Genomic DNA, 57,035 nt, shown 5'->3' on the forward strand with positions numbered 1-57,035 from the left:
GCCATCATTGTTAAAACCTCTCTGATGGGGCTTGGAGGAATGTCACTGGCCATAGCCTCCGTGGCGTATCTGCTAAACGGCCTCTGGATGCGCTCCCGCGCCCGGCCTTTAACATGCAAACAGAAAAGCGACCAGTCACAGACCAATCATCTGAGCCGCCAATTCACCCAGCTGTGTGTAACCACAGTGCTGCTGCATCTGGCGGTGTATCTGGCCTTAGTGATAAAGCTGCTGATGATGGATGGATTGGAGGATATACCGGCATTTCTGCTCAGCCACCTGGTGCTGCATCATGTGCTGTGTGCCCTGATTGGCGGCATCATAGCCCTGATGACCATCAGGCTGTATCTCAGCCGGCACGGTTCGCCATCCTTACCCAGAATAGGTTGAGATAAAAGAATAAAAGCGCCCAGTGGCGCTTTTATCATAATAAGACAGAGTTGCTTGCAGAGTGTGAGTTGCGGGTGGCTCAGCTCTGCTGGCGATACCATTCACCCAAAATCAGACTGGCCGCCACACTCACATTCAGCGACTCCACCAACCCGGTACCCGGTATTTGCACACCAATGTCGGCGCGGCTCGCCACCGCCTTGGACACACCGTCCATTTCCTCACCGAATACCACCACCACCCTGGCAGGCAGCTTACTGCGATATAGAGACTCACCGCCGTGGCTGGAGGTGGTAATGATGCTGTAACCGGCATCGCGGCATAACTGCAGCGCATCGGTCAGCCTGTCGCAGCGAATGCCCTCCACATGCTCCATGCCCCCTTCCGCCGTACGGGCGGCAGCACCGGACTGAAGTAACCCGGCCTCGGTCATCACTATGCCTGCCACGCCGAAATGGGCACAGCTGCGCATAATGGCGCCCAGGTTGTGGGGATTGCCCACGCCATCGAGGGCAAGTAAACAATCCCGCGATTTAGCTGTGTTGGCTGCCAAATAGCCTGCTATGTCCTGCACTGGCTTACGACGCACTACCATCACCACACCGCCGTGATGTTGACTGCCGGCGATTTTCTCCAGTTCATCTGCATCCACCACATGGTATGCCTTGCGGTTTCTGGCGAGGTATTTCATCACATCGGCGAACTTGGGCGCAGTCTCCTCATCCAGATACAGCTTAATCACCTCATCGCTGCGCAGCTTGAAGGTTTCACGGCAGGCATTAATGCCATAGAGACGGGTCTCGTTCAGGCGCTGATCCTTGCCATCAAACCCAGCTTGAGCGCCAGTCGCCCTGTGCGCTGGTTCTCGGCGGGGAGCTTCTCTGTGATGATAAGCGTCGCGTCGTTCAGTCCGACCTGAGCCAGTGTTGCGGTCAAAACGCCCCTTACCCGAGCATCCGTCAGCGCCTTTTCTCGCGCGGTCTTCCCTGCCCTGAGCATGCTCCACTGTGCTCCCCTTGTCGCCTTGAGTGCGCTCCTGTTGATTGCGGCCTTGATAGCGGTCGGCTCTGGCGGGTCGCATATCATCCTGCGTATCGCTGCGCTTTCGCTCTGATGACGGCTTGACGTGGGATTGCTTCTCCCGGGGAGAAGAAGCGTTGGCCGATGGGGATTGACGCCTGGAAACGCGCTGTTGGGATTTGGGATTGTTCACGCTGTGCTCACTGTTAAACTCGCGGCCCGCTGGCCACGAAACAGCGCTATTTTAGATGCCCCGGCGCTGACTCACAACCACAGGCGCATCAAGACAGCGTTATTCATCGCTAAAGGCTTAACGCCAACTGGGCGCTGCCCTCCTGTTCGGCCTCGCTCCGACAAACCAGGCCCGCCGCAATTCCCACCAGGCGAATGCCCCTGCCCTCGGCACGCACAAAGGCCTGACTGAGCAGTGATTCGAATAGTCTCACTGAGGGCTCTTCGGCGCGGCTTTCTATGGTGGTCTGACGAAAATCATCAAACTTGAGCTTTACCACCAGCTTATGAATACGACGACCCGAAGCGCTGCGGCCAAGACGACGATTGAGCTCAGGAATGAGTGATGAAAGTACATCCAGACAGGCCTCACGGGTATGCAAGTCTTTGGGCAGTGTGGTCTCCACCCCTACGGACTTTCGCTCACGATGGGAGACGATGGCCCGCTCATCCCGGCCGTGTGCCCTCTCATACAAAACGGCACCGAATTTACCAAAGTGCTCTGTCAGCAGCGTCTGCGGCACCTGCTGTACATCGGCGCAGGTTTTAAGTCCCAGCGCATTGAGCTTTTCTTCGGTGACCTTACCGACACCGGGGATCTTCCCCAGGGACAAGGCTCTGACGAAGTGCATCAGGGTATCGGGCGACACCACATACTGACCATTGGGCTTATTAAGATCCGAAGCGACCTTGGCAACAAACTTGATAGGACTCACGCCCGCCGAAGCCGTCAGGCCGGTTTCTTTGAATATGTCACTGCGAATCGCCTCGGCAATACGGGTGGCCGAGCCCTGATACAAGCTGCAGTCACTCACATCCAGATAGGCTTCATCCAGCGACAGAGGCTCAATAAGGGAGGTATAACGACTGAAGATTTCGCGTATTTGTTGCGAAACGGCCTTGTACACTTCCATCCGGCCGGGAACCAGGATCAGATTCGGGCACAGTTTAAGGGCATAGGCCGAAGCCATGGCAGAACGTACACCAAAGGCTCGGGCCTCATAGTTGCAGGTGCTGATGACGCCTCGCCTGTCACTGCTGCCGCCTACTGCAAGCGGTTTGCCGCGGTATTGTGGAAAATCGCGCATCTCGACGGCCGCAAAATAGCAGTCCATATCGATATGAATGATTTTTCGCATGGGTAAGCTCTGCTATTACTGTATATAAAAACAGTATCAGAATTGCAGGCAATAAAAAAGCGCCCTTAGGCGCTTTTTACCCGGCTTACACCCGGAACTGCGAGATATTACCGGACAGTGCGTGGGTGAGCTGTTCGAATGCCTTGAGGCTGACCGCCAATTCCTGACTGGCAGAATGGGAATCATCGGACAGTCCGCGCACATTTTCCACATTCTGCGCCACTTCGTCGGCCACCACCGCCTGCTGGCCAATGGCCACAGTAATTTCGGTGGTTTGCTGCAATATTGCGCCAATGGCATCGGTGATCTTGCCAAGGGAGTCCTGCACCTGACTGGTCAGCAATTGTCCGCGCTTGGCGTCGTTCACACCTGCCTCCATAACTGATTCGGCCTCCATGGCACTTTGTTGCAAGCGCTGGATGATACCCTGAATGTTGGCGGTAGAATCCTGCGTACGGGATGCCAGAGTGCGCACCTCATCGGCCACCACGGCAAAACCCCGCCCCTGCTCCCCGGCTCTGGCGGCTTCAATGGCGGCGTTGAGCGCCAGCAGATTGGTTTGCTCGGCAATGTTACGGATAACGCTGAGTACTTCACCAATTTTTTCTGAGCTGCCCCTGAGCTCTTTTATCACTGCTGCGGCTTCTATCACTCTGGATGAGAGGGTTTCTATGCCAGAAGTAGCCTCGGCTACTATTTGTTTGCCGTCATCGGCCTGTGTCTGGGCAGTTTCGGCAAAGTCAGCCGTCCGCTGTGCGCTGGCAGCCATTTCCTGACTGGTGTGAGCCATTTCAATAGCGGCGGCCGCGACCGAGTCGATTTGTGCCTTTTGCCTGGAGACGGCACCAACGGCCACATCACAAATTTTACGGGCTTCAACAATGCCGTCGTCCACATCGCGGGTCAGGTCACGGGTCTGTCGCAGCATCTGTTGTACCTTGGCTGCAAACCGATTGAAGGCATCCGCCATGAGCCCAAGCTCATCTTCCCGCTGAATGTCGATACGGCGGGACAAATCACCCTCACCGCTTGCCATGTTGTCCATGGCACCGAGGAGCGACTCGAGCTGCCTGCGAAGCGGGAGCAGCAACAGCCACACTGTCACGCCCACCAGGAGGATGATACCCAGAGACATCAGGCAGGCATTCCAGAAGGCATCGCGCACCGGCGCCTCAATCACCTCATGGGGAAGCATAAAGGCCAGGTGCCATTTTTGTTTGGGGTAGTCCCCAGCCACTTCAACGAAGGCCACGCGCTGGGGACTCCCCTGATAGACCACATCGGTAAAACCACTGGATTGGCGCTGCATCAATTGGCCAAGGGCAGTGAAGCCTTCGCTGCCATTATTGTCGACCTTTTGAATGGCTGAGCCAGGTGGAAAACTCTCGTTAAAACCGGGGAAGTACACCAGCTTGCCATCGCCCGTCATCAGAAACGCCTGGCCAGAGCCCTGATATTTAATGGGGGCCAGCAGCGACTTGCCAATGGTATCGATAAGAATGTCCATGCCGCCAATACCCAACAACTGGCCGTTGGCTCCATAAACCGGCGTTTTTACCGTCGCCGAGATAGAGCCATCATTGGCGTCGACAGCCGGGTCGCCCACAAACAGGCCGCCTTTATCGAGAGCTTCCTGCCACCAGGGGCGCTTGTTGGTGTAGTAATTGGGGTCGCCATCGTAACGGCCGTTGAGGTCGAAATATTCAAAGGTATTGGCAGAGCCAAAGAATACCGACTTGATATCGGCATCCTTGTCGGAAAAATATTTGAAGTACTGCACTATGCGCTGATATTGGGCATCGCTGGCAAGGTTGCTGCCCCTGGCCTTGTATTGGGTAAACCAGTCCACGAGGCCGGGTTCGGCAAACACTGCATGGATGATTTGGCCCTTAGCAACAAAGTAGCCACGAATGTCGCGGCTTTTTTGCTCCATCAGCGCATTGATGTCGCCATCAATGGTAGAGCGGGTGGATTGGCTGGCATCACGGACCAAAAAGGTTGCGACCAGCGCCAGCAATATCGCCAGCGCGCCAACCAGCGTCAGTACAAGCTGTAGGCTCAAAGAACGTTTGATATGTCCCATTGGATTACCCTTTCGCAGTTATTGTTGTTGGGCGAAATAGCTCACCAATCTAGCAACAATAGTGGCAGGATAACAGCAAAATTCGAGTAAATTTAGGCAAATAGCCCCTTGCAGTTGGGCGTCTTTGACGTAAAAAGGCCGGCGTACATGCCGGCCTTTTTATATGGGAGAGAAGTGGAAAGTAAGTAATTACCTTCAGGACATTTTGGACTGCAGATAATTCGGCAAACCGATGCGGTCTATCAGGCCCAGTTGCTTTTCCAGCCAGTACAGGTGGTCGTCTTCGGTTTCTTCCAACAGCTGCTGCAACAGCTCACGGGTGACATAATCTCCCTTGGCTTCACACAGGGCAATAACCCGGCGCAGGTTATCGGCCACCTTGTATTCATATGCCAGATCGCTCTTCAACATGGCTTCCACATCTTTACCTATGTTGAGCTTTTCCCGGCTGGCGACATCCGGTGTACCTTCCAGAAACAGAATACGTGACACCAATTTTGCCGCATGCTCGCGCTCGTCATCTGATTCATGGGCGATGCGCTCGTAAAGCTCATTCAGTCCCCAATCCTCATACATTCTGGCATGCACAAAATACTGATCCATTGCCGATAATTCACCGGTAAGCAAACCATTCAGCGCATCTATGACTTCCTGATGACCTTTCATCATGATCTCCTTCAATCGTCCATTTGCGACTGCAAGTAGTTTTGAATGCCGGTGAGGCGGATAAGCTCAAACTGGGACTCGAGCCAGTCGAGATGCTCTTCCTCGTCTTCAAGAATGTCTTCGAGGATATCGCGGCTTACATAGTCCTGCAGTTTTTCACATTCGGCGATGGCGGCACGCAGCAGTGGCAACTGCTCCTCCAGCATGCTCTTGTCACAGCCAAGCATTTCTTCTGAATGTTCACCGATACGCAGCTTTCCCAATGCCTGGAGGTTAGGCAAGCCCTCAAGAAACAGCACCCGCTCAATCAGTTTGTCGGCATGCTTCATGTCTTCGATGGATTTTTTGTAATCCTTGCTGTTGAGCTTTTCCAGCCCCCAGTTTTTGAACATCCGGGCATGAAGGAAATATTGATTGATTGCAGTAAGCTCGGCAGTCAATACCTTGTTGAGGTGGCTTACCACACTGGCATGGCCTTTCATAAGCAAACGTCCTTGGTTGGATGAAAATTGATCTACATCAATTTCAACCCTAGTACAGTCGGACCGAATAATCAACTTTTCCTTTAATATCAATAACATCTAAAGGCTAATTATTCTTATTGCGTTTATGCTTATCAACGGGGAGGGACTAAAACAGCTCTATATCGTCATCAATTTGCGTCGGCAGCAAATCACCATGATGGAAGAGGTCATGATAAAAGGCCCATCTGTTGCGACCATTGTCTTTGGCAAAGTAGAGAGCTTTGTCGGCTTTCATCATCACAGACATGGGGTTATCTTCGAGGGTCAGTGACGTTATCCCAATAGAAAGCGTGACAGGTCCGGTTTTTTCGTGATGGACTTTACCGACGTCAGCCATCAGCTTACGACAGATACATTCGACTTCATGCTGAGATTTGTTGTCCAGCAGCACCACAAATTCATCGCCCCCGAAGCGGAATAACGCATCGTCGTCACTGAAGCAGTCATTCATTGCCCGGCTAATCCGAAGCAGGACTTCGTCCCCGTATAGGTGGCCCAGGGTATCGTTAATCTTCTTGAAGAAGTCGATATCAAACGTCAGCATCCAAAAATAGGGTGCCCTGCGGGTTTCGGTACGAATGTGGCTGAAAAGATGAAACAGGCGGGCATCGTAGGCCTTGCGGTTAAGCAGGCCGGTTAAGCCATCGGTCTGGCTGTCGAGAACAACCCGGGCAAAGTTTTCGTAAATACGGGCGAATGCCTGCAGCATCATCAGGTTGGCATTATTCAAGTCGAGGTCATAGACCAAAAGTACCTTAACCACGGCATCATTCATTTTGACCGGCAGCGCGACCTTGCAGCGCTCATCCTGCTCACAAATCGCATTCTTACCGGTATCGATGCAGCGCTGCACGCAGGGTGGTGGATTATCCAGTGCCAGCACGAAATCGGTTGAGGTAAGGAATTTTGGAAAATGAGGCAAATCACCCACATTGATAACCGCAACCTGCTTTACCCCTAAGGTTTGCTCAATGGTTTCAATCAAACAGGTGGCAAGTGACTGCAACTGACGCTGCTCGGTAATAGAAGCAACAGAATTCAGTATGTGTTCGGGTGCAGAACTCATGACACTTTCCCCCGCTTGGTGCTGAATGACCGACCCATGCCAGTATAGCCAGCATAGGTGTTTATTCGGGGAAATAAAACAGAAGTGACAAAACAATAAAGGCTCCCTGGGGAGCCTTTATTTGATCCTGTCCTGCGTTAAAGGATCCTGTCCTTGGTTAGCTTTTCCTTGCGGGCCTCTTCGGCAGCCATTTTGGCTTTGCGCTTGTCGCAGGGATCATCACAATCACAGGCTTTATCGATACCCAAGGCACCGAGGCCTCCGCAACTACCGGCTACGGCCTTTTTCTTGATGATATAACCAATTGACATCAATAGAAAAAACACCATAAGCACCGCAAAAGCTGCGATAAAGGTACTCATACATCACTCCTGAGTGGACTTAACGAAGGGCAAAAATGCGTCGCTGTAGTGTACCACAAACTCTTCGCCCTGTTTTTCAATCAGCATTATCGCCAGTCCCTGCTGTTTGGCAAGAATCAATGACGCTTCCGTGCCGAGCACCATCATGGCCGTCGCCAGGCCGTCGGCAGTCATACAGCTTGGATGCAGCACTGTCACAGATGCGAGGGTGTGCTCGATGGGATAACCGGTCCTTGGGTCTATCAGATGTGAGAAGCGTTTGCCATTTTCTTCGAAGTAATTGCGATAATCGCCAGAGGTAGCCATACCCATATCACCGGGTTCTATTACCTGAGACACCGCACGGCCTTCAGCCTGTGGCTTTTCAACGGCTACACGCCAGCTGCTACCATCACCCTTGGTGCCCTTGATACGCAGTTCACCGCCAATTTCTACCAGATAACCGCTGGTGTGATACTTATCCAGTAAATCGGCAATCACATCCACGCCATAGCCCTTGGCAATGGATGACAAATCCACATAAAGGTGAGCGTTGCGCTTAAAGAGGCGGTTACCTTCAATGCTGATGTTCTGAATACCGGTGCGAGTCTTGGCGTCGGCGATTTCAGCTTCGGTGGGGGATTTAGTTGGTCGCTTGTCCGGTCCAAACCCCCAGATATTGACCAGTGGGCCCAGAGTAATATCCAGCGCGCCGTCGGTTAGCTCATTTAAGCGAATTCCCTCTCGGACCACCTTGATAGTGTCATCCGACACCTCAACACCCTGCTCCAATGGCAACTGATTGAAGCGGCTCAGCTCAGAGGTGGGACGGTAAGTAGACATCTGGTCATTCACGCGCTCCAACGCCAGGTCAATTTCTGCCTGCAGCAGCTGGCTTTGGGGTAAGGCGTCACTGGGAACCACCTTGATGTGATACGTGGTGCCCATGGTGCTGCCAGACAGGCTGACAACCTCAGGTGCTTTAGAACAAGCTGAAATAAAAAAGGCCAGTCCGACGAGGACCAGCCAGTTAGATAAGGTCTTTTTCATTTGGACCTGCATTTCTCGATTCTTTACAGACACTGTTAAGAAACTTGGCCCCCGGTATACCGGGGGCCAACGCGATTAACCGCCGAAGTCATCCAACAGGATGTTTTCGTCTTCAACACCGAGGTCTTTGAGCATGGCAATCACTGCCGCGTTCATCATTGGAGGTCCACACATGTAGAACTCACAATCCTCTGGAGCTTCATGGTCTTTCAGATAGTTTTCGTACAGTACGTTGTGAATGAAGCCGGTGTAACCGTTCCAGTTGTCCTCTGGCTGAGGATCAGACAGGGCCACGTGCCACACAAAGTTATCATTCTCGGCCGCCAGACCGTCGAAATCTTCTACATAGAACATTTCGCGTTTTGAACGGGCGCCGTACCAGAAGCTCATCTTACGCTTGCTCTTAAGACGCTTAAGTTGGTCGAAGATGTGCGAGCGCATTGGGGCCATACCTGCACCACCACCGATAAAGACCATCTCAGCGTTAGTGTCCTTGGCGAAGAACTCACCGAATGGACCGGAGATGGTCACCTTGTCGCCGGCCTTCAGGCTCCAGATGTAAGAAGACATCTTACCGCAAGGCAGGCTCAGGTTACGTGGTGGAGGCGTAGCGATACGCACGTTCAGCATGATGATGCCAAACTCTTCAGGGTAGTTGGCCATGGAGTAAGCACGGATCACCGGCTCATCAACCTTGGACTCCAGTTTGAAGAAACCGAAGTGTTCCCAGTCGCCACGATATTTCTCAGGTACGTCGAAATCGGCGTACTTAACATGGTGAGCAGGGGCTTCAATCTGGATGTAACCACCGGCACGGAAAGGTACAGACTCACCATCAGGGATAGCCAGCTTGAGTTCCTTGATGAAGGTTGCCTTGTTATCGTTGGAGATAACAGTACAGTCCCACTTCTTGATACCGAAGATTTCTTCTTCCAGCTCAATTTCCATGTCGGTTTTTACGTTAACCTGACACGCCAGACGACAACCTTTCTTGGCTTCGCCCTTGGAAATGTGGTCCAGTTCAGTTGGCAGAATGTCGCCACCACCAGACTTCACATGCACACGGCACTGACCACAAGAGCCACCGCCACCACAGGCTGATGATACGAAGATACCGCTGTTTGCCAATGCACCGAGCAGCTTGCCGCCAGCAGCAGTTTTGATGGCTTTGTCGGGATCGTGGTTGATACCAATAGTGATGTCACCGCTGGAAACCAGCTTGGATTTGGCGAACAAAATCACCAGCACCAACACCAGTACGATGGCGGTAAACATACTCACACCGAGGTAAACCTCGAGTGGAGTAGATTTAAAAATACCAAGAATATCCATTAATTTATCCTTAGAAGACCTTTACTTAACAGCCTTCTTGAGGTGCCCCTTACAGGGACACACCAGAGAACGACATGAATCCCAGCGCCATCAGGCCAGCGGTAATAAAGGTGATACCAAGACCACGCAGACCGTCAGGCACATCGGCGTACTTCATCTTCTCACGGATACCCGCCAGCAATACGATGGCCAGTGCCCAACCAATGCCCGAGCCCACACCATAAACCAGCGACTCAGGCAGGTTATAGTCACGCTCAACCATAAAGGACACTGCACCGAAGATTGCACAGTTAACGGTGATCAGCGGCAGGAAGATACCCAGCGCGTTGTACAACGGTGGGAAGTACTTATCCAACGCCATCTCGAGGATTTGAACCAGAGCAGCGATCACACCGATGAAGGTGATGAACTTCAGGAAACTGAGATCTGCCTCTGGGACACCGGCCCATGCCAGTGCGCCAGGCGCCAGAATGCCCTGATAGATGATTTGGTTAGCGGGTACAGAAATCGCCAGTACCACGATAACGGCAACGCCCAGGCCCATGGCAGTTTTTACCTTCTTGGACACGGCCAGGAAGGTACACATGCCCAGGAAGAAGGACAGGGCCATGTTTTCAATGAAAACAGAGCGGATTAACAGACTGATATAATGTTCCATTGACCTTATCCTTTTGCTTCAACTTGCTCAGGCTTGTAGGTGCGGATGATCCAAATCAGAACACCGATCAGGAAGAACGCACTTGGCGGCAGCAGGAGCAGACCGTTGGGCTGATACCAGCCACCGTCAGAGATCTTGGACAGGATCTCTACGCCGAACAGCGAACCGTTACCAAACAGTTCACGAACGAAGCCAACAGACAGCAGGATGGCGCCATAGCCCAGACCGTTACCGATACCATCCATAAAGCTCATCATTGGAGGAGTCTTCATAGCGTAGGCTTCGGCGCGGCCCATCACGATACAGTTAGTGATGATAAGGCCCACGAATACTGACAGCTGCTTGGCCACGTCATAGGCGTAAGCTTGCAGGATTTGATCAACCACGATTACCAGCGAGGCGATAATCGCCATTTGCACGATAATACGCACACTGCTTGGAATGTGGTTACGGATCATGGAGATGAACAGGTTCGAGAACGCAGTCACTGCGGTCAGCGCCAGGGTCATCACCAGTGCAGTTTCCAGCTTGCTGGTTACTGCCAGCGCACTACAAACACCGAGGATCTGCAGCGCAATCGGGTTGTTATTGATAATAGGTCCGGTCAGAACCTTTTTCAGTTCGTTGGCCATTAGCTCAGCCCTCCGTTGCGTGCTTTTTCAATGAAACTCGCAAAGCCTTCTTTACCCAGCCAGAACGTCAGCGAGTGCTGAACACCGTTACTGGTCAGAGTCGCACCGGACAGGGCATCAACGCCGTGTACAGATGCAGCTACTGCTGGGTTTTTGGTTACGCTGATTGCCAGTTTACCCTGCTCGTCGAACAGCTTTTTGCCGTGCCACAGCGCTTTCCACTTTGGATTTTGTACTTCGCCACCCAGACCAGGAGTTTCACCTGAACCTGTGAAGTCGTAGTAAACCAGACCCTGAATGGTGTTCAGATCCGGCTCCAGAGCCAGGAAGGCAAACATGGTAGACCACAGGCCATAACCTTTCACAGGCAGGATCACAGTCTTGAGCGCACCGGCATCATCACGCACCAGATACACTACAGCCTGATCAGGCACACGCTTAATAGAGGCAATATCGTGTTCTGGCTTGGAAGAGGTCTTTGGATCGCGGGCAGCTTTTTCCTGGTCAAAGGTATTGCCATCAACGCCTTCCACAAACTCACCGGTCTTCAGGTTCACCACACGGGCTTCAACATACTTGTTGTAAGTCGCCAGGATGTCAGCCTTGGTCACGTTAGCGGCCTTGGTATCCACCAGATTGGCGGCTTCCAGAATGTACTTTTGCTTATCCAGCAGCTTGTTTTCCTGCTGGGTTGGGCGCAGTAACACGGCTGCAGTCGATACGAAAATCGAGCACACCAGACACAGGCCAACAACGATAAACAGCGTTCTTCCGAACGAATCTTTATTCTTAGCCACGGGCAATCCTCCGCTTGATATTTGCCTGTACCACGAAATGGTCGAACAGTGGCGCAAACAGGTTGGCAAACAGGATGGCCAACATCATACCTTCAGGGAACGCAGGGTTGATCACACGAATGAACACCGCCATGGCACCGATCAGGATACCGTAGGCCCACTTGGCCTGGTTGGTGAAAGAGGCAGACACAGGGTCGGTTGCCATGAACATCATACCGAAGGCAAAACCACCCAGTACCAGGTGCCAGTACCAAGGCATGGCAAACATGGGGTTGGTGTCAGAGCCAATCAGGTTCAGCAACATGGAAACGGCAATCATACCGACCAGTACACCACCCACGATGCGCCAGGAAGCGATACGGGTATAGATGATGACCAAACCGCCCAGCAGAATTGCCAGAGTCGATACTTCACCTACAGAACCTGGGATAAAGCCGAAGAAGGCATTCCACCAGTCCTGGTTCAGGCTGTAATCCAGGGCACCGGTAGCAGCCTGGCTCAGGTGAGTTGCACCGGAGAAACCATCAGCCACAACCCAGCTGGTGTCACCTGACATGTTCAGCGGATAGGCAAAGAACAGGAAGGCACGACCGGCCAGCGCAGGGTTCAGGAAGTTACGTCCGGTACCACCGAACACTTCTTTGGCAACCACCACACCGAAGGTAATGCCCAGGGCAACCATCCACAGCGGGATAGTGGCAGGCAGTGTCAGGGCGAACAGGATAGAGGTTACGAAGAAGCCTTCGTTAACTTCGTGGCCGCGCACCATGGCAAACAGCACTTCCCAGATACCACCCACCGCGAAAGTCACGGCATAGATAGGCAGGAAGAAACAGGCGCCATACCACATCAGGGTGGCCCAACCGGCATCGGCGGTCATTTCAGTACCGAGAATACCGAACAGACTAACCTGCCATACGTCTGGAGTCGCGAAGCCGGCGGCCAGCGCCAGCTGAGCCTGCAGACCTACGTTGTACATACCAACAAACATCGCCGGGAAGGCACAGGCCCACACGGTGATCATCATACGCTTGAGGTCGAGGTTATCGCGAACGTGGGTCTTGCCCTTGTTCACCAGACCTGGCGTATAGAAAATAGTGGCGGCCGCTTCATACAGGGCATACCACTTCTCGTATTTACCGCCTTTTTCAAATTGCGGTTCAATACGCTCAAGAAAATCTTTCAAGCTCATCAGCCTTCCCTCTCAACCGTATCCAGGCAGCCGCGCAGATAGGAACCGTAGTCATACTTGCCTGGGCATACAAAGGTACACAGTGCCAAATCTTCTTCATCCAGCTCCAGTGCACCCAGGGCAACAGCGCCGTCAACATCACCGGATACCAGGTCGCGCAACAGCATGGTTGGCAGAATATCCAGTGGCATCACACGCTCGTAGTTGCCAATTGGCACCATGGCACGATCAGAACCGCCAGTACTGGTGGTCATGTTGAACAGACGTCTTGGGGACAGGTGACCCAGGAAGGCACGGGTAATGGAGAACTTGTTTGAGCCAGGCAAAATCCAGCCAATGAACTCTTTCTCAGTATCTTCTTCCAACAGGCTAACCTGCAGATGATAACGACCCAGGTAGGCATGAGGACCAGTGGCAGTGCGGCCATGCAGCACAGAACCAGACACCTTGCGCACTTTGCCTTCAGCCACTTCACCGGTTGTCAGGGTCTCAATGCTGGCACCCAGCAGAGTACGCACCAGACGAGGCTTAACGGCTTTCGGGCCGGCGATGGCGATAACGCGGTTGTTGTTCAGTTCACCCGTGGTAAACAGTTGGCCGATGGCGATCACATCCTGATAGCCAACATGCCACACAGTGCGCGTTACGGACGCAGGCAGAATAAAGTGGATATGGGTACCTGGCAGGCCAGCTGGGTGTACACCACCAAACTCATGCACTTCGGCATTAGCAGCTGGAATATCGGCACCTGGCGCCTTACACAGATAAACCTTGCCCTCAGTCAGTTTCGCCAGCACCTTAAGGCCATTGGCAAAATCGTCTTTATGCCCGGCAATCACCAGAGCGGGATTGGCGGCATGGGGGTTGGTATCGATGGCGGTAACGAAGATACCGGCAGGAGACGCGTCCACTGCAGGCACCTTGCTGAAAGGACGGGTACGCAGGGCGGTCCACATACCTGATTCAATCAGGTTGTTTCTTACTTGCTCGGCACTCAAGCTGTCCAGCTGGCTGGCATCGAACTTATCAAAAGCAACGGCATCGTTACCTTCAATTTCGATCACCACAGACTGAAGCACACGCTTGGCACCCCGGTTGATTTCAGTAACAGTACCACTGGCCAAAGCCGTATATTTAACGCCAGGATTCTTTTTGTCTTCAAAAATCACCTGACCCTTGGCTACCTTGTCGCCTACCTTGATTCTCATGGTAGGACGCATGCCAATATACTCTTCACCCAATGTAGCTACGTGTTTAATGGCTGGGCCATCATGGATAACTTGCTCTGGACCACCCGCAATGGGCAAATCCAATCCTTTCTTAATTGTAATCATATCCACATGCACTACGTTTGAAGGAAAGACAAAGCGCCGCGTTCCTGCGGGGCACCCGGTTTTAAACAACACCGTTCGCGTTGAGCTGGCGCAGATTTATCACAGAAATGCGATCGCAATCACGCTGGTCGCGCGCATTTTACCCCAAACGCCCTGCCATCGCCACGAAAATTATAAGTGATTTCAAACTTCCCGAGCGCCTGATTGCAGTGAATTTCAAGGTTTTCCTGCCAGCTTTTTCATGGCTGTGACAGATTTAAAAAAATGTCGCAACCACAAATTTATCTAATTGATATATATAAATTTAAATCCATAAAAACCAAATGAGCCTGCTTAGTTTACCAGCAGGCTCATAAACAATTTGAGAAACAATAAGGTCCACAGTTCAACCGTGCCAGCGATATCCTAGACTGACTAAAACTTCACCGGATATTGGACCAAAGTCGGTGGGGTTTGACAGCGGCTCGGCGGACACATTATCCCCTCTGAGATACACCTGATGCGCTCCTCGTTGCCAACTGAGACTGACATCGATTCGGCGCAGGTTTTCATCAACAAATTCACTGTCACGGCCCGTCACTGAGAGTGACCACTCACCTGCTGCCAGCCCCATTGCCAGCGTCACTTGCCGCTGTGGTTGCCAGGGAACCCGGTCGCCATCCTGCCAACACACAGAGTACTGTTCAAGGCAGGCACTTGACGCAAAGTTGGCACGATTCTCTTCCAGTTGGATAGACAGGGGCACCTTTACCATGCCGAATTGCCCTGACCACTGCAGCCCCAGGCTCAGACCCTCAGCATCCACCTCTCCGGCATTGAGCTGAGATACACCGCGAATCGTTTCACAGTCAGAAAGCTCCGTACAATCAAAATGTAAGTTATCAAATGCCTGATACCAAACCTCCCCCTGCAGCATCAAGTCGCCCAAAGGCCAACGCGCCGTTAAACGAAGGTGGTCAGCGCTTTGGGATAAGGCCTCGAGATTTCCCGGTGATGGCGGTGCAAAGCGATGTTCACCCCTGAGCATAATACGATCATTGGCAAACCAAAGGCCCACACCGTACTGCCAGTCGTCAACCCTGAAGTCAGTACCCGCTTCGCTGGTATCCCTTGTCAAATCGGCGCGGCGCCAGAGTCCATCCACTTCAACATCGACCCAATCAAAGCCCAGGCGGCCACGAACGCCGAGATCCAGCACGCTGGCGCTGTCATTGATGTGTTTGTCTGCAAGTAAATACTCTGCGCCTTCCCTTTGATAAGCGAGGCGGTAGCCTATTGAGTGGGAGCCAAATTTGTCCAGGCTCTCACTGACAATGCCATAGGTATGGAACTGGCTGTCACCCAGTTTGCCGCTATGCTCAGCGACCGGGAGAATCGGCGGCGTTGGCATCATCGTCATATCGGCCAGAAAGGTCCGAAACCCGGTTTCCTGATAAAATAGCCGGGTGTCGGTGCGACGGCTTTCGCCGGTTTGAACGCTGTGACTGAGCTGCAAACGCTGTCTGTCACTCTGCTGTATCCAGTCGCTTGCAGGCAGGGCTGATGTTGCATCTTTATAGAGCCAGGAGAGCTCGGTGCGTTGTTTTTTTCTGGCCCCGGGTAAACTTGAAGCCCCCAGGGCAACAAAGACTTCTGTATCTTTGGTCTGAACCCACCAGTCGTCGCCTTCCTCACGTCTCAGGTGACTGCCGGCAAAGCTCATATCGAGGGCATCGTTGCGGGAGGCAAACGCCGCCCTCAGGCCACCGGTTTTATCATCCCGCGCTTCAAGTCCTATCGAATTACCACTGGTGCCTATCGCCGGAACCAAATAATCACCGCCGTTTTGGTTAACGCAGTTAATCTGAACCCACTCAGTCTGCGAGGCACAATTGTCCATGGCCTCAATACCAAAACGGCCGGTATTGAGCCACACTCCCGGAGCAACATAGGGGGCTGCTGCAAGAGATGTCCCCATCAATTCTGGGATTGCGGCGTGGCTGTCGGCATGGAGAAAGCGACTTTCACCAAACAGATCGCCCCGACCGACCATCAGGCCAGTGGGGTAGAGTGGCAGTGCTGACGGGGTATTCAACCCGAGTCGCTCAATAAAGAAAGGGCTGGTATCGGACGTTGTAACTTCACTCGCCCAACCTGAAATACTTGTAACGCCCATCAATAGGCTGCCTACAAGCGCAGGGGTTTGTTTCATCCATTCATCCCGGAATTTCCACCTGGGGTGGTTTATTTGTAATTTTTTTGTGACATGGATGATTTTAGACGAAAAAAAAGCGGCTGGCGCCGCTTTTTTGACGTTATGTCAGAGAAATTAGAGTTTGTGCAAAATTTCGTCTGACAGTTTAAGTTCGTCGTTGCGGTTCACACTGATCCCGGCAGCAATCACGGCTTTGGCAATGTCCTGCGCCTGAGACAGTGAGTGCATCTCGTAAGTGCCGCACTGATATTCGTTGAGCTCAGGGATGGCCTTTTGATCAACCACATTCAGTACATCTTCCATGGCAGCCAGCCAGGCGTCCGCCACGCGCTTTTCAGCCGGTTCGCCAATCAGGCTCATATAGAAGCCGGTGCGGCAGCCCATGGGAGAGATATCGATAATTTCGACACCTTCACCATTGAGATGATCACGCATAAAACCAGCGAAGAGGTGCTCAAGAGTGTGGATGCCACGCTCACTGAGAATGTCTTTATTGGGGGCACAAAAACGCAGGTCAAACACGGTAATGGTGTCACCTTTTGGGGTGCTCATGGTCTTGGCTACGCGCACGGCCGGGGCGTTCATGCGGGTATGATCAACGGTAAAACTGTCCAATAATGGCATGTTGCTCTCCAGCCCCTTCTGTTGGGGCACAATTGGGTGGTGCAAAGTGACGCAAGCATAGCATCAAAGCAGGGCCACCAAAACTCATTCACGTAAACGGGTGTAGGCGTCCTCAGAAATCAGATGGTACTTCCTGACGCCAGCCTCGTATTCACGGTAGGCTTCGTTCACTTTTTTCATCATGGGATCCTGGCTCGACTGTTCAGAAATTACCTCAGCCGATACGCTTCTGAGCTGCGCCATCACTTCTTCGGGAAACTGTTTGAGTACCACCCCATGTTCATTTACCAACGCATCCAGCGCCCCCACGTTGCGGGCGGTGTATTCATCCAGCATATCCTGATTGGTCGCCTTTGCCGCTATCTTCACAATTGCCTGTAAATCCTTGGGCAATTTCTCGAAGGCGGCTTTGTTAATCATGAATTCCAGTGTGGTACCCGGTTCATGCCAGCCGGGATAGTAGTAATACTTGGCGACCTTATGCAGGCCAAAGGCTAAATCGTTGTAAGGTCCCACCCATTCGGTAGCATCAATGGCCCCTGTTTGCATGGCCGTATAGAGTTCACGCCCCGGGAGGGTAACGGGCACACCTTCCAATCGCTTCAACACTTCGCCGCCCAGGCCTGGCAGACGCATTTTAAGCCCTTTAAGGTCATCGATAGTGTTGATTTCTTTATTAAACCATCCGCCCATCTGTACGCCGCTGTTGCCCCCCGGCAAAGGCAGAATACCAAAAGGAGCATACACCTCTTCCCACAACTCCTGTCCTCCGCCATAGGTCAGCCAGCCATTCATCTCCTGGGCATTGAGCCCGAAGGGTATGGAGGTAAAAAACTGCGCCGCCGGCGCCTTGCCTTTCCAATAATAAGACGCGCTGTGGGCCATCTGCACCGAGCCCTGACTGACTGCATCAAACACTTCCAGTGCCGGCATCAACTCCCCTGCCCCATACACCTTGATTTTGAGACGTCCGGCCGACATTTCATCCACCATCACGGCAAAGTGTTCAGGCGCTGTGCCAAGGCCGGGAAAGTTCTTGGGCCAGGAGGTGGCAAGCTTCCATTCTATCTGTTTGGCACTGTCTATCGGTGTGGCCTCAGCAGCTTGTTTATCATCATTGCAGCCGGCCAACAAACTCGCGGCCATCAACATGCAAATCCTTAATCTTGTTTGCATTTTCCTTACTCCTTTAAACAGGCCTGGACATCATCAGCCATACAAAACCGACGGCAGCCAGGTGGCAAGTGCCGGCCAAATCCCAAGTAATATCAACATCAGCAACTGCAGAATGACGAATGGGATCACCCCGCGATAAATTTGTCCGCTCGAAACACTGTCTCCACTGACGCCCCGTAAATAGAAGAGCGCAAAACCAAAGGGCGGGGTTAAGAAGGACGTTTGCAAATTGAGTGCAATCATGATCCCAAGCCACACAGGATCCAGCCCCATGGCAAGCAAGATCGGCGCAACCAGTGGCACTACCACAAACGTGATTTCGATAAAATCGAGGATAAAACCGAGCACGAAAATAACCGTCATCACCAGTAACATGGCACCCACAACGCCACCGGGCATATTGGCAAAGAGGTTATGTATCAGCTCTTCCCCGCCAAGCCCCCTGAAGACCAGCGAAAACACAGAGGCACCAATCAGGATCAAAAACACCATGGATGTGATTTTGACCGTGCTTTGCATCACCTCCTTCAAGGCCAGCATGCTCATTTGGCGTTTGAGCAGCGCAATCAACAAGGCGCCTGCGGCCCCCACAGACGCCGCCTCCGTTGGCGTGGCAATACCGGCCAAAATGGAGCCGAGTACCAAGAAAATCAGCAGCAGCGGTGGCAACAAAGCTGAAATCACCCTGGCAAGCGACGCGGGCTCGTAATCCTGCGTAATCGCACTGCCAAAATCTGCCGGAGAGCGCCATAAGCGAAACAGGGTGTAGAACATATAGAGGCTCACCAACATCAAGCCCGGGATCAGAGCACCGGCAAAGAGATCGCCCACAGACACAGACTTGGGATTAAAAATGCCCATTTTCAGCTGAGCCTGCTGATAGGCATTGGACAGGACGTCTCCCAGCAGCACCAAGGCGATGGAAGGGGGGATAATTTGCCCGAGGGTGCCGGTGGCGCAGATGGCACCGGCGCTGAGTTCGGGGCTGTAACCGCGCTTAAGCAGGGTTGGCAGCGACATCAGCCCCATGGTGACCACAGTGGCACCGACAATGCCGGTGCTGGCAGCAAGCAGCACGCCGACAAAAAATACGCTGAAAATCAGGCCGCCTCGAAAACGCCCCAAGAGTGCACCCATGGTGGTGAGTAACTGTTCGGCAATCCTGGACTTTTCAAGCACAACGCCCATAAACACAAACAGCGGCACCGCCATCAAAATTTGATTATTCAAAATGCCGAAGATGCGATTGGGCAAGAGGCCAAACAGCCCCATATCGAAAGCCCCAAAAAAACTGGCGAACAGGGCGAACAAAAAGGCCACACCACCCAGGGTGAGTGCCACCGGGTAGCCCAGCATCAACACCAGACAAATGATGAGAAACAGCAGCAGCGCCATCAGCAAGCCTCCCTGCCAAAGAGCGCCTTGCCATGACGGTAAAGTTCACACAATCCCTGCAATATCAAACTTACGCACAGCCCCAGCAGCAGTGACTTTTGCAGGTAAACCCAGGGCAGGCCACCAGCCTCTGCAGAGCTTTCCTGAATGCGCCAGGCATTCATCACATAATCAAAACTGTACAGGCCTATGGCAAGAGACAGGGGAAACAGAAACACCAGGGTACCGACAAAATCTATCCAATGACGGGTGCGCTCACTGCACTGGCGATAAAAGACGTCAACCCGCACATGGGCATCCCGTTTCAGGGTAAAACCCGCAGCCAGGGTAAAAACGGCACCATGAAGATAAAGCGCTGTTTCCTGCAGCGCCGTGGCGCCGGTTGCAAAGGCATAGCGGAGCACTACCACGGCGAGGGTCATCAGCACCATGCCAAGGGTAAACCACCCCACCAGCCGCCCCAGGGCCTCAGTTATCCCCTCAAAAAATCCAATCAGTTTTCCCATAATTAAGCTGTAGTTATGTCGTTATTGTTATCAATGCAACCTATTGATAACAGAAATCCCACAGCGAGGAAACCGCCAAGGTCCTTGGCCGATGCTGAAAATCAAAACACCCGCCGGGGGCGGGTGTTTTAACAATGCGCAATCACTACGTCAGCCGCGACACTTTGGCGATGCAGGCACGGCGTCCATACCCTGCCACTCGTCGGGCGTATAGGTAAACATCGACAGGGCATGGACCCCGTTGGCCAGCTCAACTGCAAGCGCCGCATTCACGGCGCGGTGGCGGCCAATCAGACGCTGTCCCTCAAAGCTGTCACTGGCGATGACCACCTTGAAATGGGTTTCAGAACCCTTGGGCACATTGTGCATGTAGCTTTCGTTAATCACTTCAAGATGCGTGGGGGCGAAGGCTTCATTCAGCTTGGCGGAAATAATATCGGCAACAGACATAACAGTGTTCCGGTAATGGCGATTGGCGGCAGATTAGCGCCGCCCCGGTCAAAGATCAAACCCTGTGTGCCGCAAAGGCCATTTCCCGATAGTGGACCCTGGCGTTGGGCTCCACCGCTTCCAGTGCCGAGGTCAGCGTCGCAATATCCATCTCAGGCGCTAAGGCCACAGATAAGCTGGCGTTAAACAGGGTGCGACCAAGGCTCGTGACCTGCACCCTGTGGCTTTCAAAATGGGAGACAGAAACACCAAGATTGGCAAGAACGTTATTCACATCCCGGGTCAATCCGGGTCTGTCATTGCAGTCGAGTTCCACCTGTATCTGCTGCACCGGCCCTTCCACCGCGGCCACTGGGGCATACACGAATCCCAGGGTGGGGAATTCCCGCGCCAGATTGTCTCTCAACGCGGCCTCTTTATCGTCGTCGATGCTGACTTTCATCATGGCGGCAAACTGGCCGTCCTGCATGATGAGCTTACTGGAAAGCCATTCCGCCCCCTGCTCGCGACTGACCTTGGCCAAAGACTGGAGCACATCCGGACCGAGTGGCCCCACGACCGTGGCAATAAACTGAATTTTCATGGACTCGACTCCCTAAACACTGCTGGGTGATGTCTCACTCTACTTGGGGCAGACACCCGGGTCTGTGGCTAAGTGCACAGTTCAGGGTAAGCCATGACAATCAGCGACCGTGAAAATAGGGCTTGAGGTTTCTGAAGGTAAAGCTTATCCGCGCAGGCAGCGACTTTTGGCTGCGGGGGATGGCGTGCTCCCAGGTAGACTGCATTGGGGGATGCATCAGCAGCAGATCGCCACTTTGTAACAGCACCCGGCAGCGAAGACCATCTTCGCGGCGGCGCATCACCAAGGGGCGTGAGGCGCCCAGGCTGACGATGGCGATAAGAGACTCCTCCACCAGCTCAGGCTCATCGTCTGCATGAAATCCCATGGTATCTTCGCCGCCGCGATAATGATTAACGAGGCAACCATTAAAACCGGCGCCACAATGTGCTTCCAGCGCCTGCTTAAGCCGCAATAAATAATGTGGCCAGGGCGTTGGAGAGATGAGTAAAGAAGAGTATCGGTAGCTGCAACCTTCATCGGCAAACCACACCTGCTGCCGGGGTATGGGGTGCCACTTGCCATAGACTTTAATCATTGGCGACTCGAAGGGGTAATCAGCGGCCTCGGTCATCAACAGCGCCTGTTGCCGGGGGCTCAGAAAGGCCGGTACATGGCTGACAGGCGGCTCTGACTTTGCCCCTGTGGCACGCGCCAATGTGAGTTCAAGCTGATTGGTCACATCTGCTCCTATGCTTGAGGTAACAGGAAGAGTCGCAAGCGGCACGACAATTTGCGATAATCGCGCCCCCACTGATGAGATACTCTGACATATGACGACCCGATTTTCAGCATTCCTTTCCGGTACCCCGTGTGAGCTGGACCTTCACAGGTTTCCCGCCACCAGCGATCCCAACCTGCAAGCCTGGGACGCCGCCGACGAACACCTGCTGAAATACCTGAATGAGTCCAACACCGAATTGGCCGCCAAATTTCTGGTGATCAATGACAGCTTTGGTGCCCTCACCTGCGCCCTTGCCACCGCCAGGTCCGATGCCGATATCGTCTTTGCTGCCGATGGCCGCACCGCGCATCTGGGCTGTAAGGCAAACCTGGCATCCAATGGGCTCGCAAGCGCCAAAGTCGATTATCAGGACTGCACAAACCTGGGCAGCTTTGCCAAGGGCAGACAGATACTGATGAAGCTGCCCAAGAATCTCAACTTCCTGACCGATACTTTAAGCCAGCTGAGCCAAACCCTGGCGGCGGGGGATGTGATCCTGATGGGGGCAAAGGCCAAACACATCAATCAATCGCTGCTTGCCTTGATTGCCAAAGCGGTGGGCCCGGCTACTGCCAGCCTCACCTGGAAAAAGACCCGCATCATTACCATCACCGCCGATGGCAACCCGCGTCCAGTCAGTAAGCCCAGTGTTTGGGATGTGCCAGAGCACGGCTTGAAGGTGACCAATCTCAGTAACGTGTTCGCTGCCAGCAAACTGGATATTGGCGCCCGCTTGATGATGGCGAATCTGCCACAGGGGCATTTCAGCTCAGTCATCGACCTTGGCTGCGGCAATGGTGTACTGGCTCTCAAGGCAGCCCAGACCTATCCGGATGCCAGACTCTATTTGGTGGATGAGTCGGCCATGGCAGTGGAAAGTGCCCGCCAGAACTGGGCACTGAACGCCCTGGATGAGGGCCGGGCAGAATTTATCTGGGATGATTGTTTAAGCCACCTGCCCAATGAAGTTCAGGCAGATTTGGTCCTGTGCAACCCGCCGTTCCATCAGGGGGAAGCCATTACTGACCATATTGCCTGGCAGATGTTTAACGATGCCAAACGCGCGTTGAAGCCGGGGGGCTTACTGCACATAGTTGGCAACCGCCACCTTGGTTATCACATTAAACTCAAGCGTTTATTTGGCAACTGTAAAACCATCGCCAGCAACGGAAAGTTTGTGATTTTGCAAGCGGTAAAATAGTGCCTGACTGCGCTGATAACAATGTGTAGTGACATCGAAAAAACGCCCCTGTTATGGGGCGTTTTCGTTATCGGATAGCCTTGGCAAAAAGGCCGGGAGGATATTGGCGCTATATGGCTGTCGTATCAAACAGCGCGACCTTGGTGAGCGCGGCCACTTCATCTATATAGCTGCGGACTCGCTTTCCAACGTTAAGCCCTTTCACCGCAGTGAGGTTTCTCAGCACAGGGAACAGCAATACATCGTCATACCCCAACTGATTATTGCGCTCACTCGGCAGCGGTATCAAATCCAGTTCGGTAAACAGTGGCTCCAGCGCAGCTATGTACTCCCCCGATGCGGCGAAGGCCTCCTCGAAGCTCATGCCTATGACCGCCGTTTTCTTCTCGGTATACCAGCGGATAGCGGCTTCTGAGCCATACTCAGGCAGCCCCATTCTCACGTTGCGGGGATGCAATAATCGGCTGCTGTAATAACCGGCCTTATCCAGCCAGGCAGCGATGTGCTGCTCATGCTTGGCGGGCTCAAGCAGAGCCTCACCGCACAGCGCATCGAGAAAAGCGACGATATCCAGGCTCTCGGCCATATAGCTGCCATCGTCTTTTTGCAGAATAGGCACCATATTGGCACCGACCATGCGGATACGGCTATCCACATCATCGTTTTGCAGTATTACTTTTTCCAGCGCAATGCCCTTATAGCCCACTATCATCATGGCGCGAACACAATAGGGACAATGTTCGAATACAAAGAGTTTCATAGGGTTCTCTTTCAGACTTGGACGCCCCAAGCTTACTCCAAGCCATGGAGCTTGCGAAGCCTCAATCCTTATCGTTGGCGCTGGAGGGTGGTGCAAAAAGCTGACGCCAGCGCTCGGCGAGACTCAGCCCCGGCGCCGTGGCATCTGTGAACATATCGCGCCATTCACTGAAGGTGACCGTGAGCGGGTTCATGCTGTTAATCGGCTTGGTGATGCCGTAGCGCACGGTTTCCTCTTCTTTGACGAAGGTGCCAAACAGCCGATCCCAAATGATGAGCACGCCGGCGTAGTTTTTATCTATGTATTGGGGATTTGAGCCGTGATGCACCCTGTGGTGGCTGGGAGTATTGAATACCCATTCCAGCGGGCCAAGTTTATCCACCAGCTGGGTATGTACAAAAAACTGAAACCCAAGGCTTGCCAGCACCGCAAACACGACCCAGGCAGGGTCGAAACCAATCACAACCAGAGGCAACCAGAATATCCACATTCCCGCCAGCGGGTACATCAGGCTTTGTCTGAAAGCGGTGGAAAAGTTCATGTTTTCTGAGCTGTGATGAGCCACATGAGCGGCCCACATCCAGCGGCATCGGTGGCTGCAACGATGGAACCAGTAATAGCAAAAATCCTGTGCCAGCAGCAGCAACACAAAATTAAGCCCATTCATTTCAATATCGAACAGCCGCCAACCAAAAAAATACAGGTACAGTTTGGCAATCAGAAATCCGCTCAGCAGATCGGCAGCCTGGTGCATTCCCGCCAGACTGAGGTTACACAGGAGCTCTGCTTTACTGTATCTGGCATTTTCCGGCAGTCGCTTACGCACATTGGCGACCACAAACTCCAGCGCCATGCACAGAAAAAAAATCGGCGCCAACACTATCAGCAGCAGCTCCGGATGGGCAATTAGCTTGTCGAGGTTCATTATCTTCCCTGTTGTCTGTGCCCAAAAGTCCTGACACTTGTGGGCCACTTGTTGTTCTTGCTTTTCTATTCCTGGTGCAGTGTGCACTTACCACTTGGCAAAATGATCTTCGGTGAGTCCGAGCACCCTATCGAGGTGAACCTTGCCCCCTTCCACATCACGTACCCATCCCGAAAAGTGTCCCTGATACTGGCGGAAGTTGCTTTTCAGCAGTATCAGGTTAAGCCGCTCAGAGCGGCAGGCCTGGGGCGTAAATTCGAGTTCAAGCTCATCCCGCTCAGACCACAAGCGCCAGCGGCCATGTTCAGCCTGGCTGCGGTCAAATTCGAAATGCACAGGCCCCAGGTGTTTACGCACGCCATCGAGCCAAAGCACGTTTTCACTGCTACCGGTTTCATTTACCCCTGCGGCAATATTGAGCCCCAGCAGGCTGTTACCCACATGGGCGTTAATGGAGGCCCAGCGCCAACTGGTTTCCCGGCGCATGTAGCCTGCTGAAAAATCGTATCCTGCGAGCGCACGCCCGAGGGGTTGCGGCTCGTGATTGATATAAAGGCTGCCTTTGACACTCAAGGCGTTGTGCTTTTGGGTGTACGTCCAGCCGCTGTAGCCGGTAGGGCTGCAAAGGGCCATGGGCAGCGACAGCGGCATTGCGTCCAGTTGTAACTCGGCCTTCAGCGGCAGTGTGTCCAGCACCAAATCCAGCGCCACCGACCAGCGACCATCCCGGCGGTGAATACTGACACCAGCCATGGAACTGGATGCCGACACAGGCGACGGGCCAAGGCTGAAGCTGCCCGGTGGCCTTATCCAATGCTTCTCATACACACGTTTTTTGCTGACATCGTAGACGTAGCAAAAGCCGCTGCCGAGATAGCGAATATCAGCCAGGGCGATGCCTATCAGGTAATTGGGGGTGTTAACGGCAATAAACTCGAACTGCTTATAGCCAAAATGGCGTTGCAAGCGGGAGGCAGGCTTATCCATGTCGTTCATCAGGATAAAGTCATCGAGCCCCAAAGACGCAACCGGGCCATCGAAATGCCCAAAACAGGGACGCCCGGCAGCCATCAGGCAATCCTGGATCCCCAAGGTTTTGAATGTGGCTGAATTGGTCATCCCTGGTGTGCTTGTTGAATGTTCCATCGTACAATTTATTATTTTTTTGGTTTTTTACTCTAACGCCGATTGTCGACAGTTTAAAGCCCGACGTTATCGATTTGTAAAAGTACCCCACGCAAGTCAGGGCACAAAAACGCCCTCAATTGAGGGCGTCGTAGATGCACAAAACGAAGTAAAAAGCGCTGAAGCGTCAAAACTGCCAGGAGAAGGCGATATTAATACTCTGAACTTCGAGCTGCTTCAGATCTGTGTACTGGTATTCGACTCCCAGTCCAAATCCTGAGTGGAATCTGTGCTGCCAACCAACCGCGCCAAAAAAGCCTTCCGCATCTTCTTTAATGCGGGAATCGTCCAGATCATATGTGATATCAGAAAAAGCCATCCCGGCTTTGGCATAGACGCTGTTGCCACGGGAGAAGTTGTATTGGCCGTAAAGGGCTGCGCGGTAGTTCGAGTACTCAAGCTCTCTCACGTCCGAGAGTATATCGAACATGGCACTGTAAGCGCCGCCAGTGCCCTGACCATAGCTGAGTTCAACGCCCCAATGGCTGGTCAGCATGTATCTGTACCAAATGTCGTACTTGAATCCGTCACCGGCATCCCAGCGCTCGCCATCACGGCTCTCATATTCCTGAGTGCCGTAACCCAGGTTTACCCCGGTGATATGAGGACTGGCTTCTGCCTTTACTTCAGCACTGGCAAGCCCCATCGCTATCAGTGTACTCATTACACTTAAACTGAATAGTTTCATCGATTTCCCTATGATTGGATGCAATTGGCACAAGGAGCATGCCAGAGACAAACTGAATGCTTACTGAACTGGTTTTCATTGACTGGCGATGGCGAACAAATCTGGTATTCTGATGCGACTTTTGTCTCGTTTTGGATCCAAGATGAAGAAATCCTTAGCCGTATTGACTGCCATTCTGACCCTCAGCGGCTGCGCGGGCAGTCCGTCCAATTACCTTGCTCTGAGTCCCGATGTACCCGCCATTACCAGCAGTGCCAATGGACGTATCGCCCTGAGCACTCAGGATGCCAGAAGCTCCAACACCGCAGTGCGTATCATCAAAGGGGATGACCCGGCCAAACTGATGGGGACTGGCGAGTCGCCAGCTATTCAGTTGGGCAATCTGTTCCGCCAGTCTTTCAGCAGTAAAGGCTTCCAACTCGATCCGGCCGCCACCAATATTCTTGAGCTGAAACTGGAGCGTTTACAGTCGGATATCAATGAAACCATGCTGGGTTACGAGGCCGCCAACGAAATCATCATCAGCGCCTATGCCCGCAACGAGCAGCAACTGTTCAGCAAACGCTACACCGCCAGAGGCACCATGAAGGGGCCGCTGAGCCTGGATTTGGCTACTCTGGAGCTGGAAATGAATAAGCTCATCACCCAGCTTGCTGGCGACATAGTCAATGACCCCGAACTGACCCAGTTTCTGATGCAATAACAACGAAAAAGGAAATCATAAATGAAATGGATCATTGCAGCCCTGATGCTGGGCTTGTCTAACGTGGCGCTGGCGGCCAAAGTGGATATTCAACCCGATAACCTCTACCCCCAGGTTGAAATGCAAACCACCATGGGCAAAATTGTGGTGGAGCTCGACCGCACCCGCGCCCCCATTACTGTCGATAACTTCCTGACCTATGTGGTGAAAGGTGACTACGACAACACTATCTTCCACCGCATTATTCCGGAATTTGTGGTTCAGGGCGGCGGTCTTAATCCCAAACTGGAGGAACTGCCAGAATCAGCCCCCATCGTTAATGAGTCAGGCAACGGCCTGTCCAATGCCTTCGGCACCATCGCCATGGCAAGGGAGAACAACCCCCACTCGGCCACCCGCCAGTTTTATTTCAACGTGGCAGATAATACCAAGCTCGACCCCTCCAAGCGCCGCTGGGGCTATGCCGTTTTCGGTGAAGTGGTGGAAGGCCGCGAAATTCTGGAAGCTATGGCGGTCGTGCCCACAGAACACAACAGCAAACTGAACTGGCCCGATGTTCCTGTTACTCAGATTGTGCTCAAGTCAGCCAAATTGTTGCCAAGAAAATAAACTGTGTTTTGAGTCAGCACTCTAAAGCTGACTATACTCAGTGAGCTAAACAAGGAGGCGATACGATGACACCAACGGATTTCATCGATAGCAAAGCGCCCCAACTGGCTCAGTATGGAAGAGCGTTCTTGAGTGATCAGCTCGATTACCGCGAAATCCAGCTGTATTTATGGGATACCCTCGAGGAGTGGCAACAGTTGTCCCCCCAGGGTGAAGCGCAGTCTGACACTGAAAGGGTGTTTTGGCATTTGATGCACTGCTTTGACCGCTGGCCTGTTTGGGTACTTCGCGGCAACCTGTTTCTGCGAAAGCAGCTGCAGGACTGTTGTGATTACCTTAGCATAGGCGGTCAGATCCCGGGCGGCTGCATCGGAGTGCGTCCCGCATCCTGACTCTGTCCCCAAGACCCGCCATTGGCGGGTCTTTTTTATGCACACAGCAGATTAACTTTTGCCAATCCGCTTGACCCGCACTTGGCTAAGTAAGTTATTCTAAAGCCCCTTTTCGCTTGTCCGGCCATCATGTATTTACCTACCGCTGCCTTAATCAGACTCTGGGAACTCCTGGCGGTATACCGCCATCGCCGGGTACTGGTGATGCTGTTCCTCGGCTTCTCTGCCGGTTTACCCCTGATGCTGGTGTTCTCGACCCTGTCATTCTGGCTGCGTGAAGCCGGTGTCGATCGCACTGCCATTGGTTATTTCAGCTGGATTGCCATCCTCTATGCGTTCAAATGGCTCTGGTCCCCGCTGGTGGATCGCATGCCACTGCCGGTGTTCTCAAAGCTGTTTGGTCGGCGCCGGGGCTGGATGCTGTTTGCCCAGTTAATGCTGATTGGGGCCATTGTGGGCATGGCCAGCAGCGACCCAAAAGAAAGCCTCACCTATATGGCCATATGCGCCCTGATGGTGGCCTTTGCCTCAGCCACCCAGGATATAGTAATAGATGCCTTTCGCATCGAATCAGCCCCCCAGGAAATGCAGGCGGCCCTGGCGGCTGCTTATCAAATTGGCTATCGCTCGGCCATGATTATCGCGACCGCCGGCGCCCTGACCATCGCCGCCTGGGTCGCGCCGGAAGCCGATGGCTATCGGCTCGCGTCATGGCAAACTGCTTATATGGTCATGGCAGGATTGATGCTCATTGGGGTGATAACCACCCTGTGCGCCAAAGAGCCTGCCGTCGACCAGGGGAAGGCAAATGCGCTGGAAGCCGAGATGCGCGAGCGCCTCAGTAAAAAATACTCGCCCCGCACGGCCGCGGCCCTGTCCTGGACCTATAACGCAGTCGCCGCGCCCTTTATCGATTTTTTCAGGCGTTACGGCAAGAGCGCCATCCTGATCCTGGCGCTGATTTCCTGCTACCGGATTTCAGACATAGTCATGGGGATTATGGCGAATGTGTTCTACGTGGACATGGGATTTTCCAAAGAGGAAATCGCCTTTCTGAGCAAGGTGTATGGCCTTATCATGACCCTGGTTGGCGCAGCCTTCGGGGGCATACTGCTGGCGAAATATGGCACCATGCGCATTCTGTTTTTAGGCGCTCTGCTGGTTGCCACCACCAACCTGCTGTTTGCCTGGCAAGCCATGGTTGGATACAACATGGAACTGCTGACACTGGCGATATCCATAGATAACTTCAGTGGTGGTATCGCCACAGCAGCCTTTATCGCCTATTTGTCGAGCCTCACAAGCAGTGGCTACAGCGCGACCCAGTATGCGCTGCTGTCGTCCATCATGTTGCTGTTTCCCAAGTTTATTGCCGGTTTCTCCGGTGCCTGGGTCGATGCCTTTGGCTATGTGAACTTTTTCATTACCGCCAGCCTGATTGGTCTACCGGTATTGCTGCTGGTATGGCTGGTAGGAAAGCTGTCGCCCCCTGCCCACGCCGAGGCAAGGAGCGAGCAGGTGACAGACTGAGAGAAGGCTTAAATCAGTCGCGGAAGTTATTGAACTGAAAAGGCTGGCCCAGCTCTGATGTGCGGGCCAGTTGCATAATGGCCTGCAAGTCATCGCGCTTCTTGCCTGTGACCCGAATCGAATCACCCTGAATTTGCGCCTGCACCTTCACCTTGCTGTCTTTAATCAGCTTGATAAGCTTCTTGGCCACATCCTGCTCTATGCCCTGCTTGAACTTCACGTTTTGTGCAAAGGTTTTGCCGGTGTGGACTATCTTGTCGTCCACTTCCATGGCCTTGGCATCCACGTTGCGTTTGGCAAGCTGGCCTCTGAGAATATCCACCATCTGACGACACTGGAAATCCGACTCTGAACGCAGGATGACCACCATATCCTTGAAATCCACACTGTACTCAACACCACGAAAATCAAAACGGCCATCCATTTCACGGCGGGTGTTTTCCACAGCGTTTTTAAGCTCAACGGCATCCACTTCCGAAACAATATCAAATGACGGCATTTTTTAACCCCTTGAAAAGCAAAACAGGCCTCTGACAAAACGGGCCTCAATCCGAATAGAGCATAGTGTAACGATCCGGCCAGCACAGTTGAAGCCCCAAGTCCGCCGTTGAAGACACAGAGTTTTACAGGCCGATGAGTGACTTTGGCTGGACATTTCCCTATCATGGGCGCCTAAGTCTACCAGCGAAAGTTCCGTGTGAAGAATCGGCAGTTTTTGTTCAAAATCATTTTGGTGATTGCCCTGTGTATCACCAGTTATCTGGTCTTTTCCAAACCCAGCTATCCCCAGTCCATTCCCCATTTGGACAAAGTGGGGCATTTCGGCACTTTCTTTGGTTTGGCTTGGCTGACCCAACTGGCATTCAGACCTCGCTGGTACATCATGTTGCTGGCACTGGCCGCCTACGCCGGTTTGATTGAAATCATTCAGTCTCGCCTGCCCTACCGCTCCGCCTCCTGGGGCGATATCGCAGCCGACCTCGCGGGCGTTGCCGCCTTCTTCCTCACTGCATGGCTGTATAGTAAATACCGCCGCGCATCCAGGCTTCAGGGCGCATGAGCCGAATTGGCATTCTGGGTGCGGGCGCCGTGGGCCAGTTAATTGCCCATCAGCTGGCGTCGGCGGGCACCTTGCCCTTTCTGCTGGACCGGCAGCTGACTGCCATTACAGAGCCTTACAGCCTCACAGACCTGAATGGCAATCGCAACACCCTGAACTTCGCCAAATCCAACGACAAGCAAGCCCTGCTGGGGGAACTTGATCTTCTTATTATCACAGTGAAGGCCTACCAGGTAATTGACGCAGTCACAGGCGCATTGCCCGGTTTATCACCGCACTGCCATCTGCTGTTACTGCACAATGGCCTTGGCCCCCACGAAGAGGTGGCGGCCCTGTTGGATGGACGGGGATTGACGCTCGGCACCACCAGTCAGGGAGCGCTGCGGCTTGGCAAACACGACCTTAAACAAACCGGTAGTGGTCTTACGCAATTGGGCCACTGCACAGGTCCGGCCATGGCGCCAGGGCTTAAAACCTTGCTGCTGAGCGCCATTCCAGGTAGCGAGTGGGTGGAGGCAATTCTGCCCGCCCTGTGGCAAAAACTGGCGGTCAATGCCTGTATCAATCCCCTTACCGCCATTCACGGCATCTGTAATGGCGAACTGGCAGATAATGCTTACCAAGCTACTATTGCCGGGGTGCTGAGGGAGCTGGTTGAGGTCGCCAGGACTCAGGGCATTGAGTTACAGGAAGAGAGCTTGTCAGCCCGCGTGTATGAGGTCATTCGTCTTACCGCAGCCAATCGCTCATCGATGCGACAGGATGTGGACCATAAGCGCAAAACCGAGATAGATGCTATAAATGGCTATCTGGTCAGCCTTGGCCATCGCCACAGCATTGCTACACCCACCAACAGAGCTCTGGTCGACGCCATTCACACCCTGGAGCGACGCTTTTAAACCACGCACCCTCTTATTGAGGCCACATCACCATGATGGCGGCTAATGCGATAAGAACCAGCGCCGCCATGTCCTTTACCTGCACCTTTTGCTTCAGATACAGGCTCGACACCAGCATCATAAAGAAAATTTCCACTTGGCCCAGGGTTTTCACGTAGGGCACGGCGGTGAGCGACATGGCAGAGAACCAGCCAATGGAGCCAAGGCAACTGCTGACGCTGATGGCCAGCGTCAGTCGGTTTCTTGCCATCATGGCCTTTAGCTCATCGGGTTTTCGCACCAGCAGCCACAGCAGCAAAATCACCGTTTGAATAAGGATAACCAGCAAGAGCACCCAGGCGGCGCGGTGGGGAAAAGGCACATCGAGACACAGGCTGGCTTCACGAACCCATAGCGACGTGAGCGCAAAGGCACTGCCGCTGGCAAGCCCCAGTAACAGTGTCTTGGGCGAGAGTGTGCGAAGGCCGCCCTTGCTTGAGAGCATAAACACCGCCACAGTGCCCACAAGTACCCCAAGCCAGCCAAAGAGTGACAGGCTGGTACCAAAGAAGGCCACCCCAAGAATAGCGGCCACCAGCGCCTCGCTTTTGGCAAGCCCTGCGCCAATGGCAAAGTTTTTAAGCTGAAACAGCTTCACCATGAGGGCCGTAGCCAGAATTTGCATCAGCGCCGCCCCAAGAATAAACCCAAGGGCATCCGCGCCGAAGTTGGGAATGGACGCATCCTGCCACAGGTAGAGCCCGGCCAGATACAAAGCCGCCAACGGACCTGCATAGAGAAAGCGCGCCAGGGTGACGCCAAGCACACCAACATCGCGACTGAGCTCACTTTGAAAGGCATTGCGCCAGGCCTGCATAAAGGCCGCCATCAGGGTGAACATCACCCACATACAGACTCTCCCTTTTCTCTATTGACCAAAAAAAACGCCCGGCAAAGCCGGGCGTTTGAGCATATCACAGCCGATTGATGCTGTGGTTTACTTGCTGGTATCCAGTGCAGGAAAAGATTTCACCAGGTCATCTACCGCTTTCATCTGACTGAGGTAAGCTTCCAGCTGATGCAGTGGCAGAGCACAGGGGCCGTCGCACTTGGCATTGTCGGGATCCGGATGTGCTTCGATAAAGAGACCTGCCAGACCCAGCGCCATACCACTGCGGGCAAGCTCAGTTGCCTGGGCGCGGCGACCACCGGCAGAATCTTCACGGCCGCCCGGACGCTGCAGTGCATGGGTGGCATCGAAAATTACCGGATAACCGCTCTGTTTCATCTCATCCATGCCCAGCATGTCCACCACCAGGTTGTTGTAACCAAAGCAGCTGCCGCGCTCGCACAGGATAATCTCGTCGTTACCGGCCTCGTTGAATTTCTTCACTATGTGGCGCATCTCGTGGGGAGCCAGAAACTGTGGCTTTTTCACGTTGATGATGGCGCCGGTTCTGGCCATGGCAATCACCAGATCGGTCTGGCGTGCCAAAAAGGCTGGCAGCTGAATGATGTCGACCACTTCTGCCACGGGGGCACACTGATGAGGCTCGTGCACATCGGTGATCAGCGGCACATTGAAGGTGTCTTTGATTTCCTGAAATATCTTCAGGCCTTCTTCCATCCCGGGACCACGGTAAGAGTTGATAGACGAGCGGTTGGCCTTGTCGAAAGAGGCCTTGAATACATAGGGGATCCCAAGCTTTTGGGTCACTTCCAGGTATTTCTCGGCAATACTCATGGCCAGATCCCGCGATTCAAGCACGTTCATGCCGCCAAAGAGTACAAAGGGCTTGTCATTGGCAATGGCGATGTCGCCAAGTTGGATTGTCTTGATACTCATCTAAGCCTCTCAAAGAATAAACCGGCGCGCTCGCCGGCGGAAAAATCAGCCCACCAGCTGCAAGAGCTGGCCACAGAGCCACGCCATGTAAGTGCCCAAAGCATAACCGAACACCGCCAAAAGCACACCTACAGGTGCCAAAGAGGGGTGGAAGGCCGCAGCAACCACAGGAGCAGATGCAGCGCCGCCGACGTTGGCCTGGCTGCCCACCGCCATGTAAAACAACGGCGCCTTGATAAGCTTGGCCACCAGCAGCATAAAGCCCGCGTGCACCAACATCCAGGTGATGCCCAGCAGGAAGTAAATCGGGGTCTTGAGGATTTCACTCACATCCATATGAAGGCCAATGGTAGCCACCAGCACATAGAGGAAGGACGACGCCACCTTGGAGGCTCCTGCGGCTTCCAGATGACGCAGTGGTGTGAACGACAGCGCCAAACCGGCGGTCGTCACCAACACCACCAGCCAGAAAAAGCCGGAAGTCAGGCTGTACTGTTTGGTCCAGGGGAAGTGCTCGGAAAAGAAGGGGGCCAGGAAATCCGCCGCAATATGGGCAAAACCTGTGACACCAAAGCCCACCGCCAGAATAAGCATTAAATCGGTCAGGCTGGGATTGCGCTCATTTTCGGCCTTGTACTTTTCAACCTTCTCTTTAAGCGCTTCGATGGCACTGGTATCGGCGCCGGTTTTGGCATCGATTTCTTTGGCGCGGGATGCCATAAACAGCAGCACGGCCATCCACACGTTGGCCACAATCACATCGACGGTGATCATGACCGAAAACACACTGCCGCCCACTTCATAGATTTCTTTCATGGCCGCCTGGTTGGCACCGCCACCAATCCAACTGCCGGCAAGCGTCGTCATACCACGCCACACAGAGTCCGGCCCCATATCGTTGGTCAGCGAAGGGTCAATGGCCGACACCAGCAGCAGCGCCACCGGGCCACCAATCACAATCCCCAACGTGCCGCAGAGGAACATCACCACAGCCTTGGGCCCCAGCCCCATGATGGCCTTGAGGTCCACCGACAGAATCAGCAACACCAAACAGGCGGGCAGCAAATAGCGGGTGGCGACAAAGTACAGCTGAGAGCTGTGGCCATCGACTATGCCGAACGTATTGAGCAGCGAAGGCAGGAAGTAGCACAGCAGCAACGCCGGGACGAATTTATAGAATTTTTGCCAGCTGGGGTGGCTGTGGGTGTAAAACACAAATCCCAGAATAATGGCCAAAAAACCCAGTACGGTTGCGTCGTTGGTAACCAATGGCGCCGTTGTCATCCTTTCTTCCCCCTGAAAGTGTTATTAATTTTGTAAGGTATATCTTTGTTAATGCAGAATTTCGTGATGTTCGCCCAGCTCACGCAGCTGCATTTTCACCAACTCCACCACAGGGTCGTGGGGACTCAGATCGATAAACTGCCTGAGGTCGGCTTCGGCCACCCGAATGGCGCCAAGCTGCTGGGCGATGAAGGCCCTTTCACGAATGAGCGTGGTGTCATCGGGGTGCCAATCGAGCAGCATATTGCTGCAGGCAAGCGCCACATCAAAACGCTGCTTTACTATGGCGCCCGCTTTGAGCTCTCCCAACATTCGGCTGATGAGTGCCTTCACCCCTGAGGGTTTCACATAAACCGGCTTCATCGGCGCCCAGTTGCCCAACTCGCCACGCACCAGGGCATGCACCCGTTTGCGGTCAATGATCTCGCCACTGAGCGGGTCGATTAACAGTTTTTTCTTCCCGTCCCTCAAACAAAGCAGAGTATGGCCGGGCAACAGAATGGGTTCGAGTGGCAAATCCAGTTGCTTGGCGAGCAGCATCAATACGGTTGCCAGTGTGGTGCTGTTCCCCTGACGAAACATCAGTGTGTGTGCCAGGCTCGCGGCCTCAAGACTGAAATAGTCATCTTTGGCCCGAAAGCCCAGATCCCGGTAAAACCAGCCCAGCAATGCCTTGAGTCTGGCGTCTCTGTCCACCAGATAATGACTGAGCACACCACCGGCGATTTCAAGCCAGGCCCACTCGGCTTTTTGCCTGTCTGCGAGCCCCAAATGCGCAAGTATATCCAGCGGCGTCTCCGGCAGGGAAACACCGTCTACTAACGAAAATTCACTCATGATGCCAGCATTATGGCCTGTTTAAAGACAGCGATTTTGGCCGCATACACAACCCAGGCGATGGCGCCGAGGAACGCAAAAAAGCGGAAAAATTTATTGCGATTGGACTTCATCGCCATGATGGCCAGCAAAATGTAGGCAACCACAGCAAGGATTTTCTCGGTCAACCAGGGGTCAACGAAGGGATATTGTTTGATAAGGAAACACATCAGCAGACCCGACAGCAACAGACAGGTATCTATGATGTGGGGTGCAATGCGCATCACCTTTTTCTGCAGCAGGGCAGATTCTTTTAATTTGAGCACGAAGCGCACCACAAAGAAGAGCACACTGGTTGCCACCAGCGTCAGGTGCAGGTGCTTAAAGACGGGATAGAGGTTGTTGATGGATTCCATAGCCTGGCTGCCTTTTGTAAAAGAGTCCTGAAACTAAATGCCCGAAAAACAAAGGCGCTAGTGTACCCGAATCCTTCAGCCCTTACCAATGCTGCCCGGACCAAGTGTGCCTCAAGCGCACTCAGGCATCCTCGCCATGCCAAAGCCCCAATGTGCAGCGATCGTTGGAACCGAAATCCCGCACAGTAGCCACCTTGTCGTACCCAAGGGATACCAGAGTTTCCCTGAGTTTCAGCGCCTGGGCAAAACCATGCTCGAGCAGCAAATACCCGCCCACCTTGAGATGCTCACGGGCGTGCATGGCGATATGGTTCAGGTCCGCATAACCTTCGTCGGCGGCAGTGAGCGCACTTAAAGGCTCAAAACGCACATCCCCCATCGCCAGATGCTCATCGTGCTCATCGATATAAGGCGGATTGGAGACTATCAGGTCGAAATCGGCATCCCGTACAGCACTGAACCAATCGCTTTGCAGGATTTCCACCTGCGACAACCCCAGTTGCTCACGATTGGCCTTGGCCAGGGCGACGGCATCATCCACCTTATCCAGTGCTGTAATACGCCAGTTGGGCCTTTCGCTGGCCAGCGCCAATGCAATGGCGCCGGTTCCCGTGCCCATGTCCAGCACTCTGGCGTTGTCGGGCAGCGGCAGATTAAGCGCCGTCTCAACCAACATCTCGGTGTCAGGCCGTGGAATAAGGGTGGTTTCGTTCACCAAAAACTTCAGTGACCAAAACTCACGCTCACCGAGAATATGCGCCACCGGCACACCTTTGGCACGGCGGTTTATCAGCTGCTCGAAGTGTTTCCACTGCTCGCTGGTCAGTGGTCGCTCAGGCCAGGTGTAAAGAAAAGTGCGATTTTTACCGAGGCAATGCTGCAGCAGCACCTCGGCATCCAGATTGGCAGAAGTGCTGCTGGAGGCCAGGGTGCTGAAGCCCCATTGCAAGGCTTCACCTATAGTGGAATGGGCTGCCAAGCTTTACCCCTGCTCGTCTGCCAGTGCCGCCAACAAATCGGCCTGGTGTTCCTGTACTATGGGTTCGATAAGGGCGTTCAAATCGCCTTCCATCACTTCATTGAGGCGATACAGGGTCAGGTTGATGCGATGATCGCTCACCCGCCCCTGAGGGAAGTTGTAGGTGCGGATACGTTCAGAACGATCGCCGCTTCCTACCAGATTCCGTCGGGTGGTGGCTTCGGCGCTGCGGCGCTTCTCGTCTTCGGCAGCCTGCAAACGGGCCACCAGCACTGACATGGCACGAGCCTTGTTTTTGTGCTGCGAGCGCTCATCCTGACACTCCACCACAGTGCCTGTGGGCAAGTGGGTAATACGGATGGCCGAATCGGTTTTGTTAACGTGCTGCCCACCGGCACCGGAGGCGCGGAAAGTGTCGATGCGCAGTTCAGATGGGTTGATTTCCACCGCTTCGGCTTCGGGCACTTCGTGCAGCACAGCTACGGTACAGGCCGAGGTGTGCACCCGACCCTGGGATTCAGTTTCAGGCACCCGTTGAACTCTATGGCCACCGGACTCGAATTTGAGTTTGCCGTAAACGCGCTCACCGCTGAAACGTGCAATGACTTCTTTATAACCACCATGTTCGCCTTCGTTGGCGCTCATGATTTCCACCTGCCAGCGCTGGGTTTCGGCATAACGGCTGTACATGCGGAACAGGTCACCGGCAAAAATGGCGGCTTCATCACCACCGGCTCCGGCACGGATTTCCACAAACGCGTTGGCTTCATCGTTGGGGTCTTTAGGGAGCAGCAAAATTTGCAGCTCGGCCTCGAGCCGCTCGAGGCTCGCCTTGGCGGATTTGATTTCTTCCTGGGCCATTTCTTTCAGCTCAGGATCGTCCTCTTCGAGCATCTCTTTGGCGGTTTCCAGGTCGGCCACCGCCTGCTGATAAGCCTTGAAGCCTTTTACCACGTCTTCAAGCTGGGCGTATTCTTTGGAAAGGGCGCGAAAACGGTCCTGATCGGAAATGATGCTGGCGTCGCTGAGCAGCGCCAATACTTCTTCGTTGCGCTCGAGCAAGCCTTCCAGCTTGCGGATGACGGATTCCTTCATTTAACTCTCAAAAGTCTCAGTGTTTATCCAGGCCGAGCGCGGTCCGAAGTTGCCCCAGAGTATTGAGGTCCCCCTGACGACTGGCGGTCGTCAGGGCCTGAGTCGGTGCATGGATCAAGCGATTGGTCAGTTTGTTGGCAAGCTCCAGAATAACTTGCTCGCCATCGGCCCCCTGCGCCAGCTTATTGAGGGCCCGTTCTACCAATTCATCTTTGATTGCCATACTGGCAGTGCGATATTCGCGAATACTGTCTACCGACTCCAGCGAGCGGATCCAATCCATAAACAGGAAAGATTGCTCCTGGGCTATCACTTCGGCTTGCTCGGCCGCCTCCTTTCGGGAGGCCATATTCTGTTCGATGATGCTCTGCAGATCGTCGACCGTGTACAGGAAGGCGTCGTCGAGTTCTCCGACTTCCGCCTCAATATCACGAGGAACTGCTATATCAACCAATAACATAGGTTGATGTCGACGCTGCTTGAGTGCCTTTTCTACCATGCCTTTGCCAAGAATAGGCAGCGGACTGGCGGTAGAGGATATCACGATATCGGCCTTTGGGAGAAAATCCGGAATTTGCGAGAGCGTAATAGCGGTAGCGCCAAACTCTTCGCACATGGCTTGGGCGCGCTCCACGGTACGGTTGGCCACGACCATGGATGACACCCCGTTTTCTTTCAGGTGTCTGGCTACCAGCTCTATGGTTTCACCGGCACCAATCAGCAATACCTTGGTAGATGCCAGTGAAGAGAAGATATGTTTGGCCATGCTGACGGCGGCAAAGGCCACAGACACGGCCGCGGTCCCGATTTCAGTTTCGGTCCGGACCTTTTTGGCAACCGAGAAGGTGCTCTGGAAAAGGCGGTCCAGCGTTACAGCCACTGTGCCGGCCTCTTTGGCCTTGGCAAATGACTGTTTCACCTGACCAAGAATTTGCGGCTCGCCCAGTACCAGCGAATCCAGCCCCGAGGCTACCCGCATCAGATGCCGCACCGCTTCCTGCCCCTCATGGTGATAGACACAGGGCATAAGCTCATCGTGGCTCAGGTTGTGGTAACTCTCCAGCCAGTGGATCACTTCCTCAGCACGGGCGTTGTTACAGTATAGTTCGGTACGGTTACAGGTAGAGACAATCACCGCCTCATTGGATGAGGTGGTACAGGCGAGGCTTCGCATCGCATCATGGATTTTGTCCGGGGAGAAGGCGACCTTTTCGCGAAGATCGACGGTGGCCGTTTTATGGTTTATCCCGATTGCTACAAGGCTCATCTGACTCTTTCTGGATCCTGTGCGGCGCTTGTGTGAATTACGCCATTCTACTGAATTGGGGCCATTAAAAACAGAATAGGCTTAACAAAACCGAATAAAGATCTCTGTTGTTATCCACTTTTTCCATCAATGCGGGGGTGAAACCCGTCCGCAGCCAAAAAGCGGGTAAGGCCATTGGTATAATTTTTAAAGCCCTCGTATCATAAGGACTTATTTAATTCAGTCATAGATGATTAACTTGCGCCGATTCACAAAATTCACTCTTGCTGGCCTGACCGCCCTTTCTCTGCTCGGTGGTTGCAGCGTCACACCAAAGGTCGCGCTGCAGCCTGTCAGCGTAGAAAACGCCAGTGATGCCAAGGCCTGGGAGCTTAAGGGCAAGCTGCTTATTCGCACCAATGGCGACAAGGTTTCGGCCAACCTCTTCTGGCTCAATACCCCTGATAATGCCGAATTAAGGCTGACCAGCATGCTGGGCACTACTGTGCTGCTGCTGACCCAAAACCGGGATGGCGCCACCCTGGAAGTGGATGGCAAGCGCTACTCAGACCTGAGTCCACAGCGGTTGCTCGACGGTTTAAGTGGTTTTACCCTGCCCATCGATGCCCTGCCCTTTTGGATCACCGGCCAGCCCATGGCGGGTGATGAGGTGGAGTTCGACACCCTCAATCGCCCCAAGACCATCATCAGTGCCGACGGCGAGTGGACCATTAACATTAGCAGCTGGCAGACCCAGAGTGGTGCACCGGTTCCACGGATGCTGGAGCTTACCCACGCCAGCGCTGTTATCAAGCTGCAAACCAATGAATGGCAGGCACTGGCCAATGCCACAGGTTCGAAAGGAGCCCGATGATGTCTGTATCCCTTGCCTGGCCGGCACCGGCAAAGCTCAATCTGTTTTTGCACATCAATGGCCGCTTACCCAATGGCTACCATGAACTGCAAACCCTGTTTCAGTTTATCGACTACGGTGACTGGCTGGATTTTAAAATAACAGCAACACCAGAGTTGAAACTGCACTCCAACCTCAGCCAAGTTGTCCCCGACAGCGATAACTTAATTCTGAAAGCCGCAAAATCTTTGCAGAGCGTCACAGGTTGTATACAGGGCGCCGAGATCTGGCTCGACAAGCGCCTGCCCATGGGCGGCGGACTCGGCGGCGGTTCATCGGATGCCGCTACCACACTGGTGGCGCTTAACGCCCTGTGGCAGCTGGGTTTGGACAAAAAAGCCCTGATGGATATCGGCCTGACTCTCGGCGCTGATGTGCCTGTTTTTATTAACGGAATCGCGGCTTTCGCCGAAGGTGTCGGCGAAAAATTACAGCCCGTGGACGTAGCAGAGCCTTGGTATTTGGTGTTGATACCAGACGCCCATGTATCCACCGCCGACGTATTTCAGCACCCTGATTTACCTAGGAATACGCCCAAGCTGGACATGTCATCACTAAGCCCGGAACGCTGGTCAAACGACTGCCAGGCATTGGTCAGTGCCAAATACCCCCAAGTTGCCAATGCCTTAAGCTGGCTGGTAGAATATGCGCCGTCCAGAATGACCGGAACCGGTGCATGCGTGTTCGGGGAATTCGGCTCGCAGCAGGCCGCGCTGGAGGCGTTGGCTAAAAAGCCAGCTGAGATGCAGGGCTTTGTTGCGAAAGGACTGAATCGTTCGCCGTTGGAGTTGAGACTCGCTCAGCTTTAAACTACTTCTGCGCTGCACGCCAGGGAACGCGCGGCAGCAGCTACACTAAAATATCAAGCAAACGCCTGAGGTTCATACAGTGCCCGACATCAAGCTCTTTGCTGGGAATGCTACCCCCAGTCTCGCGAAAAAGATTGCCGACCGTTTATTTTGCAAACTTGGAGAGGCTGAGGTAGGCCGTTTCAGTGACGGTGAAATCAGTGTCCAGATCAACGAAAATGTACGTGGTGCTGATGTTTTCATCATTCAATCCACCTGCGCCCCCACCAATGACAACCTGATGGAACTCATTGTGATGGTCGATGCTCTGCGCCGCGCCTCTGCAGGTCGTATCACTGCCGTAATCCCATACTTCGGTTATGCCCGTCAGGATCGCCGTGTGCGCTCTGCCCGTGTGCCTATTACCGCCAAAGTGGTTGCCGACTTCCTGTCAAGCGTTGGTGTTGACCGCGTACTGACCTGTGACCTGCACGCCGAGCAGATCCAGGGCTTCTTCGACGTGCCGGTAGACAACGTGTTCGGTAGCCCAGTGCTGCTGGAAGACATGGTTGCCAAGAAGCTGGACAACCCTGTGGTTGTGTCTCCGGACATCGGTGGCGTTGTCCGCGCCCGCGCCGTTGCCAAGCTGCTGAACGATTCCGATCTGGCCATTATCGACAAGCGTCGCCCACAGGCCAACGTGGCTCAGGTCATGCACATTATCGGTGACGTTGAAGGTCGTGACTGCATCATCGTTGACGACATGATTGATACCGGTGGCACCCTGTGTAAAGCCGCCGAAGCCCTGAAAGAACATGGTGCCAACCGCGTATTCGCTTACGCCACTCACCCAGTGTTCTCCGGCAAGGCCGCTGAAAACATCAAAAACTCTGTGATTGATGAAGTGATAGTGACCGACACTGTGCCTCTGAGCGAAGAGATGATGAAAGTAGGTAAAGTCAGTCAGCTGACCATGTCTGCCCTGCTCGCCGAAGCCATTCGCCGTGTGAGCAACGAAGAATCCATCTCTGCCATGTTCCAGCACTGATAGCTCAGGTACCGGACAACAAGCCGGTAACCGCTGTCTGCCCATGGCAAAAAACGCACCCTCAGGGGTGCGTTTTTTTATGCCGGCACTCTTTGAAACCCTACCCCGTATTGGCTTTGCCTTTGCAATGACGTGTCTCAAAGCATCTCTTACAAGGGCTGCACCATATCAATGAAACAACCCTGATTTGGCCTCTGTGACTCGGCCTTTACCCGCTCCGTAAGCGCACCAGATCAAAGCAACCAAGCGGAGACCCGACAGCAGTCAACAACGGCATAGCGCACGATTGGCAGCTTCACAGCAACAATTCATTCTGCAGGGGAGTTTCGGCGCAGAAGACCAATAAATATGGAAAACAAAAAGCCCGTCCAAAGGACGGGCTTTATGTATGGCTGGGGTGCTAGGATTCGAACCTAGGTATGCCGGGATCAAAACCCGGTGCCTTACCGCTTGGCGACACCCCAATCTGGGTTCAAAAAATCCGGATTAAACGGACTCTTCGAGAATATGGTAGCTACGGCGGGACTTGAACCTGCGACCCCAGCATTATGAGTGCTGTGCTCTAACCAGCTGAGCTACGTAGCCATGGCTGGGGTGCTAGGATTCGAACCTAGGTATGCCGGGATCAAAACCCGGTGCCTTACCGCTTGGCGACACCCCAATTTTTTCGGAGGATGGAGAGATGGCTGGGGTGCTAGGATTCGAACCTAGGTATGCCGGGATCAAAACCCGGTGCCTTACCGCTTGGCGACACCCCAACAGCACTGACTTCTCCAACTAAGCGAAAGCTTAGTTCATGGTACGGGAGGAGAGACTTGAACTCTCACACCTTGCGGCACCAGAACCTAAATCTGGCGTGTCTACCAATTTCACCACTCCCGCTCCGATCTCAATTTTACATCCTGAGAAGATGGTAGCTATGGCGGGACTTGAACCTGCGACCCCAGCATTATGAGTGCTGTGCTCTAACCAGCTGAGCTACATAGCCACTACGATTTCTCGCATCCCTCTTGGCGAGGAACGGGGCGTATTATGCTGATTCACCGAAGACAGGTCAACAGCTTTTTTAGCACATTTCGCCCCAAAGATACCGTTCGCCTAATCCTTCATCAAAGCGGGTAACAGATAAGCAAAAAAGCCTGTTTCCCGCCCGACCAATGGCTTAGACGTTGAACAGGAAGTGCATCACATCGCCATCTTTAACGATGTAAGTTTTACCTTCCACACGCATCTTGCCAGCTTCTTTGGCGCCCTGCTCACCCTTGAAGTTAATAAAATCTTCGTAGGAGATTACCTGGGCACGGATAAATCCGCGCTCAAAGTCGGTATGAATTTTACCGGCAGCCTGAGGCGCGCTGGCGCCAACAGACACGGTCCAGGCACGCACTTCTTTCACACCGGCGGTGAAATAGGTTTGCAGGTTCAACAGCTCATAACCGGCGCGGATCACGCGATCAAGGCCTGGTTCGGTTAGACCGAGATCTGCCATGAACTCATCGCGCTCTTCGATATCCATCTCCGCCAGTTCAGATTCAATGGCGGCACATACAGGCACTACCACGGCATTTTCTTTGGCGGCAATGGCGCGTACGGCGTCCAGATGCGGATTGTTCTCAAAGCCGTCTTCAGACACGTTGGCGATATACATGGTTGGCTTCAGGGTCAGCAGGTTCAGATAAGCCACCGCAGCCAGCTCTTCCTTGGACAGTTCCAGCGAGCGCAGCATCTTGCCTTCATCCAGCACAGGGCGCAGCTTTTCAAGTACATCGACTTCGAACTTGGCTTCTTTGTCGCCGCCTTTGGCACGCTTTTGCTGACGCACAATAGCACGCTCAACGCTGTCGAGATCTGCCAGCGCCAACTCGGTGTTGATCACTTCTATGTCACCGGCCGGGTCAACGCGGTTAGCCACGTGCACAATGTTTTCGTTCTCGAAGCAACGCACCACATGGCCGATAGCTTCGGTTTCGCGGATGTTGGCCAAAAACTTATTGCCCAGACCCTCGCCCTTGGAAGCACCGGCAACCAGACCGGCGATGTCCACAAATTCCATGGACGTCGGGATAACACGCTCAGGCTTAACAATGGCGGCCAATTCGTCCAAACGTGGGTCTGGCATTGGCACTACGCCGGTGTTTGGCTCGATGGTACAAAACGGAAAGTTTGCCGCTTCAATACCGGCCTTGGTCAGCGCGTTGAAGAGCGTTGATTTACCAACGTTGGGCAGACCAACGATGCCACATTTAAAACCCATAGCTATAACCCTTTATTTGACTTACTTGCTTAACTGATTATTCGGCCTTGAAGGAATGCAATCTGTGCATTGCCTTGGTCATGTCTTGCTTGAACAGGATTTCGGTGCTGCGCACGGCTTCATCTATCGCCGCATTCATCTTTTCCTGCTCGGTCGCGGGCGCCTTACCCAGCACATACCCGCTGACCTTGTTTTTGTCGCCCGGATGACCAATGCCTATCCGCAAACGATAGAAATTTTTGTTGTTGCCCATTTTGGCAATGATGTCTTTAAGACCATTGTGGCCGCCGTGCCCACCACCCAACTTGAACCTGGCCACACCGGGCTCCATATCCAGCTCGTCATGGGCCACCAGAATCTGTTCCGGTTCAATGCGGAAAAAATTCGCCAACGCCGCCACCGACTTGCCACTTAAGTTCATAAAGGTTGAGGGGATAAGCAAACGCACATCCTTACCACACAGAATTGCCCTTGCCGTTAAACCGAAATACTTGGGGTCAGGCGCCAGACTCACATTGGCAATGCGGGCCAGCTCTTCGACATACCAGGCACCCGCATTATGGCGGGTTTGAGCGTATTCCGCCCCAGGGTTGGCCAGACCCACAATCAGTTTAATATCGCACATGGAAAACAGAACTCTTGTCCCGGACCCGTTTCAGGCTAGGCCAAAACCCGGGCACAGGTGTTGAAAACGGCGCATTTTAGCACCCAATTGCACGTCCCAACAAATAAAAGGCGCAACTAAGGAAAACAGGCAATAACGGAATGGAATTCAAGATTGTGGGTGAGGTGAATACCAAGGCGCTTGGTGCGCCTTGGTTTGATCCAGAAGGTACTATTTCAACCCCATGGCATATTTCAGCACCTGACGTTTGATGGGCCCATCCACATTGGCAAGCCGCAGCGCCGCATTGCGCAGCAACTTAACTGGCAACAAGTCATTGCTGAACGAGGCATAGAAGGCATCCATGGTGGACATCATCAGCTGATTGTCACGCCAGCGCCGTTGCTGGTAACGCTCCAGAACTGATTTTGTATGCCAGTTTTCACCTTTTTTCACTGCACTGACAATTTCATCCAGCAGCACATCAACATCCTTAAAGCCCAGGTTAACGCCCTGACCGGCCAAGGGGTTAATGGTGTGGGCTGCATCGCCAATCAACACCAGATTGGCATCGAAATAGCGCTGGGCGTGGCGGCGGGTCAGCTTAAAGTGCCCCTTGTCCAACACTCTAAAATCCCGATCAAGGCGGGCGGGGAAATGGGCCCGGATTGAATCTGCCAGCTCGTTAGGGTTCAGCTTCGCGAGCCGGGCAATGGTTGAAGCGTCGTCATACCATACCAGAGACGCGTTTTTGCCCGGCAGTGGCAGCAGCGAACGGGGGCCCTGGGGCGTAAACTGCTGCCAGGTCACATCCTGCTGCTCACAGGCGGTGGCGATATTGATAAGCATGGCCGACTGGGCATAGTCCCAACCCGTCACCCCAATATGAGCGAAAGCACGCACCTGGGAATTGGCGCCATCTGCGCCCACCAAGAGCTTTGCTTTAATACGCTCGCCGGAGTCGAGGGCGACACAAATGGCGTCCTCATCCACAAGGCGCTCGAAGCCCATCACGTTAACGGGGGCTTTAACAGTAACTGAATCCAGCGTTGACAAAAGGTCCCAAAGCGCCAACTGCACCACCCGGTTTTCGACTATGTGTCCCAAATGGTCAGCGCCTATCTGGCTGGCATGGAAACGGGTGATACAGGATTCAATTTCCCAGGTCTCAAGACCAAGATAAGGTACGGCGCGCCTGGAGAGTATCCCTGCCCAGGCATCCAGACGCTCAAGCAGCGCTTCACTGGCCACACTCAGGGCCGATACTCTGACATCCAGGGGCTGACTCGCCTCAAACGCCTGTGGCATGTGGTTTTCAAGCACTGTTACGGACAATCCGGCGCGGCCAAGGCCAGCAGCAAGGGCTGCCCCTACCATGCCACCGCCCACCACCACTACATCCTGTTCAATCATGTCAGTCAAAGAAGCTAAACCTCCGCCGTTTGTAAATACCTGTGCCCATTGGTGTGTAATTGTGTCTAACGCTGGGTTTGGCCACATCTGGTTACAAAGACCACACAAGCCATCGAAAAGTCCCACCTACACTGAAGCAGCCACAGTTGAGTTCCCGCCGGTAACGGCATTTTGTGAAAGCATCGAGAGGTAGACTATGAAAGCGTTACTCATGACCAGCGGCCTGCTGGGCTTAACCTTACTGGGCAATACTGCCCTCGCCAGCCCCATGGAAACCATGACGGTAATCTATCGCAGCCCAGTGGATTATGCCCTATATCAACAAAAGGCGGAAATGCTGGGCTATTTTCAGCTGGAATTGCATGAAGGGATACGTCTCGAAGCGAAAACTCAGCTAACACAAATGGCTACACGATTCGCACAAGCCGATAATCGGCTCGTTCGTCATTCACCTCAGGTTAACCTGCCAGCGCGCGTGCTCAGTGCCCCAAGATGATTTTGACCTTAGCCTTTAAAAGGGTATTGCCTTGGGACGGCGCCACTGATGCCGCCGCCTCGGGCCGTGACTAAAAAATGCCCCGATAATTGCAGGCCAACCCTAGCCACAACCAGTTTCAATGGGTAAAATGTCGCGCTATTTTTTATGTGGTTCCAAGAGCGACGCAAACTGATGAGTAAAAAACTCCATATCAAAACCTGGGGCTGTCAGATGAATGAGTACGACTCATCCAAGATGGCTGACTTGCTGGGCGAATATCAGGGCTACACCTTGACCGAAGAGGCCGAGGAAGCAGACATCCTGCTGCTCAACACCTGCTCAATTCGTGAGAAGGCGCAGGAGAAGGTGTTTCATCAGCTCGGTCGCTGGAAAACCCTGAAAGACAAGAATCCGGACCTTATCATCGGCGTCGGCGGCTGTGTGGCTTCTCAGGAAGGCAAGGCCATCAAGGACCGCGCCCAATGCGTGGACATCATCTTTGGCCCCCAGACCCTGCACCGTCTGCCGGAAATGATTGACCAGGTTCGCAGCGGCGAAAAAGCCGTGATTGACGTGTCCTTCCCGGAAATCGAGAAGTTCGACCGTCTGCCAGAACCCCGCGCCGAAGGCCCGACCGCCTTTGTATCCATCATGGAAGGTTGCAGCAAGTACTGCTCTTTCTGCGTGGTGCCTTACACCCGCGGTGAGGAAGTCAGCCGTCCGATGGATGACATCATCCTCGAAATCGCTCAGCTCGCCGAGCAAGGCGTGCGTGAAGTGAACCTGCTCGGTCAGAACGTGAACGCCTACCGCGGCGCCAAGCATGACGGTGAAATCTGTACCTTCGCCGAACTGCTGCGTCACGTTGCCGCCATCGATGGTATCGACCGTCTGCGCTTTACCACCAGCCACCCGATTGAATTTACTCAGGATATCATCGACGTTTACGAAGATACCCCTGAGCTGGTGAGCTTCCTGCACCTGCCGGTACAGTCCGGTTCCGACCGGATTCTCACCGCCATGAAGCGTGGCCACATGGCTATCGAGTACAAGTCGATTATCCGCCGCCTGCGCAAGGCCCGTCCGGACATTCAAATAAGCTCCGATTTTATCGTGGGCTTCCCCGGCGAAACCGCCCAGGACTTCCAGGACACCATGAAGCTGATTGAAGATGTGAACTTCGACATGAGCTTCAGCTTTATCTACAGCGCCCGCCCGGGTACTCCGGCAGCCGATCTGCCGGATGATGTGGATATGGAAGAGAAAAAACAGCGCCTTGCTGATTTGCAGGAACTTATCAACCAGCAGGCCATGCGTTACAGCCGTCAGATGATGGGCACAGTGCAGCGCATTCTGGTTGAAGGTCCCTCGGTGAAGAACCCGATGGAACTGCGTGGCCGCACCGAAACCAACCGGGTGGTCAACTTTGAAGGCCTGCACAAGCACATAGGCACCTTCGTGGATGTGGAAATTGTGGACGTGTTCCCCAACTCACTGCGCGGCAAGTTTATCCGCGGCGAAGACGAGATGGACCTGCGCAAGAGCCTTCGCCCGGAGGACATCCTCGCCAAGCACCAAAAGGCAGATGACTTGGGCGTGACCCATTTCAAGCCCTGATGGCACAAACTTACAAGGGCGACTCTGGTCGCCCTTGTTATTTTAAGGCACCGCACCGCTTTGCATCACAGCCGCGAAACGCAGTATATTTCAGCTATAGGCGTTGGGCATTTGCCCAACTTTATGGATATTGACGCCGGAGTATTGATTGGCCAGTAAACTTACCACCATGAACCTCTATCTGGAGCCCGCAGACAGCCGCCGTTTGGCCTCCCTCTGTGGTCCCTTTGATGACAACATCAAACAGCTCGAGCGCCGTATCGGTGTTGAAATCAGTTACCGCAACAACCATTTTCAGATTGTGGGTCAGCCACGCAACTGCCTGACTGCCAATAACCTGCTCAAATCCTTGTATGTGGAAACCGCACCGGTGAAGGGCAGTACGCCTGATCTGGAGCCGGAGCAGGTGCATATCGCCATTCAGGAAGCCATTGCCCTGGAAGCCGAAGACGAGCATGAGGATCTGAAAGAGCATTACATCAAGACCCGCCGGGGTGTAATTAAGCCGCGCAATCCCAATCAGAGCCAATATGTGGTCAACATAGTGCGCCACGACATCACCTTTGGTATTGGCCCCGCGGGTACAGGTAAAACCTACCTTGCAGTAGCTGCCGCAGTGGATGCGCTTGAGCGCCAGGAAATCCGTCGAATCCTGCTGACACGCCCTGCGGTGGAAGCGGGCGAGAAACTGGGCTTTTTGCCCGGCGATTTGAGTCAGAAAGTCGACCCTTATCTGCGCCCACTGTACGATGCCCTGTTTGAAATGCTCGGCTTTGAAAAGGTTGAACGCCTGATTGAGCGCAGCGTGATTGAAATTGCGCCACTGGCCTATATGCGTGGCCGCACCCTGAATGATGCTTTTATCATTCTGGATGAGAGCCAAAACACCACGGTGGAGCAGATGAAAATGTTCCTCACCCGTATCGGCTTTAACTCCAAGGCCGTGATCACCGGCGACATCACCCAGATTGACCTGCCCAAGCATCAAAAGTCAGGTCTGCGCCATGCCATCGAAGTGCTGGGCGATGTGAATGAAATCAGCTTTAACTTCTTCCAGTCCAAAGACGTGGTGCGCCACCCCGTGGTTGCCCGTATCGTTGAGGCATACGAAGAGTTCGAAGCCAAACAGCAGGCAAACAAAGGCCGTCACGACAGCCAATACCGTCTGGCAGACAGCCCTCAGGCAGACACCGCCGAAGGAGAACCCCATGGCGCTTGAACTGGCGTTGGATCTGCAATTTGCTGTGAATCCCGGTAATTTGCCCACAGAAGCAGAGTTTGAGACCTGGGTACGTGTCGCCCTTGGCGATACCCTCGATGAAGCCGAGCTGACCATTCGCATTGTGGATGCCACCGAGAGTCAGCAGCTTAATCGCGACTACCGCGGCAAAGACAAACCCACCAATGTATTGTCGTTCCCCTTTGAGGCGCCTCCCGGAATGGAACTGCCTCTGCTTGGGGATCTTGTCATTTGTGCGTCTGTCGTTGAAAATGAGGCCCTTGAGCAACATAAGGCCCTCGAGGCCCACTGGGCTCACATGGTTGTACATGGTTGCCTGCATCTGCTAGGTTATGACCATATTGACGATGCCGAAGCTGAAGAAATGGAAGCGCTGGAAACCACGCTTCTGACTGGCCTTGGTTACCCCGATCCCTATAAGGAGCAATAATCGGCCCTTTATTGAGCCGTGAAAATCACTATGAGTGACGACATACCCCCGAGTAGCAACGCCCAAAAGAAAGGCTGGTTAGAACGCGTTAGTCAGTTATTCCAGGGCGAACCTCAAAATCGTGACGATCTGGTGGAAGTGATCCACGATGCCGAGCAACGCGACCTCATCACCGAAGACACCCGTGAAATGATCCAGGGTGTACTGGAAGTCTCAGACCTGCGTGTCAGGGACATCATGATCCCCCGCGCCCAGATTGTGGCCATTAAAATCGACAGCACAGTGGAAGAACTGTTGGCTACCGTCATAGGGTCGGCCCATTCACGCTTCCCCGTAGTTAACGACGATAAAGACCACATCGAAGGCATACTGCTGGCCAAGGATCTGATCAAGTACGGATTTAATAACAGTGATGAACCCTTTGCGCTGGAGAAGGTGATCCGCCCTGCCGTGGTGGTGCCCGAAAGCAAGCGCGTGGATGTGCTACTCAAGGAGTTTCGCTCCCAACGTTACCATATGGCCATTGTCGTGGATGAATACGGCGGTGTATCCGGTCTGGTAACCATCGAGGATATTCTCGAAGAAATCGTGGGTGAAATCGAAGATGAATTCGACCATGACAGTGTGGAAGAGACCGAAATCCGCAAGGTCAACAACACTGTGTTTATGGTCAAGGCGCTGACGGCGATTGAAGACTTCAACGAAGAATTCGGTACCGACTTCTCCGACGAAGAATTTGATACTGTTGGCGGTATGGTGGCCCACGCCTTTGGCCATCTGCCCGAACGTAATGAACAAATCAGTATCGGCGGCATCGAGTTCAAAGTGATCAGTGCCGACACACGGCGTCTTATTCAGCTGAGGGTCAAGTTTCCCGACCCGGAGCAGGCTGAGATAGCCGAGATCTGAGTTTCCCCTGAACGGGCCTTCACGGCCCGTTTTTTCCTGTCTATGGATGATTGACTGCAATTGGACTTGAATGCAATCGCCGGCCGCCGCTGGCCCCGACTCCTGCTGGCTTTTCTTGCCGGTGCCTCCACCTCACTCGCTTTTGCTCCCTATTCGCTCTGGCCCGTTTATCCAGTTGCAATAGCCCTGTCCCTGTGTCTGGCTCAGGGGCTGTCCCCCAGGGCTGCATTTGGCCATTGGTTCAGTTTTGGCTTTGGCAGCTTTGCTTTTGGAATAAGTTGGGTACACGTCAGCATTGACCGATTTGGCGGTCTGCCGCTGGTTGTTTCGCTGTCATTGATGGCATTGCTGGCACTCTATCTTGCACTCTATCCGGCGCTGGCGGGCATGCTTTACGCCCGATTAAAGACGGCCCATGTCCTGCCCAATCTGTTACTGCTGTTTCCGGCGTTGTGGATATTGACCGAGTGGGCACGGGGATGGGTGCTGACAGGCTTCCCCTGGCTTTGGGCAGGATACAGTCAGACCGATGGTCCCCTGTTGCCACTGGCGGCTTTAATCGGTGTGCAGGGAATAGGCATGCTCATTCTGGTCTGCGCCGGCGCCTTGGCGCTGCTCAGTCAAAAACGCTGGTTACCGTTAACGCTGCTGTTGCCGCTGCTTGCCTTACTGGTGTTCACGGCTAACCAGTTTCCTCAGGTACAGCGCAGCGGCGAAACCGTTAAGGTGTTGCTGGTGCAGGGCAATATCCCCCAGAGCATGAAATGGGAACCCGAGCAGCTTTGGCCTACCATGCTCAAGTATATGGACTTGAGTCGCCCACATGCAGATGCCGACATTATTCTGTGGCCCGAGGCCGCTATCCCGGCCCCCGAAGCCATGGTGGCGGATTTTCTGGACAACGCCAACCGGGTTGCCAACCTCAATAACAATGCCATTATCACCGGCATCATCAGTCATCAGGATAATCACTGGTACAACTCACTCATCGTGCTGGGCAATCATCACGAAAAGGTGCAGCAGCAACCTGACTATGAAGCCAATGGTACCAACCAATTCCGTAAGCACCATTTGCTGCCCATCGGCGAATTTGTGCCTTTTGAGGCCCTGTTGAGGCCCCTGGCGCCTTTCTTCAACCTGCCCATGTCGTCGTTCAGCCGTGGTGATTATCAGCAGCCTAATCTGACTGCAGCAGGTTTTCAGCTGGCACCGGCTATTTGCTATGAAATCGCCTTTCCTGAGCAATTGCGTAAAAACGTGACTGCACAAACCGATCTGCTGCTGACAGTATCCAACGACGCCTGGTTTGGTGAGTCCAACGGCCCGCTGCAACACATGGAGATAGCCCGCATGCGCTCTGCAGAGCTGGGCCGCCCCTTACTTCGCGCCACCAATAATGGCGTAACGGCCGTGGTGGATGAATTTGGCCACATCACTGCTGCTGTGCCGCAGTTTGAAACCCAGGTGCTGAAAACCGACGTTGCCCTGACCCGGGGCGTGACCCTGTTTGCCCGCACCGGGCACCTGCCTCTTTATCTGCTCTGTCTCTTCATAGTGCTGGCTGCATGGGGTTACAGTCGCAAACTTCCTCGCTGATACGTCGAATACACTTCCGCCAGCGCTTAGAAAGTGGGATCCGAACCACAGGATCCCACATTTCTCTCTTAAATCATTGTGCTTTGCGAAAACAACCAGTTTTTTTGTTTGCCTGAAACCACATAGGGACTAGGCTTATTTAAAGGTAAGTCTCCAGGGGGCAAGGGACATGCTCGGGCAACAACAAATCCTGATAATCGACGATTCTGAAGCCATTTTAATGGTGGTAAAAACCATGCTTTCCCGCATGGGTTTTGAAAAAATCACCACCATGACTTCGGCGACAAAGGCACTGGCTGTCGTGGGTCTGGAGCCGGCGCGTTTTCAGATAATATTAACTGACCTTCGGATGCCTGATACCGACGGCCTGGATGTACTCAGGAGGCTTGGCGAAATGGGCTTCAAAGGCGCAGTGGCCATCATTTCTGAAATGGACAGGCGCATCATCAACCTGGCAGCCGACATAGCCCGGCGTCATCGACTCCACATGATTGGCTGCATTTGCAAACCAGTACAACTGGACGATTTATCGGCGCTGGTTGAAAAAGCCACTGAGCTGCGTGTCACCCTTGAACCTCCTGCACAGCTTCTGACCCATGAGCAAGTTCAGGCCGCATTCAATCAAATTCAGGTGATCCCCTACTATCAACCCAAGGTTGATTTAAACAGGTGTCAGGTTGTGGGCGTCGAAGCGCTGGCGCGCATTCGCTTACCGGGTGAAGTCAATGCGCTTCGGCCCTGTCGCTTTATGCCAGTCATTCAAGAATATGGCATGCTGCCTCAGCTATCCCAACGCATGCTGCAGCAGGCATGCAAAGACTTACCCACTATAAAATCCATCCTCGGCAACGACATCAAAGTCAGTTTGAACATCAGTCCGGAAGAGCTTGAGAATACCTATCTGGCAGACAGTCTGGAGCATATCTGGCGTAAGAGTGGTGCCAGTAACGATTCGCTGGTGCTTGAAATCACCGAAGAGCATTACATACACAACAGTGCACAACTCGAATCCCTGAATCGGTTGCGCCTGAGAGGCTTTGGGTTGTCGTTGGATGACTTTGGCACAGGATTTACCAACATCAATCAACTGAGAGATTTGCCCTACACAGAAGTCAAAATCGATCGTTCACTTATCATCAATATTCACAGAGACAGCTTTTGTCAGGCCATTTTGAATGGCCTTGTTGAAATTGCGCGCCAGCTGGGTATTACTTTGGTGGCCGAAGGCATAGAGCACATGGACGAACTCAAATACCTGATGCAGACTTACCCGGCACTGATATTGCAGGGGTACCTCATCAGTCTGCCCCGTTCACTCGATACCCTGAATACCTGGCACAAGGGGTGGCAGCATCAATTTGGCAATCGATCCCATATCCACCGGCATCAGCCCCCCGCCAACGAAGACTGAAGTGCCGATAAAAGCTAAGGCGCCAAAGCCTCGCGAATAAACTCGTCGTTATCACACTCAGGGCAATCAGGCACGACCGACGGGAATTCGATGTCCATTCCATGGCCGCAACTGGTGCACACCATGCGGCCCTGGCTGATAATTTCCCCGCTCTGGTAATAGCCGTGATGTTTAAAATCCTGAGCCAGTTCATGCCATTGCACCTGACTTCTGTCGGTTATCTCCGAGAGCCAATGCCACAGGGTGTTTTCGATGGCGATAAATGATGGACTGTGAGTCAGAGAACTTTCGTTTTTTTCCTGTAAAAAGGCGGCTATATCGCGCCTCAGAAACTCCAGTGCCAACGCCAGCTCTTCTTCATCTGCCTGTGCTTTCAGGCGCCCAAAGGCCTCGCCGGAGGTCATCAGCCGGAACAGATTCTTGGCGTTCAGCTCGGGGTTAGCCTCAAAGTGGGTGGCCAAATCCTTAATGAGATCCTGATACAGGGCCAGTAATTGCGTGCTTCTGCTGGTCATCGTCAATACTCCTTCAAGGGAACCTTTTTAATGAACCGCTTCTGGTTTATTCTATGCAGATCCCGCAGCGCAGACCAAGCGCGTGATCAAACAAACAGGCGGCAATGCCGGAAAAATTGATGCAAGAGCAATACATCCATTCGGAAATCGAGGCTGAGGTACAAAAGTACTGGGCCGATAACAAAACCTTTGAAGTCACTGAAGATCCTGCGAAAGAGAAGTTCTATTGCCTCTCTATGTTCCCCTATCCTTCCGGCCGACTTCACATGGGTCATGTGCGTAACTACACCATAGGTGATGTAGTTGCCCGTTTCCAGCGTCTGCAAGGCAAGAACGTTCTTCAGCCCATCGGTTGGGATGCCTTCGGCCTGCCCGCCGAAAACGCGGCCATCAAAAATGCCACCGCGCCGGCCCCCTGGACGTACGAAAACATCGATTACATGAAAAACCAGCTGAAAATGCTGGGTTTTGGCTACGACTGGAGCCGTGAAATCGCCACCTGTACTCCGGAATACTACCGTTGGGAGCAGTGGTTTTTCACCAAACTGTATGAAAAAGGTCTGGTTTACAAGAAGACCTCGGCGGTGAACTGGTGTCCTAACGACCAAACCGTGCTTGCCAATGAGCAGGTGCAGGATGGTTGCTGCTGGCGCTGTGATACCCCGGTAGAGCAGAAAGAAATTCCACAGTGGTTTATCAAGATCACCGCCTATGCAGAAGAGCTGCTAAACGACATCGACAACCTCGAAGGTTGGCCCGAGCAGGTCAAGACCATGCAGCGCAACTGGATTGGTCGCTCTGAAGGCGTGGAAATGACCTTCAAGGTCAAAGATTCTGACGACAGCTTCGACATCTACACCACTCGTCCAGACACTGTGATGGGCGTGACCTATGTGGCGATTGCCGCCGGTCACCCGCTGGCCGAGAAAGCGGCGCTGAACAATCCGGAACTGGCAGCCTTCGTGGAAGAGTGCAAGCAAAGCGGCACCTCTGAAGCCGAGCTTGCTACCATGGAGAAGAAAGGCGTGGCCACTGGCCTGTATGCCATTCACCCCCTCACCGGCGAAGAAGTGCCGGTATGGGCTGCTAACTTCGTGCTGATGAACTATGGCACCGGCGCCGTGATGTCGGTTCCGGCTCACGACCAGCGTGACTACGAGTTTGCCAAGAAATACGGTCTGGCACTCAAGGCCGTTATCAAGCCTGCCGATGGCGAGGTGGATATCTCTGAAGCCGCCTACACCGAAAAAGGCGTACTGTTTAACTCAGCAGAGTTCGACGGTCTGGACTTTGACGGCGCCTTTAATGCCATTGCCGATAAGCTCGCTGCCGAGGGCAAGGGTAAGCGTCAGGTCAACTTCCGTCTGCGTGACTGGGGTGTCAGCCGTCAACGTTACTGGGGCGCACCTATCCCAATGGTCACTCTGGAAGATGGCACGGTAATGCCAACCCCCGAAGACCAGCTGCCGGTCATTCTGCCGGAAGATGTGGTGATGGATGGCGTGCAAAGCCCCATCAAGGCTGACAAAGAGTGGGCCAAGACTCAGGTGAACGGTCAGGACGCGCTGCGCGAAACCGATACCTTCGACACCTTTATGGAGTCATCCTGGTATTACGCGCGCTACTGCTCGCCAAAAGCCAATGAAATGCTGGACCCTGCCAAGGCCAACTACTGGCTGCCGGTGGATCAGTACATCGGTGGTATCGAGCATGCCTGTATGCACTTGCTGTACTTCCGCTTCTTCCACAAGCTGCTGCGTGACGCCGGCCTGGTGAACTCCAATGAGCCCGCAAAGCGTCTGCTGACCCAGGGCATGGTGCTGGCTGATGCCTTCTACTACAACAACGAGAAAGGCGCCCGTGTATGGGTATCGCCCCTCGATGTGACCGTAGTTGAGAAAGATGACAAGGGCCGTATCCTCAAGGCCGTGGACACCGAAGGCCATGAGCTGGTTTACACCGGCATGAGCAAGATGTCCAAGTCCAAGAACAACGGTATCGACCCGCAGGTGATGGTGGAAAAATACGGCGCCGACACTGTGCGTCTGTTTATGATGTTC

58 protein-coding genes and 6 tRNA genes (2 of these 64 cut by a window edge) are annotated in these 57,035 nt (G+C 53.6%); 19 read left to right on the forward strand and 45 right to left on the reverse strand.

What is annotated here, in order from left to right:
* Positions 1–390: the 3' portion of a hypothetical protein gene (locus tag SAMA_RS13175; protein ID WP_011760634.1), read on the forward strand. It extends 27 nt beyond the left edge of the window; only the last 390 of its 417 coding nucleotides appear in the window; its start codon lies off the left edge, out of view; it ends in the stop codon at positions 388–390.
* A 79-nt stretch (positions 391–469) separates the two neighbouring features.
* Here the strand turns inward: SAMA_RS13175 and SAMA_RS13180 are convergent, their stop codons facing one another.
* The 22 genes from SAMA_RS13180 to SAMA_RS13285 all read right to left on the reverse strand — a co-directional run bounded on the left by SAMA_RS13180 (position 470) and on the right by SAMA_RS13285 (position 22,104).
* Positions 470–1,603, reverse strand: a complete 1,134-nt coding sequence (locus tag SAMA_RS13180) for a tRNA/rRNA methyltransferase (protein ID WP_232280489.1) — start codon at positions 1,601–1,603, stop codon at positions 470–472.
* A 109-nt stretch (positions 1,604–1,712) separates the two neighbouring features.
* Positions 1,713–2,780 carry a DNA polymerase IV gene (gene dinB, locus SAMA_RS13185; RefSeq protein WP_011760636.1) on the reverse strand — a complete coding sequence of 356 codons (1,068 nt, stop codon included), beginning with the start codon at positions 2,778–2,780 and terminating at the stop codon, positions 1,713–1,715.
* Positions 2,781–2,865: 85 nt separating this feature from the next.
* Entirely contained in the window at positions 2,866–4,863 is a 1,998-nt protein-coding gene (locus tag SAMA_RS13190; protein ID WP_011760637.1) for a methyl-accepting chemotaxis protein, read from the reverse strand.
* Positions 4,864–5,058: 195 nt separating this feature from the next.
* The gene (gene bfr / locus SAMA_RS13195) at positions 5,059–5,529 is read right to left on the reverse strand and encodes a bacterioferritin (RefSeq protein WP_011760638.1); all 471 of its coding nucleotides are present in this window, start codon (positions 5,527–5,529) and stop codon (positions 5,059–5,061) included.
* Between the two features lie 11 nt (positions 5,530–5,540).
* Positions 5,541–6,011, reverse strand: a complete 471-nt coding sequence (gene bfr / locus SAMA_RS13200) for a bacterioferritin (RefSeq protein ID WP_011760639.1) — start codon at positions 6,009–6,011, stop codon at positions 5,541–5,543.
* Positions 6,012–6,159: 148 nt separating this feature from the next.
* A complete protein-coding gene (locus SAMA_RS13205) occupies positions 6,160–7,119 on the reverse strand; it encodes a GGDEF domain-containing protein (RefSeq protein WP_011760640.1) in 960 nt (319 codons plus the stop codon).
* A 137-nt stretch (positions 7,120–7,256) separates the two neighbouring features.
* Complete coding sequence (nqrM, locus tag SAMA_RS13210) at positions 7,257–7,481, reverse strand: (Na+)-NQR maturation NqrM (RefSeq protein WP_011760641.1); 225 nt, start codon at positions 7,479–7,481, stop codon at positions 7,257–7,259.
* Between the two features lie 3 nt (positions 7,482–7,484).
* A complete protein-coding gene (locus SAMA_RS13215; RefSeq protein ID WP_011760642.1) occupies positions 7,485–8,510 on the reverse strand; it encodes an FAD:protein FMN transferase in 1,026 nt (341 codons plus the stop codon).
* A 75-nt stretch (positions 8,511–8,585) separates the two neighbouring features.
* Positions 8,586–9,842 (reverse strand): NADH:ubiquinone reductase (Na(+)-transporting) subunit F, encoded by a 1,257-nt coding sequence (nqrF, locus tag SAMA_RS13220; RefSeq protein WP_011760643.1) that lies wholly within the window; start codon positions 9,840–9,842, stop codon positions 8,586–8,588.
* 49 nt (positions 9,843–9,891) lie between these two features.
* Entirely contained in the window at positions 9,892–10,500 is a 609-nt protein-coding gene (nqrE, locus tag SAMA_RS13225) for an NADH:ubiquinone reductase (Na(+)-transporting) subunit E (protein WP_011760644.1), read from the reverse strand.
* Between the two features lie 5 nt (positions 10,501–10,505).
* A complete protein-coding gene (locus SAMA_RS13230) occupies positions 10,506–11,132 on the reverse strand; it encodes an NADH:ubiquinone reductase (Na(+)-transporting) subunit D (protein WP_011760645.1) in 627 nt (208 codons plus the stop codon).
* Complete coding sequence (locus SAMA_RS13235) at positions 11,132–11,929, reverse strand: Na(+)-translocating NADH-quinone reductase subunit C (RefSeq protein WP_011760646.1); 798 nt, start codon at positions 11,927–11,929, stop codon at positions 11,132–11,134. Before SAMA_RS13235 ends, SAMA_RS13230 begins: the two co-directional genes overlap by 1 nt.
* The gene (locus SAMA_RS13240) at positions 11,922–13,121 is read right to left on the reverse strand and encodes an NADH:ubiquinone reductase (Na(+)-transporting) subunit B (protein WP_011760647.1); all 1,200 of its coding nucleotides are present in this window, start codon (positions 13,119–13,121) and stop codon (positions 11,922–11,924) included. Before SAMA_RS13240 ends, SAMA_RS13235 begins: the two co-directional genes overlap by 8 nt.
* Positions 13,121–14,455, reverse strand: coding sequence for a Na(+)-translocating NADH-quinone reductase subunit A (locus SAMA_RS13245; protein WP_011760648.1), 1,335 nt, complete (start codon positions 14,453–14,455; stop codon positions 13,121–13,123). The genes SAMA_RS13240 and SAMA_RS13245 overlap by 1 nt, the downstream gene beginning before the upstream one ends.
* 385 nt (positions 14,456–14,840) lie before the next feature.
* Positions 14,841–16,646, reverse strand: coding sequence for a hypothetical protein (locus SAMA_RS13250; RefSeq protein ID WP_011760649.1), 1,806 nt, complete (start codon positions 16,644–16,646; stop codon positions 14,841–14,843).
* A gap of 117 nt (positions 16,647–16,763) precedes the next feature.
* Entirely contained in the window at positions 16,764–17,273 is a 510-nt protein-coding gene (luxS, locus tag SAMA_RS13255; RefSeq protein WP_011760650.1) for an S-ribosylhomocysteine lyase, read from the reverse strand.
* 84 nt (positions 17,274–17,357) lie between these two features.
* Positions 17,358–18,449, reverse strand: a complete 1,092-nt coding sequence (locus tag SAMA_RS13260) for a TRAP transporter substrate-binding protein (RefSeq protein ID WP_011760651.1) — start codon at positions 18,447–18,449, stop codon at positions 17,358–17,360.
* Between the two features lie 33 nt (positions 18,450–18,482).
* Positions 18,483–19,844, reverse strand: coding sequence for a TRAP transporter large permease (locus tag SAMA_RS13265; protein ID WP_011760652.1), 1,362 nt, complete (start codon positions 19,842–19,844; stop codon positions 18,483–18,485).
* Positions 19,844–20,350 (reverse strand): TRAP transporter small permease subunit, encoded by a 507-nt coding sequence (locus SAMA_RS13270; protein ID WP_011760653.1) that lies wholly within the window; start codon positions 20,348–20,350, stop codon positions 19,844–19,846. Before SAMA_RS13270 ends, SAMA_RS13265 begins: the two co-directional genes overlap by 1 nt.
* A gap of 150 nt (positions 20,351–20,500) precedes the next feature.
* Positions 20,501–20,800 carry a BolA family protein gene (locus tag SAMA_RS13275; RefSeq protein WP_011760654.1) on the reverse strand — a complete coding sequence of 100 codons (300 nt, stop codon included), beginning with the start codon at positions 20,798–20,800 and terminating at the stop codon, positions 20,501–20,503.
* Between the two features lie 55 nt (positions 20,801–20,855).
* On the reverse strand, positions 20,856–21,383 hold the full coding sequence (locus SAMA_RS13280; RefSeq protein WP_011760655.1) for a glycine cleavage system protein R: 528 nt from the start codon (positions 21,381–21,383) through the stop codon (positions 20,856–20,858).
* Positions 21,384–21,483: 100 nt separating this feature from the next.
* Entirely contained in the window at positions 21,484–22,104 is a 621-nt protein-coding gene (locus SAMA_RS13285; RefSeq protein ID WP_011760656.1) for an alpha-ketoglutarate-dependent dioxygenase AlkB family protein, read from the reverse strand.
* Positions 22,105–22,195: 91 nt separating this feature from the next.
* On the opposite strand from SAMA_RS13285, the gene SAMA_RS13290 reads away from it, so the two are divergent.
* Complete coding sequence (locus SAMA_RS13290) at positions 22,196–23,347, forward strand: methyltransferase (RefSeq protein WP_011760657.1); 1,152 nt, start codon at positions 22,196–22,198, stop codon at positions 23,345–23,347.
* 109 nt (positions 23,348–23,456) lie between these two features.
* Here SAMA_RS13290 and grxB read toward each other — a convergent pair whose 3' ends face one another.
* The 4 genes from grxB to SAMA_RS13310 all read right to left on the reverse strand — a co-directional run bounded on the left by grxB (position 23,457) and on the right by SAMA_RS13310 (position 26,905).
* A complete protein-coding gene (gene grxB / locus SAMA_RS13295; RefSeq protein ID WP_041409858.1) occupies positions 23,457–24,107 on the reverse strand; it encodes a glutaredoxin 2 in 651 nt (216 codons plus the stop codon).
* Between the two features lie 61 nt (positions 24,108–24,168).
* Entirely contained in the window at positions 24,169–25,032 is an 864-nt protein-coding gene (locus SAMA_RS13300) for a sterol desaturase family protein (RefSeq protein WP_011760659.1), read from the reverse strand.
* 87 nt (positions 25,033–25,119) lie between these two features.
* Positions 25,120–26,151 carry a DUF2804 domain-containing protein gene (locus SAMA_RS13305; RefSeq protein WP_049757916.1) on the reverse strand — a complete coding sequence of 344 codons (1,032 nt, stop codon included), beginning with the start codon at positions 26,149–26,151 and terminating at the stop codon, positions 25,120–25,122.
* A gap of 193 nt (positions 26,152–26,344) precedes the next feature.
* On the reverse strand, positions 26,345–26,905 hold the full coding sequence (locus SAMA_RS13310) for a porin family protein (RefSeq protein WP_011760661.1): 561 nt from the start codon (positions 26,903–26,905) through the stop codon (positions 26,345–26,347).
* Positions 26,906–27,047: 142 nt separating this feature from the next.
* Here SAMA_RS13310 and SAMA_RS13315 point away from each other — a divergent pair, with 142 nt between their 5' ends.
* The 4 genes from SAMA_RS13315 to SAMA_RS13330 all read left to right on the forward strand — a co-directional run bounded on the left by SAMA_RS13315 (position 27,048) and on the right by SAMA_RS13330 (position 30,139).
* Positions 27,048–27,608 (forward strand): YajG family lipoprotein, encoded by a 561-nt coding sequence (locus SAMA_RS13315; protein WP_041409859.1) that lies wholly within the window; start codon positions 27,048–27,050, stop codon positions 27,606–27,608.
* A gap of 21 nt (positions 27,609–27,629) precedes the next feature.
* A complete protein-coding gene (locus SAMA_RS13320; RefSeq protein WP_011760663.1) occupies positions 27,630–28,217 on the forward strand; it encodes a peptidylprolyl isomerase in 588 nt (195 codons plus the stop codon).
* Between the two features lie 65 nt (positions 28,218–28,282).
* Positions 28,283–28,609 (forward strand): hypothetical protein, encoded by a 327-nt coding sequence (locus tag SAMA_RS13325; protein WP_011760664.1) that lies wholly within the window; start codon positions 28,283–28,285, stop codon positions 28,607–28,609.
* Positions 28,610–28,738: 129 nt separating this feature from the next.
* Positions 28,739–30,139 carry an AmpG family muropeptide MFS transporter gene (locus tag SAMA_RS13330; protein ID WP_011760665.1) on the forward strand — a complete coding sequence of 467 codons (1,401 nt, stop codon included), beginning with the start codon at positions 28,739–28,741 and terminating at the stop codon, positions 30,137–30,139.
* A 13-nt stretch (positions 30,140–30,152) separates the two neighbouring features.
* Here SAMA_RS13330 and SAMA_RS13335 read toward each other — a convergent pair whose 3' ends face one another.
* Positions 30,153–30,638, reverse strand: a complete 486-nt coding sequence (locus SAMA_RS13335; protein ID WP_011760666.1) for a YajQ family cyclic di-GMP-binding protein — start codon at positions 30,636–30,638, stop codon at positions 30,153–30,155.
* A 198-nt stretch (positions 30,639–30,836) separates the two neighbouring features.
* Between SAMA_RS13335 and SAMA_RS13340 the strand changes: the two genes are divergently transcribed.
* Complete coding sequence (locus SAMA_RS13340; RefSeq protein WP_011760667.1) at positions 30,837–31,199, forward strand: VanZ family protein; 363 nt, start codon at positions 30,837–30,839, stop codon at positions 31,197–31,199.
* Positions 31,196–32,098: a ketopantoate reductase family protein gene (locus SAMA_RS13345; RefSeq protein WP_011760668.1), complete on the forward strand. Its 903-nt coding sequence runs from the start codon at positions 31,196–31,198 to the stop codon at positions 32,096–32,098. Before SAMA_RS13340 ends, SAMA_RS13345 begins: the two co-directional genes overlap by 4 nt.
* A gap of 13 nt (positions 32,099–32,111) precedes the next feature.
* On the opposite strand, the gene SAMA_RS13350 is transcribed toward SAMA_RS13345, so the two are convergent.
* From SAMA_RS13350 to hemA, 8 genes are all read right to left on the reverse strand, one after another.
* Positions 32,112–32,987 carry a DMT family transporter gene (locus SAMA_RS13350; RefSeq protein ID WP_011760669.1) on the reverse strand — a complete coding sequence of 292 codons (876 nt, stop codon included), beginning with the start codon at positions 32,985–32,987 and terminating at the stop codon, positions 32,112–32,114.
* Positions 32,988–33,074: 87 nt separating this feature from the next.
* Complete coding sequence (gene kdsA, locus SAMA_RS13355) at positions 33,075–33,923, reverse strand: 3-deoxy-8-phosphooctulonate synthase (RefSeq protein WP_011760670.1); 849 nt, start codon at positions 33,921–33,923, stop codon at positions 33,075–33,077.
* A gap of 45 nt (positions 33,924–33,968) precedes the next feature.
* Entirely contained in the window at positions 33,969–35,207 is a 1,239-nt protein-coding gene (locus SAMA_RS13360; protein WP_011760671.1) for a DUF819 family protein, read from the reverse strand.
* A 48-nt stretch (positions 35,208–35,255) separates the two neighbouring features.
* Positions 35,256–36,044: a transglutaminase family protein gene (locus tag SAMA_RS13365; RefSeq protein WP_011760672.1), complete on the reverse strand. Its 789-nt coding sequence runs from the start codon at positions 36,042–36,044 to the stop codon at positions 35,256–35,258.
* Positions 36,041–36,439 (reverse strand): SirB2 family protein, encoded by a 399-nt coding sequence (locus SAMA_RS13370; RefSeq protein WP_011760673.1) that lies wholly within the window; start codon positions 36,437–36,439, stop codon positions 36,041–36,043. Before SAMA_RS13370 ends, SAMA_RS13365 begins: the two co-directional genes overlap by 4 nt.
* A gap of 121 nt (positions 36,440–36,560) precedes the next feature.
* Positions 36,561–37,418 (reverse strand): peptide chain release factor N(5)-glutamine methyltransferase, encoded by an 858-nt coding sequence (gene prmC / locus SAMA_RS13375; RefSeq protein ID WP_011760674.1) that lies wholly within the window; start codon positions 37,416–37,418, stop codon positions 36,561–36,563.
* A 3-nt stretch (positions 37,419–37,421) separates the two neighbouring features.
* A complete protein-coding gene (prfA, locus tag SAMA_RS13380) occupies positions 37,422–38,513 on the reverse strand; it encodes a peptide chain release factor 1 (RefSeq protein ID WP_011760675.1) in 1,092 nt (363 codons plus the stop codon).
* A gap of 16 nt (positions 38,514–38,529) precedes the next feature.
* Entirely contained in the window at positions 38,530–39,780 is a 1,251-nt protein-coding gene (hemA, locus tag SAMA_RS13385; RefSeq protein ID WP_011760676.1) for a glutamyl-tRNA reductase, read from the reverse strand.
* A 229-nt stretch (positions 39,781–40,009) separates the two neighbouring features.
* Here hemA and lolB point away from each other — a divergent pair, with 229 nt between their 5' ends.
* The 3 genes from lolB to SAMA_RS13400 all read left to right on the forward strand — a co-directional run bounded on the left by lolB (position 40,010) and on the right by SAMA_RS13400 (position 42,508).
* Positions 40,010–40,633 carry a lipoprotein insertase outer membrane protein LolB gene (gene lolB / locus SAMA_RS13390; protein ID WP_011760677.1) on the forward strand — a complete coding sequence of 208 codons (624 nt, stop codon included), beginning with the start codon at positions 40,010–40,012 and terminating at the stop codon, positions 40,631–40,633.
* Entirely contained in the window at positions 40,630–41,481 is an 852-nt protein-coding gene (gene ispE / locus SAMA_RS13395; protein ID WP_011760678.1) for a 4-(cytidine 5'-diphospho)-2-C-methyl-D-erythritol kinase, read from the forward strand. The genes lolB and ispE overlap by 4 nt, the downstream gene beginning before the upstream one ends.
* A 79-nt stretch (positions 41,482–41,560) precedes the next feature.
* The gene (locus tag SAMA_RS13400) at positions 41,561–42,508 is read left to right on the forward strand and encodes a ribose-phosphate pyrophosphokinase (protein ID WP_011760679.1); all 948 of its coding nucleotides are present in this window, start codon (positions 41,561–41,563) and stop codon (positions 42,506–42,508) included.
* A gap of 389 nt (positions 42,509–42,897) precedes the next feature.
* Here SAMA_RS13400 and SAMA_RS13405 read toward each other — a convergent pair.
* From SAMA_RS13405 to SAMA_RS13445, 9 genes are all read right to left on the reverse strand, one after another.
* Positions 42,898–42,972: transfer RNA gene (locus tag SAMA_RS13405), tRNA-Gln, on the reverse strand.
* Between the two features lie 44 nt (positions 42,973–43,016).
* Positions 43,017–43,093, reverse strand: a tRNA-Met gene (locus SAMA_RS13410).
* Position 43,094: 1 nt separating this feature from the next.
* Positions 43,095–43,169: transfer RNA gene (locus tag SAMA_RS13415), tRNA-Gln, on the reverse strand.
* A gap of 22 nt (positions 43,170–43,191) precedes the next feature.
* Positions 43,192–43,266: transfer RNA gene (locus SAMA_RS13420), tRNA-Gln, on the reverse strand.
* Positions 43,267–43,305: 39 nt separating this feature from the next.
* Positions 43,306–43,390: transfer RNA gene (locus tag SAMA_RS13425), tRNA-Leu, on the reverse strand.
* Between the two features lie 29 nt (positions 43,391–43,419).
* Positions 43,420–43,496, reverse strand: a tRNA-Met gene (locus SAMA_RS13430).
* Positions 43,497–43,670: 174 nt separating this feature from the next.
* A complete protein-coding gene (gene ychF, locus SAMA_RS13435) occupies positions 43,671–44,762 on the reverse strand; it encodes a redox-regulated ATPase YchF (protein WP_011760680.1) in 1,092 nt (363 codons plus the stop codon).
* 37 nt (positions 44,763–44,799) lie between these two features.
* Complete coding sequence (pth, locus tag SAMA_RS13440; protein WP_011760681.1) at positions 44,800–45,387, reverse strand: aminoacyl-tRNA hydrolase; 588 nt, start codon at positions 45,385–45,387, stop codon at positions 44,800–44,802.
* Positions 45,388–45,597: 210 nt separating this feature from the next.
* The gene (locus SAMA_RS13445) at positions 45,598–46,779 is read right to left on the reverse strand and encodes an FAD-dependent oxidoreductase (RefSeq protein ID WP_041409862.1); all 1,182 of its coding nucleotides are present in this window, start codon (positions 46,777–46,779) and stop codon (positions 45,598–45,600) included.
* A 196-nt stretch (positions 46,780–46,975) separates the two neighbouring features.
* Between SAMA_RS13445 and SAMA_RS13450 the strand changes: the two genes are divergently transcribed.
* From SAMA_RS13450 to SAMA_RS13480, 7 genes are all read left to right on the forward strand, one after another.
* Positions 46,976–47,275: a hypothetical protein gene (locus SAMA_RS13450; protein ID WP_011760683.1), complete on the forward strand. Its 300-nt coding sequence runs from the start codon at positions 46,976–46,978 to the stop codon at positions 47,273–47,275.
* 174 nt (positions 47,276–47,449) lie between these two features.
* The gene (gene miaB / locus SAMA_RS13455; protein WP_041409864.1) at positions 47,450–48,874 is read left to right on the forward strand and encodes a tRNA (N6-isopentenyl adenosine(37)-C2)-methylthiotransferase MiaB; all 1,425 of its coding nucleotides are present in this window, start codon (positions 47,450–47,452) and stop codon (positions 48,872–48,874) included.
* A 148-nt stretch (positions 48,875–49,022) separates the two neighbouring features.
* Entirely contained in the window at positions 49,023–50,093 is a 1,071-nt protein-coding gene (locus tag SAMA_RS13460) for a PhoH family protein (RefSeq protein ID WP_011760685.1), read from the forward strand.
* Positions 50,083–50,544, forward strand: coding sequence for an rRNA maturation RNase YbeY (gene ybeY, locus SAMA_RS13465; protein ID WP_011760686.1), 462 nt, complete (start codon positions 50,083–50,085; stop codon positions 50,542–50,544). The genes SAMA_RS13460 and ybeY overlap by 11 nt, the downstream gene beginning before the upstream one ends.
* Positions 50,545–50,574: 30 nt before the next feature.
* Positions 50,575–51,453, forward strand: a complete 879-nt coding sequence (gene corC, locus SAMA_RS13470) for a CNNM family magnesium/cobalt transport protein CorC (protein WP_011760687.1) — start codon at positions 50,575–50,577, stop codon at positions 51,451–51,453.
* Positions 51,454–51,513: 60 nt separating this feature from the next.
* On the forward strand, positions 51,514–53,049 hold the full coding sequence (gene lnt / locus SAMA_RS13475) for an apolipoprotein N-acyltransferase (protein WP_011760688.1): 1,536 nt from the start codon (positions 51,514–51,516) through the stop codon (positions 53,047–53,049).
* A gap of 169 nt (positions 53,050–53,218) precedes the next feature.
* Positions 53,219–54,460: an EAL domain-containing response regulator gene (locus tag SAMA_RS13480; protein ID WP_011760689.1), complete on the forward strand. Its 1,242-nt coding sequence runs from the start codon at positions 53,219–53,221 to the stop codon at positions 54,458–54,460.
* A 14-nt stretch (positions 54,461–54,474) separates the two neighbouring features.
* On the opposite strand, the gene SAMA_RS13485 is transcribed toward SAMA_RS13480, so the two are convergent.
* The gene (locus SAMA_RS13485; protein ID WP_011760690.1) at positions 54,475–54,975 is read right to left on the reverse strand and encodes a zinc ribbon-containing protein; all 501 of its coding nucleotides are present in this window, start codon (positions 54,973–54,975) and stop codon (positions 54,475–54,477) included.
* A gap of 119 nt (positions 54,976–55,094) precedes the next feature.
* Here SAMA_RS13485 and leuS point away from each other — a divergent pair, with 119 nt between their 5' ends.
* On the forward strand, positions 55,095–57,035 hold the 5' portion of the coding sequence (gene leuS, locus SAMA_RS13490) for a leucine--tRNA ligase (protein WP_041409865.1). The gene runs 639 nt beyond the window's last position; only the first 1,941 of its 2,580 coding nucleotides appear in the window; its start codon is at positions 55,095–55,097; its stop codon lies off the right edge, out of view.

Origin of the sequence: Shewanella amazonensis SB2B, assembly GCF_000015245.1 — a bacterium.
Lineage (GTDB): Bacteria > Pseudomonadota > Gammaproteobacteria > Enterobacterales > Shewanellaceae > Shewanella > Shewanella amazonensis.

Bases quoted from the DNA above. Each gene is read 5' to 3' on its own strand.
- SAMA_RS13360 (WP_011760671.1), bottom strand. From the start codon at position 35,207: ATGACAACGGCGCCATTGGTTACCAACGACGCAACCGTACTGGGTTTT.
- SAMA_RS13290 (WP_011760657.1), top strand. From the start codon at position 22,196: ATGACGACCCGATTTTCAGCATTCCTTTCCGGTACCCCGTGTGAGCTG.
- grxB (WP_041409858.1), bottom strand. From the start codon at position 24,107: ATGAAACTCTTTGTATTCGAACATTGTCCCTATTGTGTTCGCGCCATG.
- SAMA_RS13325 (WP_011760664.1), top strand. From the start codon at position 28,283: ATGACACCAACGGATTTCATCGATAGCAAAGCGCCCCAACTGGCTCAG.
- SAMA_RS13350 (WP_011760669.1), bottom strand. From the start codon at position 32,987: ATGTGGGTGATGTTCACCCTGATGGCGGCCTTTATGCAGGCCTGGCGC.
- SAMA_RS13190 (WP_011760637.1), bottom strand. From the start codon at position 4,863: ATGGGACATATCAAACGTTCTTTGAGCCTACAGCTTGTACTGACGCTG.
- SAMA_RS13270 (WP_011760653.1), bottom strand. From the start codon at position 20,350: ATGGGAAAACTGATTGGATTTTTTGAGGGGATAACTGAGGCCCTGGGG.
- SAMA_RS13445 (WP_041409862.1), bottom strand. From the start codon at position 46,779: ATGATTGAACAGGATGTAGTGGTGGTGGGCGGTGGCATGGTAGGGGCA.
- nqrF (WP_011760643.1), bottom strand. From the start codon at position 9,842: ATGGATATTCTTGGTATTTTTAAATCTACTCCACTCGAGGTTTACCTC.
- bfr (WP_011760638.1), bottom strand. From the start codon at position 5,529: ATGAAAGGTCATCAGGAAGTCATAGATGCGCTGAATGGTTTGCTTACC.
- ybeY (WP_011760686.1), top strand. From the start codon at position 50,083: ATGGCGCTTGAACTGGCGTTGGATCTGCAATTTGCTGTGAATCCCGGT.
- SAMA_RS13205 (WP_011760640.1), bottom strand. From the start codon at position 7,119: ATGAGTTCTGCACCCGAACACATACTGAATTCTGTTGCTTCTATTACC.
- ychF (WP_011760680.1), bottom strand. From the start codon at position 44,762: ATGGGTTTTAAATGTGGCATCGTTGGTCTGCCCAACGTTGGTAAATCA.
- SAMA_RS13215 (WP_011760642.1), bottom strand. From the start codon at position 8,510: ATGAAAAAGACCTTATCTAACTGGCTGGTCCTCGTCGGACTGGCCTTT.
- SAMA_RS13230 (WP_011760645.1), bottom strand. From the start codon at position 11,132: ATGGCCAACGAACTGAAAAAGGTTCTGACCGGACCTATTATCAATAAC.
- kdsA (WP_011760670.1), bottom strand. From the start codon at position 33,923: ATGAGTATCAAGACAATCCAACTTGGCGACATCGCCATTGCCAATGAC.
- SAMA_RS13335 (WP_011760666.1), bottom strand. From the start codon at position 30,638: ATGCCGTCATTTGATATTGTTTCGGAAGTGGATGCCGTTGAGCTTAAA.
- pth (WP_011760681.1), bottom strand. From the start codon at position 45,387: ATGTGCGATATTAAACTGATTGTGGGTCTGGCCAACCCTGGGGCGGAA.
- SAMA_RS13370 (WP_011760673.1), bottom strand. From the start codon at position 36,439: ATGGAATCCATCAACAACCTCTATCCCGTCTTTAAGCACCTGCACCTG.
- nqrE (WP_011760644.1), bottom strand. From the start codon at position 10,500: ATGGAACATTATATCAGTCTGTTAATCCGCTCTGTTTTCATTGAAAAC.
- SAMA_RS13300 (WP_011760659.1), bottom strand. From the start codon at position 25,032: ATGAACCTCGACAAGCTAATTGCCCATCCGGAGCTGCTGCTGATAGTG.
- SAMA_RS13280 (WP_011760655.1), bottom strand. From the start codon at position 21,383: ATGAAAATTCAGTTTATTGCCACGGTCGTGGGGCCACTCGGTCCGGAT.
- SAMA_RS13320 (WP_011760663.1), top strand. From the start codon at position 27,630: ATGAAATGGATCATTGCAGCCCTGATGCTGGGCTTGTCTAACGTGGCG.
- dinB (WP_011760636.1), bottom strand. From the start codon at position 2,780: ATGCGAAAAATCATTCATATCGATATGGACTGCTATTTTGCGGCCGTC.
- SAMA_RS13240 (WP_011760647.1), bottom strand. From the start codon at position 13,121: ATGAGCTTGAAAGATTTTCTTGAGCGTATTGAACCGCAATTTGAAAAA.
- SAMA_RS13480 (WP_011760689.1), top strand. From the start codon at position 53,219: ATGCTCGGGCAACAACAAATCCTGATAATCGACGATTCTGAAGCCATT.
- lolB (WP_011760677.1), top strand. From the start codon at position 40,010: ATGATTAACTTGCGCCGATTCACAAAATTCACTCTTGCTGGCCTGACC.
- SAMA_RS13265 (WP_011760652.1), bottom strand. From the start codon at position 19,844: ATGGCGCTGCTGCTGTTTCTCATCATTTGTCTGGTGTTGATGCTGGGC.
- bfr (WP_011760639.1), bottom strand. From the start codon at position 6,011: ATGAAAGGCCATGCCAGTGTGGTAAGCCACCTCAACAAGGTATTGACT.
- SAMA_RS13330 (WP_011760665.1), top strand. From the start codon at position 28,739: ATGTATTTACCTACCGCTGCCTTAATCAGACTCTGGGAACTCCTGGCG.
- hemA (WP_011760676.1), bottom strand. From the start codon at position 39,780: ATGAGCCTTGTAGCAATCGGGATAAACCATAAAACGGCCACCGTCGAT.
- corC (WP_011760687.1), top strand. From the start codon at position 50,575: ATGAGTGACGACATACCCCCGAGTAGCAACGCCCAAAAGAAAGGCTGG.
- SAMA_RS13260 (WP_011760651.1), bottom strand. From the start codon at position 18,449: ATGCAAACAAGATTAAGGATTTGCATGTTGATGGCCGCGAGTTTGTTG.
- SAMA_RS13365 (WP_011760672.1), bottom strand. From the start codon at position 36,044: ATGAGTGAATTTTCGTTAGTAGACGGTGTTTCCCTGCCGGAGACGCCG.
- SAMA_RS13250 (WP_011760649.1), bottom strand. From the start codon at position 16,646: ATGAAACAAACCCCTGCGCTTGTAGGCAGCCTATTGATGGGCGTTACA.
- SAMA_RS13345 (WP_011760668.1), top strand. From the start codon at position 31,196: ATGAGCCGAATTGGCATTCTGGGTGCGGGCGCCGTGGGCCAGTTAATT.
- luxS (WP_011760650.1), bottom strand. From the start codon at position 17,273: ATGCCATTATTGGACAGTTTTACCGTTGATCATACCCGCATGAACGCC.
- ispE (WP_011760678.1), top strand. From the start codon at position 40,630: ATGATGTCTGTATCCCTTGCCTGGCCGGCACCGGCAAAGCTCAATCTG.
- SAMA_RS13310 (WP_011760661.1), bottom strand. From the start codon at position 26,905: ATGAAACTATTCAGTTTAAGTGTAATGAGTACACTGATAGCGATGGGG.
- SAMA_RS13245 (WP_011760648.1), bottom strand. From the start codon at position 14,455: ATGATTACAATTAAGAAAGGATTGGATTTGCCCATTGCGGGTGGTCCA.
- SAMA_RS13305 (WP_049757916.1), bottom strand. From the start codon at position 26,151: ATGACCAATTCAGCCACATTCAAAACCTTGGGGATCCAGGATTGCCTG.
- miaB (WP_041409864.1), top strand. From the start codon at position 47,450: ATGAGTAAAAAACTCCATATCAAAACCTGGGGCTGTCAGATGAATGAG.
- SAMA_RS13450 (WP_011760683.1), top strand. From the start codon at position 46,976: ATGAAAGCGTTACTCATGACCAGCGGCCTGCTGGGCTTAACCTTACTG.
- SAMA_RS13485 (WP_011760690.1), bottom strand. From the start codon at position 54,975: ATGACCAGCAGAAGCACGCAATTACTGGCCCTGTATCAGGATCTCATT.
- nqrM (WP_011760641.1), bottom strand. From the start codon at position 7,481: ATGAGTACCTTTATCGCAGCTTTTGCGGTGCTTATGGTGTTTTTTCTA.
- SAMA_RS13315 (WP_041409859.1), top strand. From the start codon at position 27,048: ATGAAGAAATCCTTAGCCGTATTGACTGCCATTCTGACCCTCAGCGGC.
- prfA (WP_011760675.1), bottom strand. From the start codon at position 38,513: ATGAAGGAATCCGTCATCCGCAAGCTGGAAGGCTTGCTCGAGCGCAAC.
- SAMA_RS13275 (WP_011760654.1), bottom strand. From the start codon at position 20,800: ATGTCTGTTGCCGATATTATTTCCGCCAAGCTGAATGAAGCCTTCGCC.